At 71.8% G+C, this 57347-nt stretch carries 51 protein-coding genes and 1 riboswitch (1 of these 52 cut by a window edge); of the genes, 24 read left to right on the top strand and 27 right to left on the bottom strand.

From position 1 onward, the window contains the following. Nucleotides 1-337: 337 nt before the first annotated feature. Nucleotides 338-1645 (bottom strand): lipopolysaccharide biosynthesis protein RfbH, encoded by a 1308-nt coding sequence (gene rfbH, locus ACIG87_RS03775; RefSeq protein ID WP_396847872.1) that lies wholly within the window; start codon nt 1643-1645, stop codon nt 338-340. 324 nt (nt 1646-1969) lie between these two features. Between rfbH and ACIG87_RS03780 the strand changes: the two genes are divergently transcribed. The 3 genes from ACIG87_RS03780 to ACIG87_RS03790 all read left to right on the top strand — a co-directional run bounded on the left by ACIG87_RS03780 (nt 1970) and on the right by ACIG87_RS03790 (nt 5287). Next, entirely contained in the window at nt 1970-3133 is a 1164-nt protein-coding gene (locus ACIG87_RS03780) for a nucleotide disphospho-sugar-binding domain-containing protein (protein WP_396847874.1), read from the top strand. A 255-nt stretch (nt 3134-3388) separates the two neighbouring features. Then, nucleotides 3389-4615, top strand: a complete 1227-nt coding sequence (locus tag ACIG87_RS03785; protein ID WP_396847875.1) for an acyltransferase — start codon at nt 3389-3391, stop codon at nt 4613-4615. Between the two features lie 39 nt (nt 4616-4654). Continuing rightward, the gene (locus ACIG87_RS03790; protein WP_396847877.1) at nt 4655-5287 is read left to right on the top strand and encodes a dTDP-4-dehydrorhamnose 3,5-epimerase family protein; all 633 of its coding nucleotides are present in this window, start codon (nt 4655-4657) and stop codon (nt 5285-5287) included. 202 nt (nt 5288-5489) lie between these two features. Here the strand turns inward: ACIG87_RS03790 and ACIG87_RS03795 are convergent, their stop codons facing one another. Together ACIG87_RS03795 and ACIG87_RS03800 are read right to left on the bottom strand one after the other, a co-directional pair. Then, nucleotides 5490-6800 (bottom strand): aspartate aminotransferase family protein, encoded by a 1311-nt coding sequence (locus ACIG87_RS03795; RefSeq protein ID WP_396847879.1) that lies wholly within the window; start codon nt 6798-6800, stop codon nt 5490-5492. 164 nt (nt 6801-6964) lie between these two features. Further along, complete coding sequence (locus tag ACIG87_RS03800) at nt 6965-7984, bottom strand: Gfo/Idh/MocA family protein (protein ID WP_396847881.1); 1020 nt, start codon at nt 7982-7984, stop codon at nt 6965-6967. A gap of 432 nt (nt 7985-8416) precedes the next feature. On the opposite strand from ACIG87_RS03800, the gene ACIG87_RS03805 reads away from it, so the two are divergent. Continuing rightward, nucleotides 8417-9859 (top strand): NDP-hexose 2,3-dehydratase family protein, encoded by a 1443-nt coding sequence (locus ACIG87_RS03805; RefSeq protein WP_396847883.1) that lies wholly within the window; start codon nt 8417-8419, stop codon nt 9857-9859. A gap of 101 nt (nt 9860-9960) precedes the next feature. Here ACIG87_RS03805 and ACIG87_RS03810 read toward each other — a convergent pair whose 3' ends face one another. Both ACIG87_RS03810 and ACIG87_RS03815 read right to left on the bottom strand, forming a co-directional pair. Then, nucleotides 9961-11553, bottom strand: coding sequence for a bifunctional 3-(3-hydroxy-phenyl)propionate/3-hydroxycinnamic acid hydroxylase (locus ACIG87_RS03810; RefSeq protein WP_396847885.1), 1593 nt, complete (start codon nt 11551-11553; stop codon nt 9961-9963). Nucleotides 11554-11602: 49 nt separating this feature from the next. Further along, entirely contained in the window at nt 11603-12424 is an 822-nt protein-coding gene (locus ACIG87_RS03815; RefSeq protein ID WP_396847887.1) for a thioesterase II family protein, read from the bottom strand. A gap of 435 nt (nt 12425-12859) precedes the next feature. Here ACIG87_RS03815 and ACIG87_RS03820 point away from each other — a divergent pair, with 435 nt between their 5' ends. From ACIG87_RS03820 to ACIG87_RS03845, 6 genes are all read left to right on the top strand, one after another. Beyond that, nucleotides 12860-13300, top strand: a complete 441-nt coding sequence (locus ACIG87_RS03820) for a type II 3-dehydroquinate dehydratase (RefSeq protein WP_396847888.1) — start codon at nt 12860-12862, stop codon at nt 13298-13300. Between the two features lie 473 nt (nt 13301-13773). Next, nucleotides 13774-15120 carry a LuxR C-terminal-related transcriptional regulator gene (locus ACIG87_RS03825; protein WP_396847890.1) on the top strand — a complete coding sequence of 449 codons (1347 nt, stop codon included), beginning with the start codon at nt 13774-13776 and terminating at the stop codon, nt 15118-15120. A 31-nt stretch (nt 15121-15151) separates the two neighbouring features. Further along, on the top strand, nt 15152-15976 hold the full coding sequence (locus tag ACIG87_RS03830; RefSeq protein WP_396847892.1) for an SAM-dependent methyltransferase: 825 nt from the start codon (nt 15152-15154) through the stop codon (nt 15974-15976). A 148-nt stretch (nt 15977-16124) separates the two neighbouring features. Next, nucleotides 16125-16817 (top strand): thiamine pyrophosphate-dependent enzyme, encoded by a 693-nt coding sequence (locus ACIG87_RS03835; protein ID WP_396847893.1) that lies wholly within the window; start codon nt 16125-16127, stop codon nt 16815-16817. Further along, nucleotides 16814-17725, top strand: a complete 912-nt coding sequence (locus tag ACIG87_RS03840) for a transketolase family protein (RefSeq protein ID WP_396847895.1) — start codon at nt 16814-16816, stop codon at nt 17723-17725. The genes ACIG87_RS03835 and ACIG87_RS03840 overlap by 4 nt, the downstream gene beginning before the upstream one ends. Nucleotides 17726-17967: 242 nt before the next feature. Next, complete coding sequence (locus tag ACIG87_RS03845; RefSeq protein ID WP_396847897.1) at nt 17968-18450, top strand: cold shock domain-containing protein; 483 nt, start codon at nt 17968-17970, stop codon at nt 18448-18450. Between the two features lie 61 nt (nt 18451-18511). Here ACIG87_RS03845 and ACIG87_RS03850 read toward each other — a convergent pair whose 3' ends face one another. The 6 genes from ACIG87_RS03850 to ACIG87_RS03875 form a co-directional block, all read right to left on the bottom strand. After that, entirely contained in the window at nt 18512-20122 is a 1611-nt protein-coding gene (locus ACIG87_RS03850) for a hypothetical protein (RefSeq protein WP_396847899.1), read from the bottom strand. Then, on the bottom strand, nt 20122-20523 hold the full coding sequence (locus tag ACIG87_RS03855) for a YciI family protein (protein ID WP_396847900.1): 402 nt from the start codon (nt 20521-20523) through the stop codon (nt 20122-20124). Before ACIG87_RS03855 ends, ACIG87_RS03850 begins: the two co-directional genes overlap by 1 nt. Then, nucleotides 20520-21842 carry a hypothetical protein gene (locus ACIG87_RS03860; protein ID WP_396847902.1) on the bottom strand — a complete coding sequence of 441 codons (1323 nt, stop codon included), beginning with the start codon at nt 21840-21842 and terminating at the stop codon, nt 20520-20522. The genes ACIG87_RS03855 and ACIG87_RS03860 overlap by 4 nt, the downstream gene beginning before the upstream one ends. A gap of 46 nt (nt 21843-21888) precedes the next feature. Beyond that, entirely contained in the window at nt 21889-22650 is a 762-nt protein-coding gene (locus ACIG87_RS03865) for an SDR family NAD(P)-dependent oxidoreductase (RefSeq protein ID WP_396847904.1), read from the bottom strand. A gap of 71 nt (nt 22651-22721) precedes the next feature. Beyond that, on the bottom strand, nt 22722-23702 hold the full coding sequence (locus ACIG87_RS03870) for an alpha-ketoacid dehydrogenase subunit beta (protein WP_396847906.1): 981 nt from the start codon (nt 23700-23702) through the stop codon (nt 22722-22724). Continuing rightward, complete coding sequence (locus tag ACIG87_RS03875; protein ID WP_396847908.1) at nt 23695-24603, bottom strand: thiamine pyrophosphate-dependent dehydrogenase E1 component subunit alpha; 909 nt, start codon at nt 24601-24603, stop codon at nt 23695-23697. Before ACIG87_RS03875 ends, ACIG87_RS03870 begins: the two co-directional genes overlap by 8 nt. Before the next feature lie 156 nt (nt 24604-24759). On the opposite strand from ACIG87_RS03875, the gene ACIG87_RS03880 reads away from it, so the two are divergent. Then, nucleotides 24760-25890 (top strand): mandelate racemase/muconate lactonizing enzyme family protein, encoded by a 1131-nt coding sequence (locus ACIG87_RS03880; RefSeq protein ID WP_396847910.1) that lies wholly within the window; start codon nt 24760-24762, stop codon nt 25888-25890. A gap of 65 nt (nt 25891-25955) precedes the next feature. Here ACIG87_RS03880 and ACIG87_RS03885 read toward each other — a convergent pair whose 3' ends face one another. The 6 genes from ACIG87_RS03885 to ACIG87_RS03910 all read right to left on the bottom strand — a co-directional run bounded on the left by ACIG87_RS03885 (nt 25956) and on the right by ACIG87_RS03910 (nt 31790). After that, a complete protein-coding gene (locus ACIG87_RS03885; protein ID WP_396847911.1) occupies nt 25956-26306 on the bottom strand; it encodes an L-rhamnose mutarotase in 351 nt (116 codons plus the stop codon). Nucleotides 26307-26382: 76 nt separating this feature from the next. Beyond that, on the bottom strand, nt 26383-27216 hold the full coding sequence (locus ACIG87_RS03890) for a carbohydrate ABC transporter permease (RefSeq protein WP_396847913.1): 834 nt from the start codon (nt 27214-27216) through the stop codon (nt 26383-26385). Beyond that, nucleotides 27213-28172, bottom strand: a complete 960-nt coding sequence (locus ACIG87_RS03895) for a carbohydrate ABC transporter permease (RefSeq protein ID WP_396847915.1) — start codon at nt 28170-28172, stop codon at nt 27213-27215. Before ACIG87_RS03895 ends, ACIG87_RS03890 begins: the two co-directional genes overlap by 4 nt. A gap of 60 nt (nt 28173-28232) precedes the next feature. Further along, nucleotides 28233-29528: an ABC transporter substrate-binding protein gene (locus ACIG87_RS03900; protein ID WP_396847917.1), complete on the bottom strand. Its 1296-nt coding sequence runs from the start codon at nt 29526-29528 to the stop codon at nt 28233-28235. A gap of 31 nt (nt 29529-29559) precedes the next feature. Continuing rightward, nucleotides 29560-30546, bottom strand: a complete 987-nt coding sequence (locus ACIG87_RS03905) for a Gfo/Idh/MocA family protein (protein WP_396847919.1) — start codon at nt 30544-30546, stop codon at nt 29560-29562. Continuing rightward, complete coding sequence (locus ACIG87_RS03910) at nt 30543-31790, bottom strand: M20 family metallopeptidase (protein WP_396847920.1); 1248 nt, start codon at nt 31788-31790, stop codon at nt 30543-30545. The genes ACIG87_RS03905 and ACIG87_RS03910 overlap by 4 nt, the downstream gene beginning before the upstream one ends. 110 nt (nt 31791-31900) lie before the next feature. Here ACIG87_RS03910 and ACIG87_RS03915 point away from each other — a divergent pair, with 110 nt between their 5' ends. Further along, nucleotides 31901-32779, top strand: a complete 879-nt coding sequence (locus ACIG87_RS03915) for an amidohydrolase family protein (RefSeq protein WP_396847921.1) — start codon at nt 31901-31903, stop codon at nt 32777-32779. A 67-nt stretch (nt 32780-32846) separates the two neighbouring features. Here ACIG87_RS03915 and ACIG87_RS03920 read toward each other — a convergent pair whose 3' ends face one another. Further along, the gene (locus tag ACIG87_RS03920; RefSeq protein ID WP_396847923.1) at nt 32847-33563 is read right to left on the bottom strand and encodes a GntR family transcriptional regulator; all 717 of its coding nucleotides are present in this window, start codon (nt 33561-33563) and stop codon (nt 32847-32849) included. Between the two features lie 344 nt (nt 33564-33907). Between ACIG87_RS03920 and ACIG87_RS03925 the strand changes: the two genes are divergently transcribed. Further along, nucleotides 33908-34528: a fumarylacetoacetate hydrolase family protein gene (locus ACIG87_RS03925; protein ID WP_396847924.1), complete on the top strand. Its 621-nt coding sequence runs from the start codon at nt 33908-33910 to the stop codon at nt 34526-34528. Between the two features lie 28 nt (nt 34529-34556). On the opposite strand, the gene ACIG87_RS03930 is transcribed toward ACIG87_RS03925, so the two are convergent. Beyond that, nucleotides 34557-35294: an SDR family NAD(P)-dependent oxidoreductase gene (locus tag ACIG87_RS03930; protein WP_396847926.1), complete on the bottom strand. Its 738-nt coding sequence runs from the start codon at nt 35292-35294 to the stop codon at nt 34557-34559. Nucleotides 35295-35503: 209 nt separating this feature from the next. Here ACIG87_RS03930 and ACIG87_RS03935 point away from each other — a divergent pair, with 209 nt between their 5' ends. The 4 genes from ACIG87_RS03935 to ACIG87_RS03950 all read left to right on the top strand — a co-directional run bounded on the left by ACIG87_RS03935 (nt 35504) and on the right by ACIG87_RS03950 (nt 39905). Continuing rightward, nucleotides 35504-36190 carry a (Fe-S)-binding protein gene (locus tag ACIG87_RS03935; RefSeq protein ID WP_396847928.1) on the top strand — a complete coding sequence of 229 codons (687 nt, stop codon included), beginning with the start codon at nt 35504-35506 and terminating at the stop codon, nt 36188-36190. Between the two features lie 70 nt (nt 36191-36260). After that, nucleotides 36261-37691, top strand: coding sequence for a lactate utilization protein B (locus ACIG87_RS03940; protein ID WP_396847929.1), 1431 nt, complete (start codon nt 36261-36263; stop codon nt 37689-37691). Further along, nucleotides 37681-38205, top strand: a complete 525-nt coding sequence (locus ACIG87_RS03945; protein WP_396847931.1) for a lactate utilization protein C — start codon at nt 37681-37683, stop codon at nt 38203-38205. Before ACIG87_RS03940 ends, ACIG87_RS03945 begins: the two co-directional genes overlap by 11 nt. Before the next feature lie 122 nt (nt 38206-38327). Next, a complete protein-coding gene (locus ACIG87_RS03950; RefSeq protein WP_396847933.1) occupies nt 38328-39905 on the top strand; it encodes a glycoside hydrolase family 43 protein in 1578 nt (525 codons plus the stop codon). A 75-nt stretch (nt 39906-39980) separates the two neighbouring features. Here ACIG87_RS03950 and ACIG87_RS03955 read toward each other — a convergent pair whose 3' ends face one another. Beyond that, a complete protein-coding gene (locus ACIG87_RS03955; RefSeq protein WP_396847935.1) occupies nt 39981-40691 on the bottom strand; it encodes a hypothetical protein in 711 nt (236 codons plus the stop codon). Nucleotides 40692-40856: 165 nt separating this feature from the next. After that, the gene (locus ACIG87_RS03960; protein WP_396847936.1) at nt 40857-41801 is read right to left on the bottom strand and encodes an acyltransferase domain-containing protein; all 945 of its coding nucleotides are present in this window, start codon (nt 41799-41801) and stop codon (nt 40857-40859) included. 222 nt (nt 41802-42023) lie between these two features. Here ACIG87_RS03960 and ACIG87_RS03965 point away from each other — a divergent pair, with 222 nt between their 5' ends. The 3 genes from ACIG87_RS03965 (at nt 42024) to ACIG87_RS03975 (ending at nt 44920) form a co-directional block, all read left to right on the top strand. After that, nucleotides 42024-42737: a hypothetical protein gene (locus ACIG87_RS03965; protein WP_396847938.1), complete on the top strand. Its 714-nt coding sequence runs from the start codon at nt 42024-42026 to the stop codon at nt 42735-42737. A 399-nt stretch (nt 42738-43136) separates the two neighbouring features. Beyond that, the gene (locus tag ACIG87_RS03970) at nt 43137-43847 is read left to right on the top strand and encodes a ThuA domain-containing protein (protein WP_396847940.1); all 711 of its coding nucleotides are present in this window, start codon (nt 43137-43139) and stop codon (nt 43845-43847) included. Further along, on the top strand, nt 43817-44920 hold the full coding sequence (locus ACIG87_RS03975; RefSeq protein WP_396847941.1) for a Gfo/Idh/MocA family protein: 1104 nt from the start codon (nt 43817-43819) through the stop codon (nt 44918-44920). The genes ACIG87_RS03970 and ACIG87_RS03975 overlap by 31 nt, the downstream gene beginning before the upstream one ends. 172 nt (nt 44921-45092) lie before the next feature. On the opposite strand, the gene ACIG87_RS03980 is transcribed toward ACIG87_RS03975, so the two are convergent. After that, nucleotides 45093-46571, bottom strand: coding sequence for a hypothetical protein (locus tag ACIG87_RS03980; RefSeq protein WP_396847943.1), 1479 nt, complete (start codon nt 46569-46571; stop codon nt 45093-45095). Nucleotides 46572-46919: 348 nt separating this feature from the next. Here ACIG87_RS03980 and ACIG87_RS03985 point away from each other — a divergent pair, with 348 nt between their 5' ends. Together ACIG87_RS03985 and ACIG87_RS03990 are read left to right on the top strand one after the other, a co-directional pair. After that, nucleotides 46920-48293: a glycoside hydrolase family 43 protein gene (locus ACIG87_RS03985; RefSeq protein WP_396847945.1), complete on the top strand. Its 1374-nt coding sequence runs from the start codon at nt 46920-46922 to the stop codon at nt 48291-48293. Between the two features lie 278 nt (nt 48294-48571). After that, nucleotides 48572-49201, top strand: a complete 630-nt coding sequence (locus ACIG87_RS03990) for a TetR/AcrR family transcriptional regulator (protein WP_396847946.1) — start codon at nt 48572-48574, stop codon at nt 49199-49201. Nucleotides 49202-49396: 195 nt separating this feature from the next. On the opposite strand, the gene ACIG87_RS03995 is transcribed toward ACIG87_RS03990, so the two are convergent. From ACIG87_RS03995 to ACIG87_RS04005, 3 genes are all read right to left on the bottom strand, one after another. Beyond that, a complete protein-coding gene (locus ACIG87_RS03995) occupies nt 49397-50374 on the bottom strand; it encodes a ribonucleotide-diphosphate reductase subunit beta (RefSeq protein WP_396848182.1) in 978 nt (325 codons plus the stop codon). A gap of 59 nt (nt 50375-50433) precedes the next feature. Then, nucleotides 50434-52812, bottom strand: a complete 2379-nt coding sequence (locus ACIG87_RS04000) for a ribonucleoside-diphosphate reductase subunit alpha (RefSeq protein ID WP_396847948.1) — start codon at nt 52810-52812, stop codon at nt 50434-50436. A 120-nt stretch (nt 52813-52932) separates the two neighbouring features. Beyond that, nucleotides 52933-53149, bottom strand: a riboswitch (cobalamin riboswitch). A 243-nt stretch (nt 53150-53392) separates the two neighbouring features. Continuing rightward, nucleotides 53393-53953, bottom strand: coding sequence for a TetR/AcrR family transcriptional regulator (locus tag ACIG87_RS04005; protein WP_396847950.1), 561 nt, complete (start codon nt 53951-53953; stop codon nt 53393-53395). Between the two features lie 103 nt (nt 53954-54056). Between ACIG87_RS04005 and ACIG87_RS04010 the strand changes: the two genes are divergently transcribed. Then, on the top strand, nt 54057-55001 hold the full coding sequence (locus ACIG87_RS04010) for an NADP-dependent oxidoreductase (RefSeq protein ID WP_396847952.1): 945 nt from the start codon (nt 54057-54059) through the stop codon (nt 54999-55001). A 106-nt stretch (nt 55002-55107) separates the two neighbouring features. On the opposite strand, the gene ACIG87_RS04015 is transcribed toward ACIG87_RS04010, so the two are convergent. Further along, the gene (locus ACIG87_RS04015) at nt 55108-55965 is read right to left on the bottom strand and encodes a helix-turn-helix transcriptional regulator (RefSeq protein WP_396847953.1); all 858 of its coding nucleotides are present in this window, start codon (nt 55963-55965) and stop codon (nt 55108-55110) included. A gap of 132 nt (nt 55966-56097) precedes the next feature. Between ACIG87_RS04015 and ACIG87_RS04020 the strand changes: the two genes are divergently transcribed. After that, a complete protein-coding gene (locus tag ACIG87_RS04020) occupies nt 56098-57003 on the top strand; it encodes an oxidoreductase (protein ID WP_396847955.1) in 906 nt (301 codons plus the stop codon). 182 nt (nt 57004-57185) lie between these two features. Here the strand turns inward: ACIG87_RS04020 and ACIG87_RS04025 are convergent, their stop codons facing one another. Further along, nucleotides 57186-57347: the final stretch of a class I adenylate-forming enzyme family protein gene (locus ACIG87_RS04025; protein WP_396847957.1), read on the bottom strand. 1263 nt of this gene lie beyond the right edge of the window; only the last 162 of its 1425 coding nucleotides appear in the window; its start codon lies beyond the right edge, outside the window; it ends in the stop codon at nt 57186-57188.

The following is a 57347-nucleotide window of genomic DNA, read 5'->3' on the forward strand; positions in this document are numbered from 1 at the left end:
GCGGACGCGGCCGAGCCGGCTCGGCCCACGCGGACGCGGCCGAGCCGGCTCGGCCCACGCGGACGCGGCCGAGCCGGCTCGGCCCACGAGGACGCTGACGAGCCGCTCGGCCCACGCGGACGTGAGAACTTCGCGGTGTGACCGCCGGTGGCTGTCGGCCCGGGGCGGCACCGGTGCTCGGGACCTGTCCGGGCGGCCGTGGCTACCAGCGTCGACGGTGGACGACGCACGCCAGGTGGGTCGAGCGGCTTCCCGCCGGGCGCGCACCGGCGCGGACCGGCGTGCGGCCCGGCGCACCGCCCGCGACAGCGGACGGTGCGCCGGGCGGGTGCACCCGTCAGTGCGTGGCGACGAACTCCTTGAGCGTGCCGATGACGTACTCGATCATTTCCGTGGTGATGCCCGGGTAGACGCCGATCCAGAACGTCCGCTCGGTCACCGTGTCGCTGTTGGCCAGCGAGCCGACGATGCGCTGCGGCCGGCCGATGTAGGCGGGGTGCCGGGTGAGGTTGCCGGCGAACAGCCGCCGGGTGCGGATCTGGTGGCCCTCCAGGTGGCCGACGATGTCCGCGACGTCGAAGCCCGCGTCCGGCAGCACCGTGATGATGAAGCCGAACCAGCTCGGGTCGCTACCCGGCGTCGGCTCGGGCAGTAGCAGGCCGGGCAGTCCGTCCAGGCCCTCCCGCAGCTGACGCCAGTTGCGCTTGCGGGCCTCGATGAAGTCGGGCAGCTTGGCGAGCTGACTCAGCCCGAGTGCGGCCTGGATGTCGGTGCTCTTGAGGTTGTAGCCGACCTCGGAGAAGACGTACTTGTGGTCGTATCCGTCCGGGAGGGTGCCGAGCTGGAGGTCGAACCGCTTCAGGCAGCGGTCGTCCTCGCCCGGCTCGCACCAGCAGTCACGGCCCCAGTCGCGGAACGACTTCGCCAGTTTGGCCAACCTGATGTCCGAGGACAGCAGCATGCCGCCCTCGCCCATGGTCAGGTGGTGCGCCGGGTAGAAGGAGACGGTGGAGAACGCGCCGAACGTGCCGGTGAGCCTGCCGTGGTAGGTCGAGCCCACCGCGTCGCAGTTGTCCTCGATCAGGTGGCAGCCGTGCCGCGCGGCCAGCTCGGCGATCTCCGCGACCGGGAACGGGTTTCCCAGCGTGTGCGCGATCATGATCGCCCGGGTGCGCGGGGAGATCGCCTCCTCGACCAGCTCGGCCGTGGTGTTGTACGTGCCGAGCTCGATGTCGACGAACACCGGTACGAGGCCGTTCTGCAGGATCGGGTTCACCGTGGTGGGGAACCCGGCGGCGACCGTGATGACCTCGTCGCCCGGCTGGAGCCGCTGGTCGCCCAGCTCCGGCGAGGTCAGCGTGCTCAGCGCGAGCAGGTTCGCCGAGGATCCGGAGTTGGTCAGCACCGCCTTGCGCCGCTTGAGCGTCCTGGCGAAGGACGACTCGAACTTCGCCGTGATCCCGCCGGAGGCGATCCGCATGTCGAGCGCGGCGGCCACCAGGGCCTCCCGGTCGTCGGCATCCAGCACCGCCCCGGACGACAGGATCGGAGTCTGCCCCGGGATGAACGGCGTCGGCCCGGGGGCCTGGGCGTCGTGGTAGCCGCGGACCAGTTCCAGCAGGTGCGATCGGGCTGAGTCGACCATGTCGTTTCCCCTACGGTCGAGTGCGGGATGTCGCGGAACCTTGCGCTGGAGTCGGAACGACGGGCACGCGTCCACCCGATCCGGCGCACGGCATGACCGTCGTACCTTCCTGAAACTCTTCGGAAGAGACTAGAAGGGGCCGCGATTTCGGGGCATCCCTCAACGTGGTAGATCCATTCCCGGGAGTCGATTGATACTATCCACTTTGGTGATGGCCCCGGCCGGCGGTGTCGGCAAGCTTGATCCGGTACGCGCCTGCCGGCGGGCAGGTGACTCCTTTTCAGGCTCGGCTCCGCACAGATCCATGACCGCTGGGAGGACAGCTTGCGGGTTCTAATTCTCGCCGGGATCGCCCCGTCCACGATATTCAGTCACGTCCCGCTCGGGACGGCCCTGCGAAACGCGGGGCATCAGGTCATGATGACCGCTTCGCTCGACGATCTGGTCCCGACCATCGCCGGGGTCGGGCTCTCCGCCGTGCGGGTGACGGATCCGGGGGTGAGCCCGCGGGAGATCATCGCGCGCGACAGCCGTCTGCTGCATGTCCCGGAGGACCCGATCGCGCGCGAGCAGCAGTCGGGCCACTGGTACGCACGACTGGAGGCGGTCACCCTCGACGCCCTGCTGGCGTTCACCGGGGACTGGCGTCCGGACGTCGTCATCGGCGGGATGGCCTCCTACGCCGCCCCGCTGCTGGCCAAGCGTCTCGGTGTGCCCTACGTGCGCCACGGGTGGGACATCCACGACCCGCAGCTGCTGGACCTCGGCGCGGCGGAGGAGCTCCAGCCGGAGCTGGCCGAGCTGGGCCTGGACGGCCTGCCGGAGCCGGACATGATGATCGACATCACGCCGCCGAGCCTGCGTCCGCCGCACGCCGCACCCGCGCAGATGATGCGCTGGATCCCGGGCAACACGCAGCGCTGCCTGGAGCCGTGGATGTACACCCGGAGCGCGGAGACCCGGATCGGCGTGACCATCGGGACGGGCGTGGCGACCTACCACCAGTACGACTTCCTCCAGGCCATCGTCGAGAACGTCAGCACCCTGGACGCGGAGGTCGTGGTGCCGGTGGCGGAGGACGCCCTCCCGGTACTGCAGGAGCGGCTGAAGAACGTCCGGGCGGGCTGGGTTCCCCTGGACGTCCTCGCACCCACCTGCGACGTCCTCGTGCACCAGTCCGGCGGCAGCACCATGATGACCGCGCTGAGCTTCGGCGTGCCCCAGGTGCTGATCCCCGACCCCAATCTGTACCGCGCGAACGAGATGGCCCGCCGCATCGTCGAGGCCGGCGCCGGACTCGTGCTCCTGCCGGAGGAGGCCACCAGCGACACCATCGCGAAGACCTGCCAGGAGATCGTCTCCAATCCGGCCTACGCTGCGGCGGCCGGCGCGCTCGCCCGGGAGATCGCCGCCCTGCCCCTGCCGTCCGAGGTGGTCCGCCGCGTCGAGTGGCTCGTCCACGAAGCACCCGGAGGACGGTCCGACTGAGTCGTCCGTCCGACGGCGACGGGCTGGTGGCCCTCGGGAATCCCGTGGTCGTCCTGCCGGGCCGTACGGCGGACGGCGACGAGGCCGGTGTCACCCGCTCGCCGACCGGAGCCGCCGGGCCGCCGGGGCCCGCGGCGGCGGTGGTGGAACTGCCTGACCACCGATGCTGGTGCTGGCGCCGGGCGGCGCGGGTGAACCTGATCAGGCTTGAGGTCGCAGGTCACCGGAGCCTGCGCGCTGACTGGAGGCCAATTCGTGACACCAGCGGGAACGTGGCGCGCGCTGACACCCACCGAGCAGGTCCATGCGCACCGGGAGGCGTACATCGGCTACACCGTGCGGGCCGCCGGCCGACTGGACCTGGCGGCGCTGACCACGGCCTATGCGGCCGTGTGCCGCGCCTATCCCCAGTTGACGGCCCGGTTGGACGTCGGTGAGGACGGACCGGTCCTCGTGGCGTCCGACGCCCTGCCGGAGCTTCGCACCTGCGACGGGGACCTCGACCGTCCGTTGACCGGCGTGGCGCTGGACCAGCGCAGGACGTTGAGCGCCCTCAACGTCGTGCGTGCCGGTGACACCGCGAGCGTGTGCCTGCTGACCCACCACAGCATCGCCGACGCCGACCACTCCATCGCCCTGTTGGCCGCGATCTGGTCCCGCTACACCGATGCGGTCCGTGGGACGCCCACCGACCTGCCCCGCCAGCCGTACCCCAGGTCGTTGGAGGACCTGCTCGCCGAGCGTGGGATCCACCGGAACGGTCCCGACGGCGCGAGCGCCCCGAAGCCGATGGCGATGGCGGACCCGGCCACCGTGCCCGACCGGATCGCCCGTGCCCGCAACGGTGTCCAACACCGCCTGACGACGGCGCAGACGACGGCCCTGGCGGAACTCGGCCACCGCGAGCACGTGACGATCAACGGTCTGCTGGCGGGCGTCCTGCTCCTCGTCGAGGCCGAGATCCGCGGCCTGCCGCTGACCGAGCTCGTGTACCGGTTCACGGTGAATCTGCGCCGGCACCTCGTCCCTGAGGTCGGTGCCACCGAGGGTACGAACGTGCTGGGAGGCGCGGGGTTCACGGCCACCGACGACCTCGGACCCGACGCCGTCACGCTCGGCCGGGCGATCGGCGAGCGGCTGCGGGCGGGACTGGCCGACGGGGTGATCCAGCGCAGCCTCCTGGACCTGTTCAGCCAGTCCGCGCCGCAGCCGAAACCGTGGGATCCCCGCGCCGCCCCCGCCGTGGTCAGCATGATGAACTGGGGGCTGGTGCCGCCGATGCGTACGCCGGACGACCTGCGTCTGACGAACTTCCACTCCGCTTCCAGCATCAGGGATTTCACGGGTCTGGGCGGGTACGTGGTGAACACCTTCGACGGCCGGATCGGCGTCGACCTGCTGTGGCCCGAGGGAGATCCCGAGGTGCCGAAGCGCCTCGACTGCCTGCGGGAGCAGCTCGACCGCCTGACGTCGCCGCGATAAGGGCCGGACGTGACGCGACAGCACCTGAGCAACCGCAGCATGACCGTACAGCCGCTGGACATCAGTGGCGCCTTCCTCATCTCGTCCCGGTCGTTCTCCGATGAACGTGGCGCGTTCTTCGAGGCCTACCGCGAGGACGTGCTCACCGAAGTGCTCGGGTACCAGCCGAAGATCGTCCAGACCAACTACTCGACCTCGCACCGCAACGTCCTGCGGGGCATCCACGGGGCGGCCGTCCCGCCGGGCCTGGCCAAATTCGTCACCTGCGTCCGGGGCTCGATGCTCGACTTCGTGGTCGACCTGCGGACCGGCTCACCGACCTTCGGGGCCTGGGACATGATCGTCCTGGACGGGCGCGGCGCTTCCTCGGTCTACGTGGAGGAGGGGCTCGGGCACGCCTTCGTCGCGCTGGACGACGACACCTGTGTCCAGTACCAGCTCTCCGAGCTCTACCGGCCGCAGGACGTGGTCACGGTGTACCCGCTGGACCCCGAGATCGGCCTGCCTCTCAGGCTCCCCGACGCGCCGATCCTGTCCGACCGTGACGCCGCGGGGCCGACCCTCCGGGAGGCTGTCGAGCGGGGCCTGCTGCCGAGCTACGCCGCGTGCCTGGCGCTTCGCGCTGCCCGCGCGCAGCCGCCCGTCGGCTCCGACGCGCCCGTCGCGTCGTGACCACCGCCCCGCCGGCGGGACCCGGGCGGGGCGGGCGGCGAACCGGGGACGCGGGCGGGACGGCGGCGAGCCGGTTACCCGGTGCGTGCGGCGCGGGGCAGGAACGTCGACGGCGTGGTGGCGGGTGCCAGGCAGGCCACCCGCCACCCGCGGACAGCGTCGGTGGGCTCGTCGATCTCCCGATCGAGCTGTCACCGACCGGTCAGTTCACGCCCTCGCCGAGCCGGACCAGCGACGCGCGCAGCGCCTGGCCGAGATGGTCCAGGTCGGCGTCGGTGGCGTTCAGCGGCGGCGCCACCAGCAGGCCCTCACCGCTGCCGTCCCGGCGGTACCCGACGAACGGGTACAGCAGCAGGCCGTTGCTCCTGGTGATCTTGAGGGCGTCGCCGACGGTGCCCGGGGCCAGCTCGATGCCGTGGAAGTAGCCGACGCCGCGGACGTCGGTCACGACCGGCAGCCCGCGGGTCACCTCGGCCACGAGCTGCGTCACCGCCGCGCCGCGTACCTGGTCGCGGTCGAGAGCGCCGAGGTCGTCCAGCACCGACAGCACGGCGAGCCCGACCCGGGCCTGGAGCGGGGTCGCCGACATCGTTCCCATCAGCGGCAGCCACTTGCCGCTGGACAGGATGTCCTCGGCCAGATCCGGCGCGATCATCGTGGCCGCCAGGGGGATGAACCCCGCCCCGAGCCCCTTCGCCAGCGTGACGATGTGCGCCTGCGCATCTGGCGCGTGGTGCGAGGCCAGGGGGAGCCCGGTGCGGCCCAGCCCGGTGAGCACCTCGTCATGGATGACGAGGACGCCGTACTCGTCGCAGATCTCGCGGACCGCCCGCAGGTACCCGGGCGGCTGGGTGTATCCGCCTCCGGTCGTGCCGTTGACGGGTTCGATCAGCACCGCGGCGACGGTGTCCGGGCCGGCGTTGACGATGGCGTCGCGCACGGCCTGCGCGCACTCGGCCCGGCAGGCGGGGAACGGACAGCCGAGATGCTGGCCGGGGTAGGGCGGATCGAAGGCGGGCCCGATGCCGAAGCTGTCGTCCTCGTGCGGCCGCCGGGAGCGGTGACCGGACAACGCGAGCACGAACGCGCTGTTGCCGTGGTAGCCGAGCGACGCCGTCAGCACCCGGTGGCGGTTCTTCTCCCCCCGTGCCCGCTGCGCCAGTCTGGCCAGCGCGATGGCGGCCTCCACGGCGTGCGTGCCGGTGGGGGTGAACATGACCCGGTCGTCCGGCCGGTGCACGGCTCTCGCCGTCGCCGAGGCCAACTGCTCCATGCCGCTGGCCTGCAGCGATCCCGGGCTGGCGTACGTGCAGATGCCCACCTGGTCGCGCAGCGCCTCGACCACCGTGGGATGGGCGTGGCCGATGTTCACGTTGATGATCCCACTGGACGCGTCGAGATAACGCCCCCCGTCGGAGGAGAAGATCCAGGATCCATAGGCGTGGCTGTACGAGATGGGCGGAATCTGTAGCCGCGCGGCCAGCAACTGCGACGCGCTCGCACTGTCACTCATGGTTTCGCACCTCAGCCACACTGTCACGGACGCTGAACAGCTGCATGCAGAACTCCTGCCATGTTCGGGTGCGGGCCGGCCCGCATCGGGATTGAGCTGTTTCGGTACGGGCTGTCCGGGACACCGCCGGCACTGTCCCGGATCCGCCGGCGGTCACCGGCGCGTCAAGACAACCTCTCCATCCGGTCGGTGTCCACCCGCGCGGCGACCTGCTCGACGCAGCGCCTCGCGCTGGTGCTGATGTCCTCGACGAGGACCGCCTGCCGTAGCGAGCCGTCGTCGTCGGGACGATTCCCCGACCGGACCGCCGTGGCGAACGCGTGCACCGAGTTCGTCACCTGGTCATCGGGGGACAGCCGGATCTCCTCGACGCCCGACCGCCGCTCCAGGCGTACCACCGGGACGTGGTCGGCGGGTGGGGCGTAGGCGTGCTCGACGACGATACGGCCCTCGCTGCCCCAGAGCTGGTAGCTGGACCGGTAGGAGTGGTCGAGGCCGAAGGCCAGCTGCGCCCCCACGCCGTCGTCGGTGCACAGCAGGGCCTGCCCGGACGAGTCGACGTGCTGGCCGTGCCGGTAGGTCAACACCGCCGAGACGACGTCGAGCGCGCTGCCGCCCAGGAAGGACATCGCCGCGCGTACCGGATAGACCCCGGCGTCCAGGAGCGCACCGCCGCCGAGTGCGGCGCTGTAGCGGACATCGTCGGCCGGGCGCCTCGGCACGCCGAACGAGGCGTGGAAGGAACGCAGGGAGCCGATCGCGCCGTCCTCGACCCGCCGCCGGACCGCGGCGTGCTGGCTGTGGTGGAGGAACATCATGTTCTCCATGAGCACCAGGCCGCAGGACCTCGCCAGGGCTATCAGCTCGCCCGTCCGGGACGCGCTGGTGGTCAGGGGCTTCTCGGCGAGCACGTGCTTGCCGGCGTACAGGGCGGTCTCGATCCAGGCGGCGTGCATGGCGTTCGGCAGCGGGATGTAGACGGCCTCGACCTCGTCGAGGTCCAGGAGGGACCGGTAGCCCCTGACCGCGCGGCAGCCGTAGGCCCCGGCGGCCTGCCCGGCCCGGTCGAGGTCCCGGCTGGCGATTGCCACGATCTTGACACCGGGGAGGGCGGCCATCGCGGGCAGCACCCTGCGACGGGCGATGCTCGCGCATCCCATGATCCCGATCCGTACGGGCGTCACCAGCTCTCCTTCCCTGGTGTCGAGGTGGGTCAGCAGCGATCCGCGTCGGGACGTGGACCTTGCGGCCCTGCCGGACCAGCGCGGGGAGACCCGGTTCCCGGACCGCCGGGGGTGGGCCCGGGTCGAGCTCCCCGGCACGGTCCTTTCGGAGAGTAGGACCGTTGTGGTGCAACGGGTATCCCCTGATCTGATAGGACGCGGATGGCCGCACTGCCGCGGTGCCATCAGACCGAGGGATGCCGAGCCGATCGCCGCTGCCCTAGCGTCGTGCACAGGCACGCACGTACACCAGGACAGCAGTCGGCCTGCTGCGCCTCGCACCCGAGCAGAGGCCCCAGCGCCCGGGAGCCCTCGTGGGAGCAGAACCGCACCGCCCGCTGCCGGTTCCGGGTCGGCTGACCCGGCGAGCAGGCACGACATCAGGGGGATCAGGTGTTTGACAGCTCTGGCGCGATACCCGCGGTCCTGGAAGCGGAACGGAACGGGCGGGCCGCCGCCGCGACCGACAACGCGGTCATGTCCATGACGGATTTCCACTCCTGGTTCCACGCGCGGACCCGTGCGAACAGGTTCCAGGTGGATCGGATTCCGTTCGCGGATCTGGCCGGGTGGGACTTCGATCCGGACACGGGCAACCTCGTCCACGACAGCGGGCGGTTCTTCTCGATCGAGGGCCTGCGGGTCCGGACCGACCGGCCGTGGGCGGGCGAGTGGAGCCAACCGATCATCGTGCAGCCGGAGATCGGGGTGCTCGGCATCCTCGTCAAGCGGATCGACGGGGTCCTCCACTGCCTGATGCAGGCCAAGATGGAGCCGGGCAACATCAACGGTCTCCAGATCTCGCCGACCGTCCAGGCCACGCGCAGCAACTACATGAAGGTGCACGGCGGCGCGGGAACGAAATACCTCGAGTACTTCCGGCCGGACTCCCGCGGCCGGGTGCTGTTCGACGGGCTGCAGTCCGAGCAGGGGTCCTGGTTCCTGCACAAGCGCAACCGCAACATCGTCGTCGAGACCGAGGACGACGTGCCGCTGGAGGAGGACTTCTGCTGGCTCACCCTCGGCCAGATCCGCCGCCTGCTGCTCCTGGACCACATGGTGAACATGGACTCCCGGACCGTCCTGGCGTGCATCCCGCCGGCACTGACCGGGCCGAACGCCCAGGACACCGGCGACGACTCGTTCACCCGGGCGGTCCTGCGTTCGCTGTCCGGTCACGGCAGGGCGGTGTGCGACCCCGGCACGATCCTCAGCTGGCTCACCGAGATGCGGTCCCGGCAGGAGTTGGTGCAGCGCCGGGTGTCACTCAGGCACGTCGCCGAGGACGGCTGGCGCTTCGGCGTCGACGTCATCGACCACCGGGACGGCAAGTACTTCGACGTCATCGCGGTGGCCGTGCAGGCGAGCAACCGCGAGGTCGCCGCGTGGACCCAGCCGCTGGTGGCCCCCAAGCAACCCGGCCTGCTGGCCCTGCTGGTCAAGCGGATCGGCGGCACGTTGCACGCGCTGGTGCAGGCCCGCAGCGACGCGGGCATGCTCAACATCGCCGAGCTGACCGCCACCGTGCACTGCCAGCCGGGCAACTACGTGGACGTGCCGGCGGAGCACCGCCCCCGCTACCTCGACTACGCGCTCGCGGCGCCCGCGTCCCGCGTCCGGCTCGACGTCCTGCACTCCGAGGAGGGCGGCCGGTTCTACCACGCGCAGAACCGGTACCTGGTGATCGAGGTCGAGCCCGACTTTGCCGAGCCCGACGACCGGTACCTGTGGACCACGCTGCACCAACTCACGTCGCTGTTGCCACACAGCAACTACCTGACGGTGGAACTCCGCAGCCTCATGGCGAGCATGCGAAGCCTGACCCAGCGACTGTGACGATCATGGGATGGCCGAGCCGTCGGTCGCGTACCCCGTTACAGGGCGGTCCTCCCCGCCCGGCACGGCGTCGGGCCGGTGCCCGCCCGGCTGCCGTCGCGTCAGGCGGTCCGCAGCGGCACACCGGCCGGTGCGGTTGCCCGTAGCTGGTTCCGCAGGTCGTCCACCAGGTCCCTGGCACCGTTCGGACCGTGCGCGGCACCGAAGACGTGGTAGTCGGGACGGACGAGCAGGCACGTCGCCGCGAACTGTGCCAGGTACGGGCGGTAGACGTCGTCCACATCCACCACACCGTGCTCCGGCGCCTCTCCGGGCGTCAGCAGCCGCACCACGTGCGTGTCGAGGCCGGCGAGGAAGGCCAGTCGACCCTCGTCGAGTGCGGCGCGGGGTTCCTCGGTGGTCAGCAGCACGAAACCCCGGCCGACGACGTCGTCGAACAGACCGGTGAGGCCGTTCCGCGTCACCCGTCCCTGCGGTACGACCGCACCCGCCGGCGGCTCGGCCACCTTCGCCCCGGGGCGTCGGTGCAGCAGCCCGCCCGAGAGTGGCTTCGCCGGATCCGGCCTCGTCGCCGGGCGTCCACGGCGGTTCGCCAGCACCGTGGCGTCCCGCTCGGCGGCAGCCGCCGGATCGGTCACGCAGATCACCCGGCCCAGCTGGACCGACGAGAGGATCGCCTCCCTGACCTGCGCCCGACGCTCCTCGGTGTAGCTGTCCAGAAGGGACTCGGCCGCCGATCCGCGGAGGGTGAGGTCGAGCTTCCACGCCAGGTTGACGACGTCCCGGATGCCGGAGCACATGCCCTGCCCGGCGAAGGGGGGCATGAGGTGGGCCGCGTCGCCGGCCAGCAGGACGTGGCCCACCCGCCACTGCTCGGCCCACCTGGCCTGGAAGATGTACGTGGTGCTACGCAGCAGGGTGGCGGTGTCCGGGTTGACGCCGAACGGCGCCAGCAGACGCCAGGCCGTCTCGTCCCTGTTCAGCTCGGCCGTGCTCTCACCGGGCAGCCGCATGAACTCCCAGCGCCGTCGCCCGGGGCCGCTGCCCACCTGGGTGGTGGGCCTGGCCGGATCGCAGATCTGCACGTTCGTGGGGACGAACTCGCGCGGCTCGCGGAGTTCGATGTCGCAGAGCAGCCACTCGTACGAGAATCCGAGGTCCGTGACGGCGACGTCGAGGTGGTGGCGGACGAAGCTGTTGGCGCCGTCACAGCCCACGACCCATCGGGCGGAGAAGGACCGGGTCGCTCCGTCGGCGTCGGTGACGAGCACGTCCACCAGTCGGTCGCTGTCGGTGATGCCCACGACCTCGTGCCCGCGCAGCACCGTGACTCCGGGAAGCGACGTCGCCCTGGCCGCGATGAGCTCCTCGAGGGCCGGCTGGTGCATCGTGTTCGCGTCCGGCCAGCCGTACGGGCCGGACGTGGTGAACGCGATGTCCAGCAGCACCTCACCTGCGGCGGTGCGCCACTGGTAGCCGCTGGCCGGTGCCGTGATCCGGCTGAGGTCCGGGCCTGTCGCGGCGGCGGCCAGGAGACGGGCGGTCTCGCCGTCGAAACTGGTGGCCCGGGGAAGCCGATACGGCCGGGGCCGGCGTTCGAGCACCGTCACCCGCCAGCCGCGCTGGGCGAGCAGCACCGACAGGGTGGCGCCGATCGGTCCGTTGCCCACGATGACGACGTCCGCGTCTGTCAAGGAAACCTCACAGGTCGACGCTGGTGCGAAGGACCGGGCAGGCGACCCGTCACCGGTTCGTGCCGGTTGGCTGGGGGCTGACCCCTGCTCGTCGGGTCTGTCGCTCGCCGGTCGGTCTCCCGCCCACCAGTTCCTGCCTCAGGATCGCGATCACGTCCACGCTCCGGTCGACGAGGAAGAAGTGGCCCCCGGGGAGAACCCTGAGCTCGATCGGCCCGGTGGTGTGCTCGTCCCAGGCGCGGGCTTCGTCGACGGACACCCGGGGATCGCTGTCACCGACGAGGACGGTGACCGGGCAGTCCAGTCTCCGGTCGGGGTCGTGGCGGTACGTCTCGACGGCGCGGTAGTCGCTGCGGACGGCCGGCAGGATCATCTCCAGCACCTCCGGGTCGGCCAGGATCGTCGGCTCGGTGCCACTCAGGGTCTGGAGCTCGGCCACGAGCTGGGCGTCCGGCAGATGGTGCACCCCGTCGGGACGGTAGCGGGACGGGGCCCGTCGGCCGGAGACGAAGAGGTGCGCCGGTGGCGGCAGGCCGGCGTCCCGCATGCGCAGAGCCACCTCGTAGCCGAGGACCGCGCCCATGCTGTGCCCGAACAGCGCCAGGGGACGGTCGTCCAGGTGGCGTAGCGCGTCGAGGATCTGGTCCGCCAGATCCGGGACGTTGTCGACAGCGGCCTCGTGCCGCCGGTCCTGGCGGCCCGGGTACTGCATCGCCAGGACCTCCACCGCGGGGGCGAGTGCCCTGGACACCGGGTGGAAGAAGCTCGCCGAGCCGCCGGCGTGCGGCAGGCACACCAGGCGGGCCGCGCAGTCCGGTGCCGGGTGGAACCGGCGGACCCACTTCTCGACGTGCTCCGCAGACTGAGGCACAGCCATGTTCCTTTCCGGGGTCGCGGCCGCTTCTGGTGAGAACAGGTCGGCCGGTACGTCGAGCGAGCCCTCGCTCGGGTGCTTGTTCCGTGCCTCGTGCCGAGGCCGCGACCGGCAGGGCCCTTCGGAGGGTAGGACCGGCGTGGCGCACCGGGCATCCCCCGCTCTGATAGGACGCCGGGTGGCTGCGCCGTCGGTGGTGCTATCAGGTCGGGGGATGCCGGCCGATCGGCTCTGTCCTAGCGTGGAAGAACCACGTAGATCGACGTTGATCGAAAGGTGGTCATGCGATGGCAGAGCTCAACCGTGCTCTCGACGACCACGGTCGGCCGCGGTGTCGGGTGCCGGGACGACCCCGGAGGTGCCGGGGAGCAGGGCTGCCGCGTCGGCCGGGAGGCGGGCTGAACGGGCCGGCCCTGAACTGAGAGGTGCTCCTTGAGTGTCATGCTTCTCCTCAACGGTCCCAATCTGGGTGCGCTGGGCCACCGGGAGCCGGAGATCTACGGCACCGACACCCTTGCCGATATCGAGAAGGCGGTCGCGGAAGAGGTAGGTGTCCACGGTTGGGAGGTCGTCTCGGTCCAGCGTGACGGGGAGGGCGACCTGGTCGGTGCGATCCACGAGCACCGTCACACCACGGTCGGCGCTGTCGTCAATCCGGGTGCGCTGATGATCGCCGGCTGGAGTCTGCGGGACGCGCTGGCCAGCTATGCGCCTCCGTGGGTCGAGGTGCATCTCAGCAACGTATGGGCACGCGAGCAGTTCCGGCACGAGTCGGTGATCGCCCCGCTGGCGAGCGGGGTGGTGGTGGGACTGGGTGCCTACGGATATCGCCTCGCGGCTCGCGCGTTGTTGCACCTGTCCGGGCGAGCATGAAATCGTGCCGCGGGAATCGGCTCGATGTTCGCGAACTGCATGATCCCCCACGTCCCGGCAGCGATGCGCGTCGGGCCGGCGCTCCTTGATGCCGACGCGGGCTCGTGGCGCGTCTTTGGGGAACCCTTTCTTCGTGGGCGTCCAGCGTGGCTCCCGGCTGATGTCACGGATCTTGCTGGCGGCCGTCCCGGCGATCGAGTCCCGCCCCGTGTAAACACCCGTATGATCCTGCCGGCAACCTTACCAACTGGTGAACGAGTGATCAAAACCGGTCTATGTGGAGGCGGCCTTTCTACCGATGTTCTTGCGAATTGATCAGTGCGCGGCGCTGCGACCAGAGGAAACGTCCACTTTCGGCGACTTCGCAATCCATGCTGGACGAAGGGCCGTGGCGGTAGTACTGTCGGTGACGGGTTGGCTGCCCGTGGTAATTGTCAAGAGGGCAACTATCTGAGAACCACTGGGGAGGATCCTTGTCGTCGTTGCTGACGCCGGCGCCGGCCGGCGTGGAGATTCCCTGTGACCGCAACCGATACGCATCGCAGATATCGTTCCCGCAACATCCCTTTGTGGGGGGTGCGGATGGGATCGTATCGGACTCGTGTGCGACCGCCGCTCTTTTTCGCCGTTCCGCTCTGTGGTGGTACGGCGGGCGGCTCGACGCGGGATTGCACTACGCTACAGCGGCCGTCGGCGTCGAGTGCAGGGAGGGTCACGAATTCTGCAAACTGACCCCCTATTGGCGCGTCGCGTTGCTGACCAAGGCCAGGGAGCTCGAGGCCGGCTGGCGCGCGATCAATTCCCTCGAGGCGTGCAGGGAGAAGTCCGAGTCGCAACTCGTTACCGCGACGTCACTCATCATTCGGGGCGAGTTGCTGTTCGCCATGGGTTGTGTCGACGACGGGCTCGCCGAGGTGACCGAGGGGCTGCAGATCGCGGAGCGTTGCGATGCCCGGTCGTTGCTGCCCACCGGTTACGTCGTGCTGGCGCTCGCCGCGCTCCGTCGGGCGGACATGCGCACCTGTCTGACCTATGTGGACAAGCTGGCTGGTGAAGCCCTGCTGGGCTACTTCGGCCAGGCGGCGGGAGCATGGGTGACCGCACAGGTGGCAGAGGCTCGTGGCGGGGTGGACAGGGCGGCCGGTCTCATCGCGGGAATCGTCACCAGCAACCTGGTTCTTCGCCAGCTTCTCGTGTCCGAGCCGGCGGCGGTCTCCTGGCTGGTGCGCGCCTCCCGCAAGTTGGGTGCCGACGACCTCGCGAAAGCGGCGGTGACGGCGGCTGACGCCGCGTCCGCCGCACATCCGGGGTTCAGCGTCATTCAGGGGGCGGCGATGCACGCCGCCGGCCTGCTGGAGGAGGACTCCAACAAGTTGCTTGAGGCGGCAAATATCTATCCTGACCGGTGGTGCGGGGCGTCCGCGCGGGAGGACCTGGCCGGCCTGTTGACCAAGCGGCGCTCCGAACGGGCGAACGCGATTCACATCTACGAATCGGCGCTGGTTGCCTACACGGCGGTCGGTGCCGCCCGCGATGCCTCCCGCGTCGCGAACAAGCTCCGCGATTTCGGTGTGCGACGCGGTGTGATCCGGACCGTGGAGTGCGAAGGTCAGTTGCCGCACGGACTCACCAACACGGAGTTCGCGGTCGCGGAACTCGTGAGCCAGGGGCACACCAACAACGAGGTTGGCAGACAGTTGTTCATTTCTCGGCACACGGTGGCCTTTCATCTCAAGAAGGTGTACCAGAAGATGAGTCTCACGTCGCGTGTCGAGTTGGCGGCCAGCTGGAAGGCAATGCAATGGCGGCATGGGTCCTAGGATCGGGGAACACGATGGTTGGGGGGAACTGGTGAAGAAGCCGACGCCCGATGAGATTGGCCACGGCTACGACGCGTTCGCGGATCTGCTCGACCAGCTCTGGGGCGAGAATCTGCACCACGGCTACTGGGAAGATGCGTCCGACGACGTGCCGGTGGATGCCGCTGCCAATCGGCTGACCGACAGACTGGCCGGACTGCTGACCATTGAGCCGGGCGATCGTCTGCTGGATCTCGGTTGTGGCATCGGTGAGCCGGCCATCAGGCTGGCCACGGCGCACAAAATCGAGGTCGTGGGGGTTTCGATCAGTCAACGGCAGGTGGAGCGGGCAAACGACCGGGCCGTGTCCGCCGGGTTGGCTGACCGATTGTCCTTCCAGTTGGCCGACGCGATGGACCTGCCCTTCCCGGACGGCTCTTTCGACGTCGTCTGGGCACTGGAGTCCCTGCATCACATGCCGGACCGGGGTGATGTTCTCCGGCAGGCGGCCAGGGTGCTGCGGCCCGGGGGGCGTCTGGCGATCGGCGACTTCATGCTGCTCCCGAGCGCCGACGGGTACGAGGCCGGCGCCGCCCGTGTCCACCAGGCCAGCAAGGGTGTGCTGTCGGTCGTCGGACTTGACGAGTACCTGTCCCTCCTCCGCGCGGCCGGGCTCGAACCCGGAGCCACCGAGGATGTCAGCAAGCACACCCGGCCGTCGTGGGGCAAGGCGGCGGAGCGGTTCGCCGCCCTGCGGGAGCAGGCGCTGCCACACATCGGGGCAGAGCAGTTCGACCTCACGCTCTCGAGGTTCCACGCCTTCAGCGAGGAGCCGTCGCTGGGTTACGCGCTCCTGACCGCCCGCAAGCCCGCCTGATCATCCACGACCCGCTGGTGGTGGTGCGTGCCGGGGCCGCGGGCCAGCCGAAGGCGAACCGGCCCCCACACCAGGTGAGCACCGCATTGGCCAGGCAGTAGGGAAAGCGTGGCGCTTTCCCCGGAATCGAGATGGTGTAGGTGGGACCATGCAGACGACAGAAGACACGTTACGAAGCCTGTTCGGCAGGATGGTCGGAGACGAGAAGCACGGGTGGGCCGCAGCCTCGACGCTGAACGCCATCTGGGTGCTCTACGACCGGGTGCTGGACATCTCGCCGGAGAACATCGACGACCCGGACCGAGACCGGTTCTTCCTCTCCAAGGGCCACGGGCCGATGGCCTACTACGCGATGCTCGCCGCGAAGGGCTTCATCGCCCCGGAGGCACTGGACACCTGGGCGCAGCTCGGCTCGCCGCTCGGTCTCCACCCGGACCGGACGCTGGTGCCCGGTGTGGAGATCAGCAGCGGCTCCCTCGGCCACGGGCTCCCGCTGGGGGTGGGAACCGCCCTCGGGCTGCGTGCCGAGGGGCGGCGCGCCCGGGTGGTGGTGCTGATGGGCGACGGTGAGTTCGACGAGGGCAGCAACCACGAGGCCATCGCGATCGCCGGCCGCCTCGGGCTGGACCGCATCACCGCGATCGTGATCGACAACCGTTCGGCGAGCCTTGGCTGGCCGAACGGCATCGCCAGGCGCTTCGAGGTGGAGGGCTGGCGCGCGGCCACGGTGGACGGGCGCGACAACGACGAGCTGTACCGGGCATTGACCCAGGAACCCGACGGACGGCCGCAGGCCGTGGTCGCGGAGATTCGCGAGATCCGGGAAGGGAGCGCGGCATGAGCATCCAGGTGGACAGGAAGCTGATGCGGTCCGTCTTCGTCGACACGGTGATCGAGTCGCTGGCGACCGATCCCAAGCTGGTCCTGTTGACCGCGGACATCTCGTCGTGGTCGTTCGACGAGGCGCGGCTCACGTACCCGGACCGGGTGATCAACGTGGGGATCCGCGAGCAGGCGATGATCGGGATGGCGGGCGGACTGGCGCTGAACGGCTTCCGGCCGGTGGCGCACACCTACACGCCGTTCCTGGTCGAGCGTCCGTTCGAGCAGATCAAGCTCGACCTCGGGCACCAGGATGTCGGCGCCGTGCTGGTCAGCATCGGCGGCTCCTACGACGACCTGCCGCGGGGTCGGACCCATCAGGCGCCCGGCGACGTCGCGCTGTTCGACACGCTGCCCGGCTGGACCGTGCACGTGCCAGGGCACGAGGACGAGGCGGAGAAGCTGATCCGGGATGCGCTGTCCGGTGACGGCCGGGTCTACGTGCGCCTGTCCGACAAGGCCAACGGCGCGGCGGCGCCGGTCCTGGACGGCTTCACCGTGCTGCGCCAGGGCCACGCCGGTGTGGTGGTCGCCGTCGGACCGGTCCTGGACGACGTGCTCGCCGCGACGTCCACCGCGGACGTGACGGTGCTGTACGCCTCCACGATCCGGCCGTTCGACCATGTTGGCCTGCGCGCCGCGGTGGCCGGCGCACGGCCCAACGTGCTGGTGGTCGAGCCGTACCTGCGGGGGACCTCGGCGCACGAGGTGGCCGAGGCGCTCGGCGACGTGCCCCACCGGCTGCGGTCGCACGGGGTACGGCGGGACGAGGAGGTGCGGGCCTACGGCAGGGCCGCCGACCATGACCGGCTGCACGGCCTGGACGCCGCGACCCTGGCCGAGTCGATCAGCGAATTCCTCCGTTAGGTCGCACGTCACCGCGGGGCGGGGGTTCCTGAGCAGGCATCCGCCCCGATCGCGAAGGGGTGGCAGCTTCCGTGGGTGGCGCTGGGTGCACTGAAGTCATGGCGAGAACCGGGCACCCCGCCCCACCGTCGTCGCCGCACTCCTTGGCACGGGCCGATCTCCGGGAACTCCCCTGACTCAGCGTCAGGAGGGGTTCCCGTTCGCGCGACGGCCCTTACCATGGGTGCTGCGCCGAGGGTGGCGTGCTTCTGGTGGCTTTGATCTGGTGGCTCTTGTTCGGTGGGGTGGTGGTCGCAGTGGCAGTCGGAACGATTCTCAGCTTCGACGACGTGAAGGGTTACGGCTTCATCAGCCCGGAGGGCGGTGGTGAGGACGTCTTTGTGCATGCGAACGACTTCGGTGATCAGCGACCGGTCGTGTCGCCGGGTATGCGGGTGGAGTTCGAGTCGGTGGAGGGCAATCGCGGCGTCAAGGCGCTGTACGCCCGCCTGCTCAACCCCGGCGCGGGGGCCGCGCCGCGTCCGGTGGCGGTGTCCGGCGGGACGGCCACGAGCAGGGTGACGGCCGACGACGACGAGTGTGACGTCCTGACCGCCGCCGCCTTCCGTTCCGACATCACGGATCTCCTCGTGGAACAGGTGCCGACGCTCACCGGCGGCCAGATCAGCCAGATCCGGCAGCACCTCATGCAGCTCGCGCGCTCGCACGGCTGGATCGAGGACTGATTCCGGCCGTCGCCTGCCGATGGGGGCCGATGTGCGGCACTCCCCGCAGGGGGTCGCCGGGTCAACCGGCCGAGTAGGCGTGTCGCGCGGTCCGCTCGGCGAGCCACAGCCACCGGCGCTGCACCTCACCGCCGGTGGCCGCGACCATGGCGAGGGCGTCGCCGGACACGGCGGTGAGGGCCGGGCCGGTGGCCGCCGGGTCGTCGAGCAGGGCCGCGCCGTCCCGGAACGCCTCGGCCTCGGCCGGTCCGCCGAACCGGGGGGCCACCTCGTCGCGCCAGAAGTCGGCCCAGGCCAGCTCCGGGTTCCAGGAGAACCGGGCGTACGCCAGGTAGCTGATCTCGTTGGTGGGGTGGTACGCGGACGGCTCGGCGAAGATGGTCAGCCCCCGCATCCCGGCTGCCCCGGACCGGGTGGCCAGGTCGGCGTAGAGCTCGGGTACCCAGGAGTGGCGCTGTCGGTTCCACTGCGATCCGGCGTGGGTCCGCAGCACGTTCGTGGTGTGCGGCAGCCGTCCGACGTGCTCGGCGGTCAGCCGGTCCCGCTGGTCGTGCCAGAAGCCCCGGTTCACGCAGTACTGGTAGGCCACGTCGTCGGGCAGGTCCGCGAGGGGCTGCTGCGCGTCGAGGTCGAAGATGTTGTCCCAGTACACCTCGACGAGGTGCCGCAGCGACACCCCGGCCGGGCCGGGCCGCCGGGCGGTCTCCAGCAGCGTCGGGTAGACCGACCGCATCGCCTCGTACGACCAGGAGGTGCGCTCCCCGCCGGTGCGCTCCCCGCCGGTGCGCTCCCCGCCGGTGCGCTCGGCGCACCGGGCGCAGGCGCAACTGCCGTAGTCGCCGGTCTCGAAGTTGATCCCGCCGACCGGCAGGGTGTCGAGCAGCCAGTCGATCGCGTCGCGGTGCCAGGCCAGGTTGTCCGGCTGGGACGGGCAGGCGGCCATCATGTACTCGCTGGCCGGGAAGTGCAGGTCACCGAACTCGTCGATGTCGAAGCCGACCTTCTTCGGTAGCTCCGCGGCGAGGTCGGGGCGTTGCCGCAGCCAGGTGGCCAGGTTGTACCGGTGCCGGCCGTCGAAGTAGATCCCGCCGTAGGCGTTGATCCCGACCCCGGCGATGATCCGCACACCCCGTGCGTTGGCGTACTCACACAGGTCGCGGGCCGCCTCGACGCCGCCGTGGGCGTCGCGCAGCAGCCCGTACACGACGATCCCGCCGATCCGCTCGCGGCTGCAGAAGTCGACCAACCGGCGGTAGTCGGCGCCGAAGGCGTCGGCGGACTTCGCGTACGGGTTGAGCGCGCCGATCTCCTGCTGCCCGAGCTGCCGGGTGTCCCAGTTGGTGGAGTGGTCCCAGGTCCACAGGGTACGCAGCGGCAGCCCGGGGTCGCTGCCGGACGCGCCCACCGGTAGCCCGGCGGGGGTGGCCGCAGCGAGCAGGGCCCGGGCCGCGTACACCAGGCCGGCGAACGGGTCGCCGCTGAGCCGGATCTCGCCCCGATCCGGCACCTCGATCCGGTGACCTCCCTCGGGCAGCGCCGGGTCGACGGCGAGCCGGACCGGTACCGCGTCGGGGCCGCCCTCCCCCCACGCCTCGCGGAGCAGGCCGGCGGCGAACGGGGCGTGCTCGGCCCCGAGCACCCGCACACCGGAAACCTGGCGGAACGACGACATCATGACCTCCCGAGGGTCGGTGCGGTGGCGGCGAGGTAGTCGACCACGTCGATCGCGGTCCACACCCCGTGCCGCCAGTAGGGGTCCTGTTCGAGGTGGGCGCGGGCGGCGGTCGCGTCGGCGGCGCGCAGCACCAGCACCGAGGCGCGCAGGTCGGCGTGCGCCCCGACGACGAGGGCGGTGCCGTCGACGAGCAGGGCGCGCATGTGCGCCAGGTGCGCGGCCCGGTGTGGTTCCCGTCGGACGGCGGCGTCGGCGGCGAAGGCGGCGGTGACCAGGTAGGTCGGCGCGAAGTGCAACTCCCCACCCGGGTCGCCGCCGGACCCGGCCGGCCCACCCGGGTCGCCGCCGGGCCGGTGTGGGCCGGTCGGGTGGGCCGCCCCGGGCGCGGGGGGCCTCACGCGTCGACCCCGATCGCGCCGAGCAGCCGCTGCATGGCGACCCGGTAGACGGTCTGGGGGCGGCCCGCGCCGGTGCTGACGTGCACCCCGACCTCCTCGGCGAAACCGGCTGCGCGCAGCGCGTTGAGCAGCCGGCGGGCCGAGCGGGCCTCCACCCCGTACGCGTCGGCGAGGCCCCGTGCGGTGATCTGGTCGGGGTCCAGCTGGTGCAGGGCCTCCAGCAGCCGCCGGGTGGACAACGGCCCGATCCGCAGCTGCTCGGAGACGCGCAGCATGCCCGGGTCGGTCTCGCGCAGCCGAGGGCGCACGGCGGTCTCCCGGCTGGAGTGGACTTCCCCGTCGGGGAACACCACGTGGGTGTCGCCGCTGTGCCGGCCGAGGGCGAGGGCCTTGCGGGCGTTGTCCTCGGCGGCGGCGATGGTGGTGCCGGCGCCGAAGCCGACGGCGTGCTCCACGTCGACGCCGCGCAGGGTGAGCAGGGAGGCGTGCCCGTCACGGTGCCGGGCGAGGGCGCTCTCCACGGTGCCCCGGGTGGTGGTGATCAGCATCGTCCGGTCGTCGACGGTGGCCAGCCGGCCGCGCATCCGCTCGGCGTGTGCCAGCAGCGCCTCGCGTACCCGTAGCCGTTGCCGCTCCGCCTGGTACGGGTCCTGTGCCCGGTTCGTCGGCGTACCCAGGTCGACCATCATGACCGCGATCTGGGTGGCCCGGGACTGGCGTACCTCGGCGGCGAGCCAGGCCCGGCGCAGCGCGTCGCGCACGGAGGCGCGGGTGTGTTCGACGCGCCACACCGACACCCCGCTGTCGGCGAGGTCCCGGTGCACCGCGCCGAGGCAGGTCAGGCACGCCTCGACCGCGCCGGAGGCGTACCGCTCCCGGTGGTAGGCGGTGATCTCGTCGAGGCCGGCGAAGAGCAGCCCGGACGAGTCGGCGATCGGCAGGATCTCGGTGGGCGGCTCGACCTCGATGTCGTGGTAGGTCTCCCGGACGATCTCCGCCTCGATGGTGTCGACGCTGACCCGGGGCAGCCGTCCGCCGGTGGCCAGCAGCATCCGCGACAGCGTCCGGTACAGGTCGATGCCGGCGTGCGGGACGTAGTCGACCTCCGCCCGCAGCTCCCCGGCGGCGTGGGCGAACGCGTACGGGATGCGGCCGGTGAACAGCAGCACCTGGCACACCTCGTCCAGCTCACGGGCCAACTCGGGGGCCTGCTCCGGGCGGGTGTACGCACGCGTGGTCACCGCCTCCGCGCGGCCCTCCCCGGCCGCCACCTCCCTGACGAGCCGGATCGAGTCCTCCGGGCCGATGATCCCGATCACGATACTGCCTCCACGTGGTGTGCCGCTGGCCTGGTGGGTGGGGTGCTCAGCCGGTCCAGACCGTGCCGGTGAGGCCGGCGCTGACCGGCGACGCCAGCAGGACCAGCGCCGAGGCGACGTCCTCGGGGCGACCCAGCGCGGCCTCGATCGCGGCGACCCGCCCGCCGTCGGTGCCATTGGCCCGTGCCTCGTCCAGCGACCGTCGCATCAGCGGCGTGTCGATGTCCCCGGGGCAGAGCGCGTGTACCCGGATCCCCTGTGGACCGAGTTGTCGGGCCAGCGTGAGCGACAGACCGTGCAACCCTCCCTTACTCGCGCCGTAGGGTACCGAGCCGGAGCCGATCTGCACGCCCGCCTTCGACCCGACCAGCACCAGCACCCCACCGTCAGGGTTCAGGTGCCGGGCGGCGTGCTTGGCGACCAGGAAGGGGCCGGTGAGGTTGACGGCGATCACCTGGGCCCACAGCTCGATCGGCACGTCCCGGACGTCCAGGCCCTGGCCGCGCATGATTCCCGCGACGTGCAGCACGGCGTCGATTCCGCCCAGTTCGGTGGCGACGGCGTCGAGCGCCCCGGCGACCTCGGCCTCGACGGTGACGTCCACGCCCCGGGCGCAGGCCCGCGCCCCGGCGGACCGGGCGGCGTCGGCGGCCTCGGCCGCGCCGGTGGCGTCGGCGTCGAGCACGGCGACCACCGCGCCGGCCACGGCGGCGGCCCGCACGGTGGCCCGGCCGATGCCGGACGCACCGCCGACGACGACCACCCGCCGGCCGGCCAGCAGGCCGACGGTCGCGGTCTCGCCGCTCACGCCCGGACCGGGCGGCGGGCCCGCCGCCCGGTCCGGCTGATCGCCTGGTCCGACCTGGCCCGCGCGGTCGCTCACGCGTGGACCGTCCGGCGCACCGCGTCGGCCACGGTCGCCGCTTCCGGCACCACGACCGCCTGGAGGGCGGGTGCGGCGGGCATCGGCACGTCCGGGGCGGCCACCCGGGCGATCGGGGCGTGCAGGTCGGCGAAGCACTCGGCGGCGGCTCGGGCGGCGATCTCCGCGCCGAACCCGCCGGTCAGGTTCGCCTCGTGCGCGACGACCAGCCGGCCGGTGCGGGCCACCGACGCGGCGACGGTGTCGAAGTCGAGCGGGTTGAGCCAGCGCAGGTCGACCACCTCGACGTCGACGCCCTCCTCGGCCAGGGTGGCGGCGGCGTCGAGGGCCGCCGACACCATCCGGGACCAGGCGACGACGGTGACGTCGGCGCCGGGCCGGACCACCCGGGCCCCGCCGACCTCCTCGACCGGGGCGTCGGTGCGCACCGGGCCCCGGGTCGGGTAGAGCATCCGGGCCTCGGCGACCACCACCGGGTCGTCGCTGACGACCGCGGTACGCAGCATCTGGTACGCGTCGTCCGGGGTGGCCGGCAGCGCGACCCGCAGCCCCGGGGTGTGCGCGAAGTACGCCTCCGGCGAGTGCGAGTGCTGGGCGCACGCCCCCGGCGAGTAACCCTGCTGCATCCGGATCACCAGCGGGGCCTTCCACCGCCCGGCGCTGGAGTAGTGGATGGTGGAGATCTGGTTGACGATCTGGTCCATCGCCACGAACGAGAAGTCGGCGTACATGATCTCGGCGATCGGCCGTAGCCCGGTCATGGCCGCGCCGAGGGCCATGCCGAGGAAGCCGGTCTCGGAGATCGGGGTGTCGAAGATCCGGTCGGAGCCGAACCGCTTGTGCAGCCCCTTGGTCGCGCCGAACGGCCCACCGGGCAGCGCGACGTCCTCGCCGAAGTACACCGTGTCGGTGCGACTGTCCAGGGCCCAGGTGAGCGCCGCGTTGACGGCCTGGATGTAGCGCAGCGACTCAGACATAGACGTGCTCCTTGGCGGTCGCCGGGTCCGGGTACGGCACGGCGCGGGCGGCGGTGACGGCGGACTCGATCTCGGTGGACACCTCGGCGTCGATGGCGTCGAGTCGGGCGGTGAGGTCCGCGTCGGCGGCCCGGCGGATGCGGGCCAGCGGTTCGCGTTCCCGGGCAGCGGTGATCTCGCCGGCCGGGCGGTAGTGCTGTGCGTCGCCGCTGTAGTGGCCGACGAGTCGTTCGGTCATGGCCTCCACGATGGACGGTCCCGAGCCCTCGCGAGCCCGGTCCACGGCCTCGGCGACCGCCTCGGCGACGGCATCGGGGTCGTTGCCGTCGACCACCCGGCCGGGCAGACCGTAGCCGGCGGCCCGCTCGGCGAGCTGGCGGACGCGCACCATGTCGGAGATCCGGGACATCTCGGAGTAGACGTTGTTCTCCACCACCAGCACCAGCGGCAGGTCGAGCACGGCGGCCAGGTTGAGTGCCTCGTGCACGTTGCCCTGGTTCATCGCGCCGTCGCCGATGGTCACCACCGACACGGCCCCGCTGCCGGTGCGCTGCGCGGTGAGCGCCGCGCCGGTCGCGATCGGCACCCCGGCGCCCACGATGGAGTTCTCGCCGACGAACCAGCGTCCCGGGTCCGACAGGTACGGCGAGGCCGCGCGCCCGCCGCAGAGCGCCGAGTCGCGCCCCATCATCTCGGCGAACAGGCCGGTCAGGTCGACGCCGCGGGCGATCGCCCAGCCGTGGCCCCGGTAGGTCGCGGTGACGTGGTCGCCGTCGCGCAACGCCCGGCAGGCACCGACCGGGATGGCCTCCTGACCGTTGCACAGGTGGATCGAGCCCGGGATCTCGCCGGCGTCCTTGAGGGCGGTCAGCCGCTCCTCGAACCGGCGGATCCGGGCCATGAGCCGATAGTCGTCGAGCCGCCCCATCACACCCCCAGAGATAATTGAGCCTTATTAGGCTCGTTGGTTGAGGAGCCTAGACCAGCAGTCCAAGCCTATGGAAGAGTGCACAAGCAAGTTTGTGGCCGTTATTTGTCTCTAATTGGGGGAGTCGGCATGGAGATCGCCGAGGTGGAGTCGGTGGTACGCGGTGACGCGCACTTCGTCCACGTACGCACGTCCGACGGGCTGACCGGGGCCGGCCAGTCCGCCTGCTGGGGATACCCGGGCGCGGTGCACGCCGTGGTGGAGACGTTCCGGCCGTACCTGCTCGGGGCCGACCCGAACCGGATCGAGCACCACTGGCACCACCTCTACCGGATGGGCCCGTTCCGGGGCTCGGTGCTCTCCGCCGCCGTCTCCGCCGTCGACCTGGCCCTGTGGGACCTGCTCGGCAAGCGGCTCGGGGTGCCGGTGTGGCAGCTGCTCGGCGGTCGGGTGCGCGACAGGATCCGGCTGCACCTGCTGCTGCCGGGGACCGGCGCGCAGGCCCTCGCGGGCCAGTCGGCCGCCGCCGTGGCGGACGGCTTCACCGCGGTGAAGTTCGACCCGCTGCCGGCGAACTACGGCGACCTGTCGCAGGCCCGCCTGGTGGCCGAGACCGAGGCCACCACGGCGGCCGTCCGCGACACCGTCGGCCCGGACGTCGACCTGCTGATCGAGCTGCACCGCAAGCTCACCCCGTTGCAGGCGCAGGCCGTGGTGCCGGCGCTGGGCCGGCACCACCCGCTGCTGGTCGAGGACCCGATCCAGATCGACAGCGTGAGCAGTCAGGCCGAGGTGGCCCGGCGGGCACCGGAGGTGCCGATGGCCAACGGGGAGCGGCTGCACACCATCTGGGAGTTCAAGGAACTGCTGGCCCAGGGCGGCGCGCAGTACGTCCGGCCCGACGTCGGGCTGGCCGGCGGGCTCAGCCACGCCCGGAAGATCGCCGCGTTGGCCGAGGCCCATCACGCGGCCGTGGTCAGCCACAACTGCCTCGGCCCGCTGCTCACCATGGCCTCGGTGCAGCTCGACACGGTCATCCCGAACTTCGTCACCCAGGAGTACTCGCCACTGGACGACCAGCTTGCCGACGGCCCGGTCCGGGCCTGCGTCCGACGCGACGGTGGGTTCCTGCCGGTGCCGCAGGACCCTGGCCTGGGCGTGACGCTCGACCTGACCGACACCCGGCCGCTGGATCTGACCGGCCGGCCGTTGACCCGCATTCCGCTGCGCGCCGACGGCTCGGTCGCGTACGCGGTCTGACGGCGCACACCGCGACGGCCCGGCGGGGATCTCCCCACCGGGCCGTCGCGCGGTGGTCGCGCTCCTCACGGCGGCGGTTGCCCCGGGTGGTGGAACACCGGGTACGCCCACAGCGGCTCGCCGTCGGCATCGGCGACCTCGGCGAACAGGTCGGCCAGCGACGCCGTCCAGCGGGCCTGCACGTCCGAGGCGGCGGTGACCGCGCGGGCCGCGGCGAGACCCCGGCGGGTCCGCAGCACACAGATCAGCAGCAGGTCGTGCCGGTAGATGTGGTAGTCGTAGATGCCCGCCTCGTCGAGCAGCGCGGACAGCTCGGGCCACACCCGGGCGTGCCGCCGTTCGTACTCGGCCTCCGCGCCGGGGCGCAGCCGGTACAGGTGGCACACCTGCTCACCCGGCCCGGCCGCCCCGCTCACCGGCTCTCCCGCCGGGTGCGGCCGGTCGCCGTCGCCTGGTGCCCGAGCCGGCGAGCGCGGGTGCGGCCGGTCGCCGTCACTTGCCCGAGCCGGCGAGCGCGCCGGAGACGAGTTGCCGCTGGAAGACCAGGTAGACGATCAGCACCGGCAGCAGCGCCACGATCAGCCCGGCGCTGACCAGCGGCACGGACACGTCGTACTGGCCGCTGAGGAGGGAGACGCCGACCATCAACGTCTTGCTGTCCGAGCCGCCCATGATGACCAGCGGCAGCAGCAGGTCGTTCCACATCCAGACGAAGTTGAAGATGGCCAGCGCCGCGATCGCCGGGGTGGCGATCGGGGCGAGCAGCCGGAACAGGATGGTCAGGTGCCCCGCGCCGTCGACCCGGGCCGCCTCGATCAGCTCGTCGGGCACCTGCTGGAAGTAGCCGGCGAGCTGGTAGGTGCCCAACGGCAGCCCGAACGCCGCGTACGCCAGGATCAGGCCCTGGTACTGGCCGGACATGCCGAGGTCCAGCACCGTCTGGTAGAGCGGGTAGATGATCGCCTGGCTGGGGATGGTCAGCGTCACGATGATCAGCAGGAAGACGACCTTCCCGCCCCGGAACCGCAGCTTGGTCACCGCGTACGCGACCAGCAGCGCGGCGAGCACCGACAGCACCAGCCCGCCGAGTGTGGTGATCAGCGAGTTGAGCAGCAGCCGGGGCATGTCCATCCGGCGGAACGCCTCCAAGTAGTTCTCCAGGGTGATCCCGGCCGGCAGGCCCAGCGGGTCGTCGGCGAAGCCGGACTGCGTCTTCACCGAACTGACCACGGTGAACAGCAGCGGGTAGAGCGCCGCGACGGCGACGACGACCAACGCGAACGTCAACAGGTAGCGCCCGATCCGGGCGGAGTGGCGCGGGTTCATCGCGGCTTCCGGGTCCCCTCTGTGAACATGTGCCGCACGCTGAAGATCGACAGCACGGCGACGAAGACGAACAGGGCGATGCCGATGGCCGAGCCGTAGCCGCGGTCCAGGAACTGGAAGGTGGTGAGGAAGACCAGGTACTCGGGGAGCATGGTGGCGTCCCCCGGACCGCCCTGGGTCAGCGCGTAGATCAGCGGGAACAGCCAGATCAGCACGCCGGAGGCGCAGAGCACGCTCCAGTACGCCACGGTCGGGCGCAGCATCGGCACGACCACCGACCACAGTTGCCGGAAGAACCCGGCCCCGTCGAGGTACGCCGCCTCCAGGGTCTCCTCCGGAATGGTGGCCAGCCCGGCGAGGTAGGTCATCACGCCGAGCCCGAAGAAGCTCCACAGGGCGACCGCCACCAGCGAGAACAGTGCGCTGTACCGACCGTTGAGCCACTCGATCGCCAGCGGCTCCAGCCCGACGAAGCGCAGCAGGGCGTTCAGTGGCCCGTCGGGGGCGAGGATCTGCCGGAACATGATGCCGACCACGATCGGCGCGATGGTGTACGGCACGAAGTACACGGCCCGGAAGAACTTCCAACCCGGCGACCGTTGGTGGATCAGCAGCGCCAGGATCAGCGGGAGCACGACCCACACCGGCAGGGTGGCCACCACCAGCAGCGCGTTGCGGAAGCTGGTGAGCACCATCGGGTCGTCGAACATCCGGGTGTAGTTGTCCGCCCCGGCGAACTCGCTGCCGCCGAACCCGCTGGACGACTCGAAGCTGGTGATCACCCCCCGGACCAGCGGCACCAGCTTGAACAGCACCGCCAGGACGAGGGCGGGGAGCACCAGCGCGGCGCCCAGCCACCACTCCCGGGCCCGCCCGGGGCGGGGCGGCCGGCGGGTCGGCGCGGGCGGGCCGTCGGTGGCCCCGGGCTTCGACACCGGCGCGGTGGAGATCGTCATCAGGGTTCCTCCCCCGGGTCGGTCGGGCGGGGCGACACCACGTCGCCCCGCCCGGGGTGGTTACTTGCCCTGCTTCTTCGTGGGGCTGCGCTCCAGCGCCTGCTGCATCTGGTCGGCCCACTTGTCCACGGTGAGCTGACCGAGGGTGACCTGCTGCCAGCCCCGGGCCAGGGCGTCGGCCTCCGGGCCGGAGAGCATCACCCCGGCGTGCAGGGTCGGCTGGGCGACCAGTTCCTGGATCTTCAGGTAGGCCGGCGAGGACGGCAGCAGCGCCTTGTCGACGTTCTTGTTCAGCGGCTGGCCCTTGGCGTGCTTGACCCACAGCTCGCCGTTCTCCTTGCCGGCGAGCCAGCTGATGAACTCCAGACCGGCCTGCTTCTTCTCGCTCCACTGGGTGACCCCGTAGACCGCGCCCTCGATGCCGGAGAACTTGCCCGAAAGCGGCGCGGCCGGGTCGATCGCCGGCCAGCGGGTGACGCCGAGCTTGTCGTCGCCGAGGGCCTTGCCGAACGCCTCCCAGTTCACCGCATCGGAGATGATGGTGCCGGCGAACGCGGCGTCGCCGCGCTGGAAGATGTCCGCGCCGTCGGGGAGCATGGTGATCGACGGGGCGTTCTTGTTGGCCCAGCCCTTGGTGGTGATCTCGGCGAGCTTCTCCAGCACCGCGACCAGCTTCGGGTCCTTCCAGGACAGCTTGCCGGCGAGCAGGGCCCGGATGTCGTCCTCGGTGAGGTAGTTGCGGGCGATCTCCGGGAAGTCCCAGTACGCCGGGAAGGTGCCGGACAGGCCGAGCGCCAGGCAGGTCTTGCCGGCCTTCTTCACCGCCTCGCAGGCCGCGCCGAACTCGTCCCAGGTCGCCGGGGGCCGCTCCGGGTCCAGCCCGGCGGCGGTCAGCACCGCCTTGTTGTAGTACAGGACGTTGCCCTGGTACGAGAAGGGCACCCCGTAGCAGGTCTTGCTGGTGTCGAAGCCCTCGCAGGCGCCGCTGTAGGTGACCAGGTCCTTGGTGATCTCGGCGGCCTTGTCGCCCAGCGGCACGTACGCGCCTCGTCGGTCGAACAGCTCCAACCCGGCGTTGTTGGCCATCACGTCCGGCCCCGACTGCGAGGTGATGTAGGGGCCCTGCACCTCGGGATACTTGTCGAACGGGACGGACTGCATCTCCAGCTTGATGTCCTGGTGGCTGGCCTCGAAGCTGGTCTTGACCTGCTTCCAGTACTCGGTGCCGCCCGGCTCCCAGGTCAGCACCTTGAGGGTGACCGGGCCGTCGGCGGCGTCGTCGCCACCGCATCCGGTCAGCAGCGCGGCGGCGGCCATGCCGGCGGCGAGGACGCCGGCCAATCTCCGTCGAAACATCGGGTTAGCTCCTGTCAACAAGTGGGGGGGCTCAGGGGAGTCGGCGGACCGCGCCGCCGGTGCGGGCGCTCTCGGCCACCGCCTCGGCGACCCGTACGACGTGCAGGCCGTCGGCGAGCGGGACGATCGCCGTCGGTGCGGTGCCGTCGAGTTGGCCGAGGAAGTGCCGCAGCTCGGCGGCGAGCGCTCCACCGCCGTCGACCGGGGAGAGCAGCCAGTCCGGCGCCTCGGTCGGCTCGCCCTGGACGAGCAGCGTGGGGTGGCCGAGGTCGACGTGTGCGACCCCGTCGGTGCCGTACACCTCGACCAGGTCCGAGGTGTGGTTCGGGGTGCTCTCGGGGAGCAGGTAGCTGTTGCGGATCGACGACACGACGTCGTTGGCGTGCCGCAGCTCCGCCCACACCAGGACCGGGGTGGCCGATCCGGGTCGGGTCCGGGCCGCCGCGCGGACCTCGACCACGGGCGCTCCGGCGTACCAGAGGGCCAGGTCGATGTCGTGCACGGCGGTGAGCAGCGCGGGGTGGTCGCGGGGGAAGAGTCGGCTCAGGGTGCGGGGCCGGTCGCGGCGGGACGAGACGGCGAGGACGTCGCCGAGCCGGCCGGCGCGGATCGCGTCGTACAGGGCCCGGTGCGGCGGGCTGTGCCGCAGGATGTGCCCCGGCTGGCAGAGCACGCCGGTGCGTTCGGCGGCGGCGACGATGGCGGCGGCGTCGTCGACCGTCGCGGCGAGCGGCTTCTCCACCAGCACGGGCACCCCGGCGTCGAGCAACCGCACGGCCACCGCCCGGTGCGCCGGGCCCGGCACACAGACCGACGCGGCGTCCGGCGGCCCGGCGGCGAGCAGGTCGGCGACGCTGGCGTACGCCTGCGGCACCCCGTGCGCGGCGGCCACCCGCTCGCGGGTCGCTGCGTCCGGCTCGACCAGGGCACCCACCGGCGCGCCCAGCGACCGGTACGCGGCCAGGTGCCGGACACCGAACGCCCCGGCACCGATCACGGCGATCGACGGGCGACTCATGCCCCGACCGCCTCGACGGTGCCGGCGCGGTCACCCGCGCCGGCCTGGACGTCCCCGGTGACACCGTCGACGTCGGGTCCGGCCAGTCGGCCGTCGAGCACCGCCCGGGTGAGCCGCTCCAGGGCGTCCACCCCGACGCCGAGGCAGCGTTCGTCGACGTCGAAGGCGCCGGAGTGCAGCGGTGCGCCGCCGCGCTCGCCGGTGACGCCGAGTTTGACGTACAGGCTGGGGCCGAGCACGGCGAGCAGGGCGAAGTCGTCGGTGGTCAGTGGGGGTTCGGTCAGGTCGGCGACCTCGACCACCCCGGGCAGTTCGGCCCGCGCGAGGGCCACCAGGGTCGCGGCGTTGCGCACCGGGGGCATCTCGTTGGCCCAGGTGAACCGGAGTCCCAGGTCGAGCGCGGCGGCCTGTTGCCGGGCGATCCGCTCGATGACCTCCTTGAGGCGGGATCGGGTGGTCTCGTCGTGGGTGCGCAGCGTGCCGGTCGCCTCTGCCCGCTCGGCGACCTGACTCTGGCTGGCCCCGCCGGCGATCGTGCCGATGTTGAAGGCGACCAGCTCGTGCGGGTTGCGGGAGCGGGCCACCCCGGCGTGCAGCAGGTTGACGATGCCGGCGAGGCCGAGGATGGCGTCGCGGCCCAGGGCCGGGGTGGCGGCGTGCGCGGCCCGGCCGAACACCTCGAACCGGAAGGCGTCCTTGGCGGCCATCGCGGTAACCCGATCCACACCGACCGTTCCGACCGGTAGGTCGGGCCAGCAGTGCAGGCCGAGGACGGCGTCGAAGCGCCGGTCGCGCAGGGCCTCGTCGGCGAGCACTGCGGCGGCACCGGATTCCGCGCCGAACGGGATCTCCTCGGCCGGTTGGAACAGCAGGGTCACCGAACCCCGAGCGGGCGGGTCGGCCGCGAGTCGAGCCGCGACGCCGGCCACGACGGTCATGTGCACGTCGTGTCCGCAGGCGTGGCAGACGCCCGGATTGCCCGACGCCCAGGGTACCTCCTTGGCATCCTGAACCGGATAGGCGTCCATATCGGCCCGAAGTAGCACCGAGGGTCCGGGGGCGCGCGCTTCGATCTCGGCGAGGAGGCCCGTGCCGGCGATGCCGGAGCGCACCCGGGTGACCGGAGCGAGTCGATCGGCGAGAGTGGCCGCGGTCTGTCTTTCAGTGAACCGCAGCTCGGGGTCGTGGTGGAGCTGCCGCCGCAGCCGTACCAGATCGTCAACGTCCTCGTGCGCCTGCACCACGCGGTCCACTCCTCGCCTACGTCCGATAATCCGGACCTAATTGAGACAAGAACCTAAGGTAGGGGTCCTCCCGCGTCAATGGGCAGGTGGGAATCGGTTAGGGTCCGGCCATGGAACGCGTCGACGCCCATCTGCACCTCTTCGCCGACGGTTATCCGGGCCGATACGGAAGGTCACCGGCCGGGGGTGACGAACTCGCCGTCTACCGGACGTTGCGCCGCGAACACGGCATCACACAAGCGCTCGTGGTCGGCTACGAGGGCGGGCCGGAGTTCGCCGGCAACAACCGGCACCTGGCCCGGCTCGCCGACGCGCACGACTGGATCGTCCCACTGGCGTACGTTCCGGTCACCGGCGTCGACCGGGCCGGACTCGACCGGTTCCGGTCGGAGAGGTTCGCGGGCATCGCGGCGTACCTGCCGGACCGGGCCTCGGCCGACGCCTTCGCCGGCTGGGTGACGGGGGTCGCCGGGCCGCTCAACGACGCGGCGGCGGTGCTCAGCCTCAACGCCCCGCCGGAGGCGGCCGGGCGGCTCGGGCGGGCGCTGGCGGCCCTCGACGGGTGCGTGGTGCTGTTCAGCCACCTCGGCCTGCCGGGCCGGCAGCCGAGGGTTCCGAGCCCCGAGGCCGCCGCCGGCCGGCTCGCCCCGCTGACCGACCTGGCCCGGCTGCCCCACGTCGGAGTCAAGGTCTCCGGCCTGTACGCCATCAGCGAGCCCGCCGACGACTATCCCCACGCCGCCGCCCGGCCCTTCGTCGACCTGCTGCTGCACCGCTTCGGCGCGCAGCGACTGTACTGGGGCTCGGACTTCGCCCCCAGCCTGGACCAGGTGTCTTTCGCCCAGACCCTGCACCCGGTCGGGCTCGACGGGCTCTCCGCCACCGAGGTGGCCGACGTGTTCGGGGGCAACCTCCACCGCGCGCTGCGCCGCCGCGCCGCGGGGAGCGGCACGGGCCGGGGAACGACGCCCTCCGGCCCGGTCGACTGATCCGGCCCGCCCCGGCAGAGCCGTGCTCGCGTGCCGCCGGCGCTCGGGTCGCAGTGGAACGCGCCCGCTACGTCCCCGCGGGTGGGGGCCGCCCATCGGCGTCCCCGGCGAAGGTGGGCAGGTGCCGGGCCTGTGCGGAGAGCAGGTGGTGGCGCATCGCCTCGGCGGCGGCGTCCGGTTCGCCGGCGGCGACGGCGGCGGCGATCCGGCCGTGCTCGGCCACCGTCACGCGCGGGTCGGTGGCCGGGAAGTAACGGCGGTGCAGGTGCAGGTGCGCGTGCAGCCGGCTGATGGACTCCCGCAGCAGCCGGCTGCCGGACAGTTCGGCGACCAGGTCGTGGAAGCGGGCGTCCCACGCGATGAACGCGGCCCATCGGCGGTGGTCCGCTCCCGGCTCGACCGCCACCGCCGCGGCGGCCTGCTCGCCGACCCGCCCGCGCTCGTCGCCGGTGGCCTGCGTCGCCGCCCGCCGGGCCGCCGCCGGTTCGAGCAGCAGGCGCAGCTCGAACAGCTCCTCGAACTCTTTGCGGGACAGCAGCGGGGTGGTGGTGTAGCCGGTCATCGCCCGTTTGCGGACCAGGCCGTCGGATTCCAGCCGGGCCAGCGCCTCCCGGACGGGGGTGGGAGAGACCTGGAGGGAGCGGGCCAACCCGTCGATGCTGATCCGGTCGCCGGGAGCGATGGCGTGCGCCATGATCAGGGCCTGCACCGACTCGTAGACGTCGTCGGTCAGGGTGAGCCGCTGCACCGGCCGGATCCCGTCGGGCAGTGGCGGTGTGGCCATCGCGCGTCCCCTGGCTCTGTCGTCGGACCGGACCCCGGTCCGGTCCGGTCGATCATATATGATCTACGATCGATGATGGCGGTGGGCGGGCGACGCCACCGGTCGTGGAGAGGCCGTCGGATGAAGCTGATGCGGGTGGGCCCGCCGGGCGCGGAGCGGCCCGTGCTGCACGCCGACGGTCGGCACTACGACCTGTCCGCGGTGACCCCGGACATCGACGGCGCTTTTCTCGCCTCGGGTGGTCTGGACCGGGTCCGGGCGGCGCGGCACCTGCCCGAGGTGGACGTCACCGGGATGCGGGTGGGAGCGCCGGTGGCCCGGCCCGGCCCGGCGCGGTGCTGTGTGTGGGGCAGAACTACGCCGCGCACGCCGCCGAGTCCGGCACGGCGCCACCCGAGACTCCGATCATCTTCTACAAGGCGCCCAACACCGTGGTCGGCCCGTACGACGACGTGCTGGTGCCGCGCGGCTCGACCACCACCGACTGGGAGGTCGAGCTGGCCGTGGTCATCGGCCGGCGGGCCCGCTACCTGGACTCGCCCGCGCGGAGCCTGGCCCACGTGGCCGGCTACCTGGTCTCCAATGACGTGTCCGAACGCGACTTCCAGCTACGCCACTCGGGCGGCCAGTGGTCCAAGGGGAAGTCCTGCGAGACCTTCCAACCACTCGGCCCCTGGCTGGTCACGCCGGACGAGGTCGCCGACGTGCAGGACCTCGGACTGCGCTCCTGGGTCAACGGCGAGGTCCGGCAGGATTCCCGGACCGCGGACATGGTCTTCGACGTGGCGTACCTGATCTGGCACCTGTCGCAGTACACGGTGCTCGACCCGGGCGACGTGATCAACACCGGTACGCCCGAGGGGGTCGCCCTCAGCGGCCGGTTCCCCTACCTCGCCCCGGGCGACGTGGTGGAGGTCGAGGTGGACGGCCTGGGGCGGCAACGGGTCACCATGGCGTCGGCCTGACCGGGCAGCCGGCCGTGCCCCGTTCGGCTCAGCGGACCAACCGCAGGCCGGACATGCCGCCGTCGACGGCCAGCGCGGTGCCGGTGGTCGCCCCGGAGAGCGGCGAGGCGAGGAACGCCACCGCCTGGGCCACCTGGGCGGCGGTGACCAGCCGGCCGGTGGGCTGCCGGGCGGCCAGCCTGCGTTTCTCCGTGGCCGGGTCCTCGGCCCCGGCGAGCAGCCGGGTCACCCACGGGGTGTCCACCGTGGCCGGCGCCACCGTGCACACCCGGATCCCGTCGCCCACCAGATCGGCGGCCATGGCCAGGCTGAGCGCGTGCACCGCGCCCTTGGTGGCGGAGTAGACCGCCCGCTCGACCAGCCCCGCCGTCGCCGCGATCGAGGTGACGCTGACGATGGCCGCGCTGGTCGAGCGGCGCAGGTGGGGCAGGGCCGCCCGGCAGGCCCGTGCCACGCCGACGACGTTGACGTCCAGGCAGCGGTGCCACTCGGCGTCACCGGCGGTCTCCACCGTCCCGACCGCGCTGATCGCCGCGCAGTTCACCAGGACGTCGAGACCGCCCAGGGCCTCGGCGACCCGGTCCATGGTCTGCTCCAGCGGGTCGCCGACGTCGGCGGTGAGTCGCAGGTGCGGCCCACCCGACCCGGGGTCGCGATCGAGTACGGCGACCCGCGCCCCGCGCTCGGCCAGCAGGCTGACGACCGCCGCGCCGATGCCCGAACCGCCACCGGTGACCGCCGCCACCAGCCCCTGGAAATCCGTCATCTCGCTACCTCGTACCCACAGGCGGCGGTGCGGCCGGTGGTCGCCCCGCCCGTGCACCGGGCACCCACCGGGGCCGGGGCGACTTCCGTTGCCCGCACTGGCACATCGTCCCGACCGATGAGATCGCGGAGTGCCGAGCCTCGTCCTGGCCATCGTAGATCATATAGGATGCCGTCAATCCTGGGCGGAATGCGGGCGAGGGGGCTGCGGTGCGCATCGCGTTGTTCGTCACCTGCCTCAACGACGCGTTCTTCCCGCAGGTGGGTATCGCCACCGTGACGGTGTTGGAGCGACTCGGCCACACCGTGACCTTCCCCGCCGCCCAGAGCTGCTGCGGGCAGTTGCACGCCAACACCGGGTACGCGGCCCCGGCCCGCGCGCTGGAGCGGGACACCGAGGCGGCGTTCGCCGGACACGACGTGGTCGTCTCCCCGTCCGGCTCCTGCGTGGCCCACCTGCGGACGCACACCCGACTGCCGGTGCACGAACTCTCCGAGCTGCTGGTGGACGTGCTCGCGGTGACCGATGTGGGGGCCCGTTTCCCGCACCGGGTCACCTACCACCCGACCTGCCACGGGCTGCGGCTGCTGCGCCTGGGCGACCGGCCGCTGCGGCTGCTCCGCGCGGTACGCGACCTGGAACTGCGCGACCTGCCCGAGCCGGAGCAGTGCTGCGGCTTCGGCGGCACCTTCGCGCTGAAGAACGCCGCCGTCTCCGGCGCCATGCTCGCCGACAAGTGCGCCCACGCGGTGGCCACCGGCGCCGACTACCTGGCCGCCGCCGACAGTTCCTGCCTGGCCCACATCGGCGGTGGCCTGGCCCGCCGACCCGGCGCCCCGCGACCGATCCACTACGCCGAGATCCTCGCCGCCACCGGGCCGGCGGTGACGCCGTGACGCACCCCCGACACTACCGGGCCGGCGGTGACGCCGTGACGCACTCCCGACGCGACCCGGGGAGATGTCGATGAGCCGGCAGTTGCCCATCGTGGCCCGTACCCCGTTCCCCCGGGCGGCGGCCGGCGAACTGGGTGACGTCCAGCTCCGGGCCAACCTCGGCCGGGCCACCCGTACCATCCGCGACAAGCGGGCCGCGGTGGTGGCCGAGGTGCCCGACTGGGAACGGCTGCGCGACCGGGCGGCCCGGGTCAAGGACGACGTGATCGACCGGCTGCCGCACCTGCTCGCGCAGTTCGAGCGGGCGGCCACCGCCGCCGGCGCGACCGTGCACCACGCCGTGGACGCCGCCGCCGCCAACGCGGTGGTCACCGACCTCGTCCGGGCCCAGGGCGTCGACCGGGTGGTGAAGGTCAAGTCGATGGCGACCCAGGAGATCGGCCTCAACGAGGCGCTGGCGGCGGCCGGCGTCACGGCGGTGGAGACCGATCTGGCCGAGCTGATCGTGCAACTCGCCGACGACACCCCGTCGCACATCCTGGTACCGGCGATCCATTACAACCGAGGGCAGATCCGGGAGCTGTTCGCCCGTCGGATGCCCGGCTTCACCGCCGGGTCCGACGACCCCGCCGTGCTGGCCGGCGCCGCCCGGGACCACCTGCGGCGTACCTTCCTCGCGGCCCGGGTCGCGGTCTGCGGGGCCAACTTCGCGGTGGCCGAGACCGGCTCGTTGGTGGTCGTCGAGTCGGAGGGCAACGGTCGGATGTGCCTGACCCTGCCGGACACCCTGATCGCCGTGGTGGGGGTGGAGAAGCTGCTGCCACGCTTCGCCGATCTGGGGGACTTCCTGCGGCTGCTGCCGCGCTCGTCGACCGGCGAGCGGATGAACCCGTACACCTCGATCTTCACCGGGGTGACCCCCGGGGACGGGCCCCGTCGGTTGCACATCGTGCTGCTGGACAACGGCCGTAGCCGGGTGGCCGCCGACCCGGTGGGCCGCGCTGCGCTGCGCTGCATCCGCTGCTCGGCCTGCCTGAACGTGTGCCCGGTCTACGAGCGGGTCGGCGGGCACGCCTACGGGTCGGTCTATCCCGGGCCGATCGGCGCGATCCTCTCGCCGCAGCTCACCGGTCAGGAGGCCGGTGCCAACCGGACCCTGCCGTATGCCTCGACGCTCTGCGGGGCCTGCTACGACGTCTGCCCGGTCAAGATCAACATTCCGGAGATCCTGGTGCACCTGCGCCAGGCGGGGCCGAAACCGGCGGCCGAACGCGCGGCGATGGCGCTGCTGGCCCGGACGATGCGGCACCGACGTCGGTGGCGGGTGGGGCTACGGGCGGTCCGGGTGGGTGGCCGACCGCTACGGGTGCTGACCAGACGGCACGGCGGGCGGCTGCGCCGGGCACCGTGGCCGCTGTCGGCGTGGACCGCGCACCGGGACGCGCCGCTGCCGGCGGGCGAGTCCTTCCGCGACTGGTGGAGCCGCACCCATGCCTCCTGACCTGCCCGCCCTCTTCGTCGAACGGGCCCGTGACCATCACGCCGGGGTGCACGCCTGCACCCTGGCGGAGCTGCCCGACCTGCTCGGCGTCCTGCTCGCCGGGGCCTCCGGCGTAGTGCTGCCGGCCGGTACACCGCCGGCCTGGACCGGCCGGCTGGGTCCGCCCACGCTGGCCGGCGACCTGCTCACCGCCGCCCAACTGGACGCTCCCGGGCTGGCCGTCCTGACCGGTTGCGCGCTCGCCGTGGCCGAGACCGGCACGCTGGTGCTCGACGGCGGCGTGGCCCAGGGCCGCCGGCTGCTCACCCTCGTCCCCGACCACCACGTCTGCGTGGTGCGCGCCGCGCAGATCGTGGCCGACGTGCCCGATCTGGTGCGGGCGCTGCCCGACCCCACCCGGCCGATCACGATGATCTCCGGCCCCTCCGCGACCAGTGACATCGAGCTGAACCGGGTGGAAGGCGTGCACGGCCCCCGCCGGTTGGACATCGTCTGCCTTTCGGCGGCCCGGTAGGTGGCATCCGCACGGCACCCCGCAGGGCCCACCACGCCGCAGCCCGACGAGCCCGCCAGCCGTCGCCGTCACCCGGGGCGGACGATCGTGGGGCACCCGATCCCGATCTCAAGGAGGACTGGATGACGCTGACATCGGCCGACACGACGACCGTGGGTGTGACCGGGTGGGTCGACGGCACGTTCGCCAATCCGGTGGTCCCCGGTTTCCACCCGGATCCGAGTGTCTGCCGGGTCGGTGACGACTACTACCTGGCGTGTTCCAGCTTCGAGTACTTCCCCGGGGTGCCGCTGTTCCACAGCCGGGACCTGGTGCACTGGGAGCAGATCGGCAACGTGCTGGACCGGCCGGGCCAGCTGGCCCTGCCGGTGACCATGCCGTCGTCCGCCGGCGTGTACGCGCCGACGTTGCGGCACCACGACGGTCGCTTCTGGCTGATCGTCACCAACTGCGCGGACGGTGGCGGCACGCTGATCTGCACCGCCACCGACCCGACCGGCCCCTGGTCGGATCCGGTCCGGGTGCCGGGCGTGGGCGGCATCGACCCCGACCTCGCCTGGGACGAAGACGGCACCTGCTGGTGCACCTACGCCGGGATCGAGCAGGTGCGCATCGACCCGGGGACCGGGCGGACGTTCGGTCCTCCCCGGCGGTTGTGGTCCGGCGCGGCGGGCGCGCAGGCCCCGGAGGCGCCGCACCTGTACCGGGTCGGCGGCTACTGGTACCTGCTGATCGCCGAGGGCGGCACCGAACGCGGGCACGCCGTCTCGATCGCCCGCGCGACGACGCCGGACGGCCCGTACGAGCCGTGCCCGGCCAACCCGATCCTTACCCACCGGGGCACCCACCGGCCGATCCAGAACACCGGCCACGCCGACCTGGTCGAGGCGGCCGACGGGTCGTGGTGGCTGGTGCTGCTCGGCGTACGCCCCGGCGGCGGGACGCCCGGCTGGCACGTGCTCGGGCGGGAGACGTTCCTGGCCCCGGTGACCTGGGTCGACGGCTGGCCGGTGGTCGGTGCGGTCGCGCCGGTGATGACCGCGCCGCCATGGGCCGCGCACCCCGTGCCGCCGTCGCCGGTGCGCGACGACTTCGACTCCGAGCGGCTGCATCCCCGGTGGGTCTCGGTGCGGTCCCGGCCGGCTGACGTCTGGTCGTTGACCGAGCGGCCGGGCTGGCTCACGCTGCGGGCCCGCGGAGCGTCACCGGACGCGCCGGACGTCACGTTCGTCGGCCGTCGCCAGCAGCACCCGTCGTGCCGCGTCCGGGCCCTGGTCGACCCGGCCGGCGGGCGCGGCGGGCTGGTGGTACGCCTCGACGAGCGGCACCACTACGACGTCGAGGCGGGCGACGGCGAGGTGCGGGTCGTCGTGCGGATCGGCTCGGTGCTGTCGACGCTCGCCACCCGGCCGGTCGCGACCGGTCCGGTCCGCCTCCGGATCGAGGTGCTCGCGCCGTCCCCCGGCGACTGGCACCCCGGCAAGGAGCCCGACCTGCTCCGGCTCGGCGTCGAGCACCCGGACGGGACGTTCGACGTGCTGGCCGACCTCGACGGCCGGTACCTGTCCACCGAGGTCGCCGGTGGTTTCACCGGCCGCGTCATCGGCATGTACGCCGCCACCGGCACTGTCGCATTCGACTGGCTCGACTACGAACCCCGGCAGACCGCAGCCGGCGCGGAAGGCGACCCGACGCCCTGACCGGAGGCCCCTGCCGACCTCACCCCTGGAATGGCCGTCTCCGCCGAACAGTGGTGGCGGGGGCTGGATCTGTTGTCAGAGCAGTTTCGCGAGTCGCTTCTTCTTCGTGTTCTCCCGGACGACCCAGGCCACATCGCGATCGTCGATGGCGGCCAGCGCCCGGAACTGCGGCAGACCGACAGCGGGGTCGGCAGCCACCGCGACACTCCAGCAGTAGCCCAATGCCTGACGCAGCGCGCGGACGCCGTCGTCCCGGCGTTGGCTGGCCGGCAGAGCGGTCAGGCCGGTGGTCGTCCGTTCGCACAGCGCGACGGCGCAGGCGGCGGCCCCCGGGACGGTCAGCAGGCGCGGTTCGCACACGCCTGCGACGGCTGCCCGCCGGACCAACGGATGCGGGTTCGCGGCCCAGGCCGTGCCGAGCTTGAGAAGGCGCGGCAGGTCGGCGTCGCCGAGCCGCTGCAGCGCCAGGGCCACCGCCTCGCGCACCCGCCAGCGGGCGTCGGTAGCGTGGTCGCGCAGGCGTGCCTCGATGTCCGTGCGGGTCTGCGCGTCCGCGCCGGTGGCCAACAGCCGGCCGAGGCCGAGCACCCCGCAGAACACCAGATACTCGTCGTCGGTGGCGATCAACCGATCGAACGAGGCGGGATCGCCCTCGTCGGCGACGGCCTGAGCAAGCTCAACGTTGGCCCGTGGACCGGGCAGCCCCGAGTGGGCCCGGAGGAACGCCGGCCAGTGCGCCGGATCGGAGGCGCGCAACTCGACCCGGTACTGATCACGCTGGCCCACCGCACCAGCGTACCCCCGTGCGGCGTCGGCGACGGGCGGTCCGGCCAGGTCGGGTGGCCCGTCGGCGGTCTGGGACGGTCGCGGCGGAGGGCGAACCCGGTACCCCCGACAACCGCACCTCCCGCCTGGCGCGTCGCCGACCCGGTCGACGTCGGTGGTCACGCGCTAGATCGGGAAGTGGCCGTGCCGCCAGTGCCAGTGGCGGCCCGCCCTCAGGTGGTCGACGATCGCGTGCTGGAGCACGGTGCGGCGGGGTAGTTGGTCGAGTGGTGTGCTGAGCGTACGGAATGCGAACCGCAGCACCTCGATGTCGGCGTCCGGCCCGTCCTGTTCCACGTAGGGCAGCAGCGTGAACCTCCGCTGGAACCGGATGATGTTGGAATCCTCGGGCAGGTACTCCCGCAGCTGCGGGTCGAGCAGCCAGGACCCGCAGGAGAACTCCGTGTAGCGCTCGTCGGGGAAGTGGCGCGGGAAGAACGCGCGGCCCTCGTCGAGCGACGCGTCGACCGACTCCGGGGTCATCGGGCCCGAGTCGGGGACGTGCAGGCCGATGGCGTTGTCGCCGCGATGGTGCTGTAGCCGGCCCAGCTCGTACAGGCCGCCGCGGACGTGCAGCGTCAGCCAGCTCTGCATGACCGGCCACCCCTCGCCGTGCATCCGCCGATCGATCGCGAGGTTGCGACCCAGGTCCGCGAGGGTCGCCCAGGTAACGGACCCGGCGACGCCGTGGTCGCGGTGGTAACCGGTGACCACGTCGACCAGGGCCAGGTACGCGTACACGTAGAGGTGCCGCCAGGCCGGGCCCCGGTCGCGGGGCAGCTCCGGACCGGGCGAGAGCCAGCCGTGGCCGCCGAGATCGGCGCGGACCAGGGCGATCACGCGGTCGAGCAGCCAGCGCAGCTCCGGGGTCCACAGTGGGGAGCCGGGGGCGGGCCAGCCGGCCATGATCTCGGCGGTGTCCGCCGGCTGCACCCCGAGCCGGTCGAGAATCGCGGGCGCGTCGGCCTCGGCGGGCAGCGGAGCCGAGGGCCGGTCGCCGGCGAGCCGGTGGACGCGGTCGACGTCCTCGACGGGCACCCCGAGCCGGGCGGCGATGTCGTCCAGATCCACCCGCCCGATCCTAGCGGCCGAGGGGCGTTCCGTCCGTCGTCGTTCTGCGCGATCCGGTGCCCCTGGCGGGCGTCGGTGGCAGTGTGCGGGCGTCGTCACGGCGACGGCGCGTTGACGGTCGTCACCCTCGTGGAGTCCGTGCGCCGTACCGGCCGGCACTGGCGCCGGCGGACGTCGCACTAGCATGGCTGCGGTCAGTGGTGGTGGTGGAGACGAGGCGACATGGGATGGCTCGGGCGGATGCTGGGTGGCCGGCAGGTCCAGGACGACCCGGTGCGGCAGGCGGCGCTGCTGCGCGACGTCCGGCACCGCTTCGGCGCGCACCTGGCGGTCCGGCCGCCCGAGCAGGTCGAGGCGGTCACCCGGTTGCTCGACGACGGTGACGGCCTGGCGGTGGCGGCCACCATCGTGGGCGAGTTCGCCGACGAGGCCCACGCGGACGTGCTGGCCCAGACGCTGGAGCTGGACCGGCGTACCGGTCACCGGCTCCCGGTCGACCGCAGCAACTACCGGCCGTTGTGGCGGGCGGCGGGGGCCCAGTTGCGCTGGCCGCTGTTCGCGCTGCCGGGCGGCCTCCACCCGTACGTGCACGTCGCCGCCGCCGTCACGGTCGTCGGCGCGCGGGCACCGCAGTTCGTCCGGGCGACCGACCCCCATCCGCTGCTGGCCCGCCTGTTCGAGGTGCTCGACCTCACCGCCGTCGGCTGGGAGTACGGCCGGGTGCGGGTGGACCACGACGCCGCCTCGCTGGCCGGTCGGTTGATCTCGACCGCCCGGGACGTCCGGGCGGCGATGAAGGAGCCCCCCTCGCTGCCGCCGTCGGCCCGGGAACTCATGCGCAGCAACCGGGCTGTCGACGTGTGGGATCCCACCGGTGACCGGGTGGTCGGCACGATCAACCTCGGCGCGGAGATGCGACCGGCGCTGCTGAGCTGACTCCGGGCGGCTGACCTCACGCCGATCATCGTCCCGGCCCGACGTGTCGGTCAGCGCCGGGCCGGGACGATGATCGGCAGCCGGACGGTGCTGACCGAGGACGCTCTCGACACCGCTCGTGCCGTGGTGCGCCTCGGCGCGCTTGCGGGCGATCGACAGCTTCCCACCTCGGACCACCGATGTCCTAGGACGGTCTAGGAGATGTGCGCGTCGACTCCGACAGGGGACGAGATGGACGAACGCGGGAAGGACACGAGCGCGCACATCGGCGGCGATCACTAGTACGGTTTCGGTGCTCGACAAGCACAGGAATCGGCGAGACGTCGCCTGGCAGGATTCGGCGAGACGTCGCCGGGCGGCACCGGCCAGTCCGGTGGCGCGGACCGGGAGGGAGCGAGTGTGGCGCAGCGCAGGGCACTGGTGGTTCGGGGCGGGTGGGAGGGGCACCAGCCGGTCAGGGCGACGGAGCTGTTCATCCCGTTCCTGCGACACCACGGCTACGCGGTACGGATCGAGGAGTCGACGGAGATCTACGCCGATGCCGCCGCGATGGCCGCCACCGACCTCGTCGTGCAGTGCATGACGATGTCGCAGATCACCCCGGAGCAGGTGGCGGGGCTGAACGCGGCGGTCGTCGCCGGGACGGGCCTCACCGGCTGGCACGGCGGCATCGTGGACTCGTTCCGCGCGTCGTCGGAGTACCTGCACCTGGTGGGCGGCCAGTTCGCGACCCATCCGGGCCAGCAGCCGGAGGCGCGCTGCGGTGGGGAGGGGGACAACTTCCTGCCGCACACGGTGACCATCACCGACCTCGGCCGGGAGCATCCGATCACCGCCGGGATCGAGGACATCGACCTGGTCACCGAGCAGTACTGGGTGCTGCACGACGACCTGATCGACGTGTTGGCCACCACCGTCCATCCCACCCGGGACTGGCATCCCTGGCACCGGCCGGTCACCTCGCCGGCGATCTGGACCCGGCTGTGGGGTGCCGGCCGGGTGGTCGTGACGACCCCGGGACACAGCCTCGACGTGCTGGAACGCCCCGCTGTGCGTACCGTCATCGAGAGGGGGATGTTGTGGGCGACCCGCACCGCGTCGGTGTCGTAGGGCTCGGGGTCATCTCCCGCGCCTACCTGGACACGCTCGCGAACCACCCCGAGGTGCGGATCGTCGCGGTGGCCGACCTCGACGCCGCCCGGTCGACCGCGGTCGCCGCCACGATCGCCGGCGCCGAGGCGGTGAGCGTCGCGCATCTGCTCGACCGCCCGGACGTGCAGACGGTGCTCAACCTCACGACCCCCGCGGCGCACGTCGAGATCTCGCTCGGCGCGATCGACGCGGGTAAGAACGTGTACGTCGAGAAGCCGCTCGCCGTGGCGTTCCCGGACGGCCGCGCGGTCATCGAACGGGCCGCCTCGGCCGGCGTGCGGGTCGGGTGCGCGCCGGACACCGTCCTGGGCACGGGTACGCAGACGGCCCGCGCGGCGATCGACGGTGGGCTGATCGGGCGTCCACTGGCCGCCTCGGCCGTCATGGTCACCCCGGGGCACGAGCGTTGGCATCCCCACCCCGACTTCTACTACGCCCCGGGTGGTGGCCCGTTGCTGGACATGGGGCCGTACTACATCTCGGCGCTGATCCACCTGCTCGGGCCGGTGCGTGCGGTGAGCGGAGCGGTCAGCCGACTCCGCGCCGAGCGTGTCGTCGGCTCCGGTCCGCGCCTCGGCCAGCGGATTCCGGTGCAGGTGGACACCCACGTGACCGGGGTGCTCGAGCACGTCAGCGGCGTCCTGTCCACCATCACGACGAGCTTCGACGGCGTCGCGACGACGGCCGCGCCGATCGAGGTGCACGGGGAGGGTGGCACCCTCGCCGTGCCCGATCCGAACTACTTCGACGGCGAGGTCCGGCTGTTCGCGCTCGGTGGCACCGAGTGGCGCGTGCTCGAACCGGCTGCGGGCTACGTGGACGGTGCCCGGGGTGTCGGTCTGATCGACGCCGTCAGGGCGAGCGCTCGGCGTCCGCCACGCGCGGGCGGCGACCTCGCGTTGCACGTGCTCGACACGATGACCGGCCTGCTGCGTGCGGCAGCCGAGGGGCGGCGGATCGAGCTGACCACTGTGGTGGAACGGCCCGTGCCCGTCCCGCTCGTTCCGGTCGAGGAGTGGCGGGGACGCTGAACGGCGGCCGACCGGGCCGAAGGGGACGCGCCAGCGGGTGGTGCACCGACTTCGCGACGTCTGGCGTGCCCCGCCGTCTCCCGTCCTCCCGAGCGGCCGGGCCGCCCCGTGGACCTTACGGGGACGGCCCCCGGCGAAGCGTGTTCAGCCGCGCCGGGGGCCGTCCGCGAGGTCACGCGGTGACGCCGTCGATCTGGAGGGTCTGCACCGACCCGGCGGGGAACGGCACGCTGAGCGTCTTGCCGTTGAGCCGCAGGTCGGTCCGCTGGGTGTAGCGGTCGCCGCCGGACGGCACTGTCGTCCAGCGCGGCACCTGGCCGCCCGTGCCCCCGGTGACCTGGCCGAAGGAGGAGAGGTCGAAGGTGAGGGTCTGTGCCGCGTCGGTGTTGACCGCCACGATCACCAGCCGGCGCGCTGCGGAGTCGTACGCGGCGGCGGCGTTGCCGACCCCGGTGTTCAGGATCCGCATGCCGGGCCGGATGTGGCGGGTGAACTGCGCCAGCACGTAGTACTTGGGCTGGACCGCGCCAGGGGCCAACGTGCTGGGGTCGTAGGCGATGGTCGCCCAGCCCGCGCTGGGATCCATGACCTGCCAGTAGCACCAGGCGGTGGGGTGCAACCAGGTCCAGTCCAGGCAGAGGTTGCGGGCCATGGTCAGGCCGGTGCCGTCGCTGTCACCGGTCTCGGAGTTCCACAGCACCTTGCCCGCGGCGCGGACGTCGTTGTACAGCAGGTCGCGACGCCCGCCGCTGCCCTGGTACCCGTGCACGTTCACCTGGCGTACCAGGCCCTTGGTGGTGGCGTCGAAGCTGTTCCAGGTGGTGCGGGCCAGGTCGTAGCTGGTCTCGTCGGAGGCGGAGATCCGTACCCCGGTCAGGCCCTGCCGGTCCAGTTCGGTCTGCAGGTTGGCCAGGACGGTGCGCTGGATGCTCGCGTCGATGTGGCAACCCTCCTGGGTGCCGCTGGCGTTCCACCAGCTCGACGAGGGCTCGTTGAACGGGTCGACGGTCCGGAAGTTCACCCCCCAGCGGTCCCGCGCGTAGCGGGCCGTGATCGCCAGGTGGGCGGCGTGCTGGGCGTAGTTCCACGGCTGGAGGTTGTTCCCGCCGCCGGCCGCGCCGGACGGGTTGTGGTTGAGGCACATCCACCACATCGGGGAGTTGGCGAACAGCTCGCTGATCGCGCCGCGCTGGGTCGCCTTCACCAGGGCGGCACGTTGCTTGGCGTCGACGTTCCAGTTCCAGGCGGACGAGGCGGGATCGGTGTTGCGCCAGTCCTGCCAGAAGCCCTCGATCTGCTTGAACCGGGGGATGTTGGGGGAGGCGACCATCTGTTCGCCGTTGACCGAGTTCCCACTGCACGCGCCGAGGTTGTAGCGGACGATGTTGAGGCCGAGACCGGGCAACGTGCTGCCGTTGTACGACACCGACCGGGTGGTGAAGAAGATGTCCGCGAAGTCGTCCCGGTCGCCGAACACGTTGGCCCACCAGGCCAGCGAGGTGCCCCAGCCCTCCCAACTGCCGTAGTCGGCGGTGGGGCTGATGGCGATGGTGGCGTCCGCGTGTGCGGCGCCACCGCTCAGCACGTTACCCGTGACCGCGAGTCCCGCTGTCGCGCCGGCCGCGCCGAGCACCGTTCTCCGTGTGACCATGCCACTCCGTTCGGTTCTGGGCTTCGCGCCGGCCCGCGGCGTCCCGACGTCGGCCGCGTGACGGGCGAATGGGTGTCGCGAAATATACCTGAAACAATGTGATTATTCGAGACATGTCGATGTCTTCGGCTCTCTGGCCGACGGCGTCGGGGGTCTGCACCAGCGCGGATGCCGAGCGGATCTTCGCCCCTGCGGGCGTCCTGGCCTGCTGCGGCGTCCGACGTTCTCCGCCGCGCGTCGTCGAGCTGCGATCGAATCGACACTTGACCTCATCGATGTTATCGATAACATGTCGTCACCCACCACCGTGCTGCCACCTGCCAGCGATCCCACCCACGAGGTGATCACTTGAAGCGTCGTACCCTGCTGTCCGCCACCGGCGCCGCCGTCGCCGGGGCCGCCCTGCTGCGCCCCGGAACCGCGTCCGCCGCCACCTACGACGGCTACGTCATGGCGTACTTCACCGAGTCGCCCACCATGGCCGCCGCCAACTACGGCCTGCACCTCGCCGTCAGCGCCGACGGCCTGAACTGGACGCCGCTGAACCAGAACAACCCGGTCGTCACACCGACGCTGGGCAGCCGGGGCCTGCGCGACCCGTTCGTCCTGCGCAAGCAGAGCGGCGGGTTCGTGGTGCTCGCCACCGACCTCAACGGCACCGACTGGAACTACCAGAGCCAGTACCTCCACGTCTGGGACTCCACCGACCTGCGGACCTTCACCGGGTACCGGCTGCTGAAGGTGCACTCTCTCGCCACGCACGCCTGGGCCCCGGAGGCGTACTGGGACGCCGGGCGCGGGCAGTACGCGGTCGTCTACTCCGCGGTCACCGGCGGCCACAACGTGCTGATGGTGAACTACACAAGCGACTTCGTGACCGCATCGGCCCCGCAGACCTTCTTCGACCCCGGCTACGACGCCATCGACGGCAACTTCGTGAGCGTCAGCGGGGTCAACTACATGTACTTCAAGAACAACACCAACAGCACGCTGCTCGGCGCCCGTTCGAACAGCCTCAACCCGGGCAGCTTCAGCATCCACACCTCCGCCATCGGCCCCGGCCGCGGTGTCGAGGCACCGCAGATCGTCAAGTCGAACACCGCGAACACCTGGTACATGTGGGGCGACACCTGGAGCCCCAACGGCCGGTTCTTCTGCTGGCAGACCACGAACGTGGCGAGCGGCTCGTGGAGCCTGCTCAACGACCGGTCGTACACCCAGCCGCTGAACTCGAAGCACCCGGGTGTCACGCCGCTCACGTCGGCCGAGATGTCCGCGCTCACCGCCAGGTGGGGCACGCCGACGTGGAACCGCGTGAAGTCGTACAACTTCCCGGACCGCTACCTCCGGCACAGCAACAACGTCGCGCGCATCGACGTGTACCCGTTCGACCCGTACCAGGACCAACTGTGGACCCTGGTGCCGGGCCTGGCCGACTCGGCAGGGGTGTCCTTCCGCTCGGTGAACTACCCGGACCGGTACCTGCGCCACTACAGCTACGCGATGCGGTTGGAGGCGAACGACGGCACGAGCGCGTTCAAGGCCGACGCCACGTTCTACCGCACGGCCGGCTTCGCCGACTCCTCGTGGACGTCGTTCCGCTCGTACAACTACCCGGACCGGTACCTGCGGCACTACGACTACGTGCTGCGCATCGACCCGATCACCAGCGGCTCGCCGACGGCCGACAAGCAGGACGCGACGTTCCGCATCGGCTACTGACCGAGCCCGCCCGGGAAGTGGGCGATCAGGCTGCCGATCACCGACGGCAGCCGGAGCGCCCATGCCGGTGGGAACTCGTCTCCGGTCGGGTGGGCGTCGACGACGCCCACCCGACCGTCCCCGGCCAGCGCGCCGTCCGCTTCGGCCCGTCGCAGGGAGTGGAGGTGACCGGCGGCTCTCTCCGTCTCCGTCGGAGCGGTGACCAGCGCGAGGTGTCCCGTCCGCCGAACGTTACTCGGTTAAAAAAGCAACCCAGCCAATAATGTTACTGTATTCGAGTGGTAGAACCGACCGGGCTGCGGGCCCGCAAGAAGGCGCGGACCCACGACGCGATCGCCGACGTGGCGATCACGCTGTTCCTGGCACACGGCTTCGACCAGGTCTCGGTCAACGACATCGCCGCGGCGGCCGAGGTCTCCAAGCCGACCCTCTTCCGGTACTTCGCCACCAAAGAGGACCTGGTGCTGCACCGGTTCGCGCACCACCACGGCGAGGCCGCCCGCGTCGTACGTGACCGTCAGCCCGGCGTCGCGCCGTTGACCGCGCTGCACCGGCACTTCCGGGCCGGTCTCGACCGCCACGACCCGGTCACCGGCCTCAACGACCACCCCGAGGTGGTGGCGTTCCACCGGTTGGCGTTCACCACGGCGAGCCTGGTGGGACGCCTGACGCGCTACCTGCTAGACGGCGAGGAGGCGCTGGCCGCCGCCTTCGGCTCAGGCATCGAGGCGCGACTGCGGGCCGCTCAGGTGCTCGCCGTCCAACGCGTACTCGCCCGGACCAACTGGCAGAAGATCGCCGACGGGCGAACCGCCCACGATGTCCACCCCGAGGCTGTCGCCGACGCCGACCAGGCATTCGCCCAACTGGGCTCGGGAACCGACGACACCAGCCGGGACGGCTCGTAGGTCGGTTCGGGGTGGTGGAGCGAGCCGGGGGGGGGGGGGGGGGGGGGGGGGGGGCGGGGCGGGGGGGGCCCCCCCCCCCCGGCGGGGGGGCGGGGCGCCCCCCCCCCCCCCCCCCCCCCCCCCCCCCCCCCCCCCCCCCCCCGGCCGCGGGGGATGCCCGTCCGCCCTGCCGGCGACGAGCGGCGCGACCAGCGCTCAGAAGTCGTCGTCGAAGGTGACGCTGCCGCTGACACCGACCTGGTACGCCGACACCCGGCGCTCGAAGAAGTTCGACAGCTCCTGCACGTCCTGCAGGTCCATGAACGCGAAGGGGTTCTTCGCGCCGTACTGCGGTGCGATGCCGAGCTGGGCGAGCCGGCGGTCGGCGACGTGTTGCAGGTACTCCCGCATGTCCGCCAACGACAGCCCGGAGACGCCCTGTTCGAGCAGGTCCTCGGCGAACTGGGCCTCGCACTCGACCGCCTCGGCGATCATCTCGGTGACCTGCCGCTGCAACTCGGCGTCGAACAGCTCCGGCTCCTCCCGCCGGACGGTCTCCACCACGTCGAAGGCGAACGCCATGTGCATCGACTCGTCCCGGAACACCCAGTTGGTGCCGGAGGCGAGCCCGTTGAGCAGGCCACGCGAGCGCAGGAAGTAGACGTAGGCGAAGGCGCCGTAGAAGAACAGCCCCTCGATGCAGGCGGCGAAGCAGATGAGGTTGAGCAGGAACGTCCGGCGGTCCTCGCGGCTGTTCAGCTCGCGGAGCGCGTGGACGGAGTCGATCCAGCGGAAGCAGAACTCGGCCTTGCGGCGGATCGAGGGGATGTTCTCGATGGCGGCGAAGGCCGCGAAGCGCTCCTGCTCGTCGGGCACGTACGTGTCGAGCAGGTTCAGGTAGAACTGCACGTGCACGGCTTCCTCGAACAGCTGCCGGGACAGGTAGAGCCGGCCCTCCGGGGAGTTGACGTGCTGGTAGAGGTTGAGCACGAGGTTGTTGGCGACGATGGTGTCGCCGGTGGCGAAGAACGCCACCAACCGGGACACCAGATGCCGCTCGGCGGGCGACAGCCTGGCCAGGTCGGCGAGGTCGGAGTGCAGGTCGACCTCCTCGACGGTCCAGGTGTTCTTGATGGCGTCCCGGAACCGGTCGAAGAAGTGCGGGTAGCGCATCGGGCGCAGGGTGAGGTCCATGCCGGGGTCGAGCAGCAGGTGCCGCTCGCCGGCGTCGGCGCGGGATTCGGAAACGGTGGTCACTGGCAGGCCTCGCAGCTCTCGGGGTTCTCCAGGGAGCAGGCCAGCGCGTCGGCGTCGCTCACCGCGACGACCGGGGCGACGGCGACGGTGGCCTGCTGGATGCGGGTCGCGGGACGCGAGCGCAGGTAGTAGCTGGTCTTCAGTCCGGACTTCCAGGCGTACAGGTACATCGATGACAGCTTGCCGATGGTCGGCGCGCTCAGGAACAGGTTCAGCGACTGCGACTGGTCGATGTACGGTGCGCGGGCGGCAGCGAGATCGATAAGCGCCCGCTGCGGAAGCTCCCACGCGGTGCGGAACAGCTCCCGCACGTCGGCCGGCAGGTCGACGAGCCCCTGCACCGATCCCTCGGCCCGCTTGATCTGGTCCCGCACCTCCGGCGTCCAGAGCCCCCGCGCCTTCAGCTCGCGGACCAGGTACGTGTTGACCTGCAGGAACTCGCCCGACATGGTCTCGCGCTTGAACAGGTTGGACACCTGCGGCTCGATGCACTCGTAGCAGCCGGCGATCGACGCGATCGTGGCGGTCGGGGCGATCGCGACCAGCAGCGAGTTGCGCAGGCCGTGCGCGGCGATCCGCGCCCGCAGCGCACTCCACCGCGGCACCTGGGTGGGTTCGACGCCCCACAGGTCCGGGTGCAGGTCCCCCCTGGCCGCGCGGGTCTGGTCGTACGCGGGGTGCGCGCCGAACTGCTCGGCGAGGCCGGCCGACGTCTCCAGGGCGGTCAGGAAGATCTCCTCCTGCACCCGGGTGGACAACTCCCTGGCCTCGGCCGAGTCGAACGGCAGGCGCAGGGCGAACAAGGCGTCCTGTAGGCCCATCAATCCCAGCCCGACCGGCCGCCAGCGCGGGTTCGACACCGCCGCCTGCTCGGCCGGGTAGTAGTTGATGTCGATCACCCGGTCCAGGAACACCACCGCCGTGCGCACCGTCGCGCGCAGCTTCTCCCAGTCGACGCCGCCCTCGGTGAGGTGCGCGCCGAGGTTGACCGACCCCAGGTTGCACACGGCGGTCTCGGTGTCGCTGTTCACCTCGAGGATCTCGGTGCACAGGTTGGACAGGTGGATCGTGTTGCCCGGCGCACCGGTCTGGTTGGACAGCCGGTTGGCCGGGTCCTTGAACGTCATCCACCCGTTGCCGGTCTGCGCCAGGGTGCGCATCATCCGTCCGTACAGGTCCCGGGCCTTGACCGTGCGGACCGCCTTCTTCTCCGCGATCCGGTAGGCGGCGTCGAACTCCTCCCCGTACAGGTCGGGCAGCTCCGGTGCGTCGGACGGGTCGATCAGCGACCAGTCGGCGTCGGCCTCGACCCGGCGCATGAACTCGTCCGGGATCCAGTTCGCCAGGTTGAGGTTGTGGGTGCGCCGGGCGTCCTCGCCGGTGTTGTCCCGCAGCTCCAGGAACTCCTCGATGTCCGGATGCCACGGCTCCAGGTAGACGCAGGCCGCCCCCTTGCGCCGGCCGCCCTGGTTGACCGCCGCCACGCCGGCGTCGAGGGTCTTCAGGAACGGCACGATCCCGTTCGACCGGCCGTTCGTGCCCCGGATCAACGCGCCCCGGCCGCGCACCCGCGACCAGGAGATGCCGATGCCGCCGGAGAACTTCGACAGCTTCGCCACCTGGTGGTAACGCTCGTAGATCGAGTCCAGCTCATCGCGCGGCGAGTCGACCAGGAAGCACGACGACATCTGGGTGTGCCGGGTGCCGGAGTTGAACAACGTCGGGGAACTCGGCAGGTACGCCAGCGAGGACATCAGCCGGTAGAACCCGATCGCCTCGCCCGGCGTCTCGGACAGCCCGCAGGCCACCCGCAGCAGCCAGTACTGCGGCGTCTCCACCACCAGCCGCGACTCGGGGTGCCGCAGCAGGTAGCGGTCGGCGACCGTACGCAGCCCGAAGTACTCGAACCGCAGGTCACCGGCCGGGTCCACCGCGTCGTCCAGTTTGCGGGCGTTACGGGCCACGAACGCGGCCGTGCCATCCCCGACCAGGCCCAGGCCGTGGGCGTACCGGATGGACTGGCTGAAACTCGCCACCGCCTGCCCGCGGACCTCCTTCTCCACGTACGCGGCCAGCAACCGGGCCGCCAGCCTGGAGTACTGCGGTTCCGCACCGATCAACTCGGCCGCCGTCTGGATCGACAGCTTGTCCAACTCCGCCGTGGTCGCCCCGTCGTAGAGGCCGCTGATCGTCTTCGTGGCGACCCGCAACGGGTCCACCTCGTCCAGGTCGCCGGCCCACCGCTCGACCGCTCTGACGATCTTGTTGACGTCCACCGACTCGGTGTCCCCGTTGCGCTTGCGTACCCGCATCGCCGGCCGGCGGGGCTCCGCCCCGCCGGCACGGGACGAGGGGTTCTCCTGCACGAACGTCATGACCTCTCCTCGCTGTCACCGATGGCCTTCGGACGGCGGGAGAACGCCAACGGGCGCGACGCGACGGCCGGCCCGGCTACTGGCGTCGGTCGTCCCGCGCGACCTCCGACCGCCGCGCGCAGCAGCGCACGGCGCGCTGGCAGGTCTTCGGACTCGCGGGCCTGACCGGGATCACCGGTCGCCTACTGGCCGTCGCTTCCCAGGCCCTGAGGCCCAGTGCGTGATGACGGCGGTCGTTCCCACTTACCGCTGCGGGGCAGTCCCGGATTCACACCGGGTTCCCTGTTGCCTCGACCGCACCACTCGGGACGGTCGAACCAGCTGCGTGAGACACCATATATGGCGACCATGGTGGGCAGGCAACACAAGATGTCGCGTCGGCGTGTCGGATTCGTCTCACCGTTCGCCCCGGGCCGCCGGTGCCGGGCCTGCCGGGCGGCAGCAGCCGGTCGTCGGCACCGCTGCGCTGCGCGGCGCGACCGCGCCCGGGTCCTGCGCCGTCGGAGGTGACCCGGACCTGCCCCCGACCGACCTCGTCGGGTCCAAGGGCCCGGCGCTCCGAGCGGCTGTCGCGATGCGGCTACGAGCGGCGGATGCCGGCGAGGAGGAGATCGGCGAGTCGGTTGATGACGGGAGCCCTGGCCGCCGGCGGCAGCCGCCCCAGTGCGGCGACGGCCAGGAGGCCGGCCCGGACGTCGTCGGCGTCGACGCCGTCGCGGAGCCTGCCTGCGGCCCGTGCGCGGGCGACCAGCACGTTCAACGCCCGGGTGTGTTCCCGGCGTTCTTCCTGGAAGGCGCTGCCCGCACCGCCGGAGCCCAGCAGCGCCTCGTTGAGCGCCTGGTCGTGGATCTGTCGATCGGCGAACGCGAGGACCATGCCGGACAGCGCCCGCCACGGGTCGGGGTCGTCGAGGGCGTGGCGCATCTGCACGCCGCAGGCTTCGACGCGTTCGACGAGGACCGTGGTGACCAGCTCCGCGCGGGTCGGGAAGTGCCGGTAGAGGGTCGCCACACCGATCCCCGCTCGTCGGGCCACCTCCCGCATGGGCACCTCGAGCCCCGCCGTGGCGAACGCCTCCCGGGCTGCCGCCACCACCCGCTCCCGGTTGGATCGGGCATCGGCACGCTGCTTCTGAGGCATCTCGACCGTCATCCCTCTCACTTGGCTCCGTGACGGAACGGCTGCTCCGGTTCCGATCTACGGTACGGGCTACGCCCAGTTCGTCGAGGCAGAGGAGCCGCTGATGTTCGCAGTGCAGTACGACCGGTTCGGCGGTCCGGAGGTGCTTCACCTCGGCACCGCCGAGGCCCCACGGCCAGGAGCCGGCCAACTCCGGGTACGGGTGCGGGCAGCCGGGGTCTCCCCGGTCGATGCCGGTCTCCGGTCGGGTCGTACGCCGATGGGCGTCCGGTTGCCGCTGCCGCACATTCCGGGCGTCGACGCGGCGGGAGTCGTCGACGAGATCGGCGACGGCGTTGCCGGTGTGGCCGTCGGCGACCACGTCTTCGGTGTCCTGGACGTGGCGAAGCTCGGTGGGGGCAGTGCCCAGTTCGCGGTGCTGCCGCTGTGGGCACACAAGCCGGCGACCATGTCGTGGGCGCAGGCGGGTGCGGCGGGCTCCAGCGTCGAGACGGCCACCCGGGCCCTCGACCTGCTGGGGCTGCAACCGGGCATGACGCTCCTGGTCGACGGCGCCGCGGGTGGCGTGGGCAGTGTCGCCGTCCAACTTGCCGCGGCCCGTGGCATCCAGGTCGTCGGCACCGCCCGGGTCGGCAACCACGACTTCCTCCGCCGGCTCGGGGCGACGCCGGTCACGTACGGGCCTGGCCTCGCGGACCGGGTCGACGCTGCGGGGACGGCCCGGGTGGACCGGGCACTGGACGTCGCCGGTGCCGGCTCGCTGCCGGAACTACTCCAGTTGACCGGCGACCCGGCGGCGGTGGTGAGCCTGGCCGACTTCACCGCCGCGGCACATGGCGTCCGGCTGTCCATGGGACAACTGGCCGGCGAGCCCGACGGCCGCCACGGCCTGCGCGCCGCAGCCGAGTTGTCCACCGAGGGTCGGTTCACGGTGCCGATCGAGGCGGCCTTCCCCATCCGGAAGGCGGCCGACGCGCATGCGGCGGCCGAGCGGGGATCCCGCCGCGGCAAGATCGTCATGATCGTCGACGACGCGCCGGAGACCTGATCCGGAGTGCGCGCGTCGGGCGGGACCTCCGCTCATCGGCAGACCGGCGCACGGCGTCACGACGACCCTGACGCTCGCGTCGCACGTCCTGCGGCAGCAGGAGCGCTCACCTGATCGAGCGGGTCGCGTGCAACGCCGCCAGGAGTTGCAGCCGGTCCGCGTCGGCGCTGCCCGGCTCGGCGGTGAAGACCAGCATGACCGGGCCGGGGCTGCCGGGCAGCGGGTAGGTGTCCCAGTCCAGGGTGATCTCGCCGACCTCGGGAACCTGGAAGGTCTTGGTGCCGCTGACCGACTCGCGGACGTCGTGCCGGGCCCAGAGCCGCCGGAACTCGGCGCTGCGGATGCTCAGCTCACCGACGATCGCGGTGGCGCGGGGGTGGGTGGGGTCGGTGGCGACGGCCGCGCGCATCATGCCGATGTAGTCCAGGGCCTGGCGCTCCCAATCCGGGCAGTTCCGCCCGCCGGTCAGCGTGTCGTCGAACATCAGCAGGAGCATGTTGAGCCGGTCGGGCGGGTAGGTGTCCGGGTCGCCGAGCAGCGCCTCCGCCGCCGGGTTCCAGGCGAGCAGGTCGAGGTGCCGGCCGAGCACGACCGCCGGGGTGTCCAGCACCCGCAACAGCCGCCGGGTGCTGTCCGGCACCTGTTCCGGGCCGTGGTCCCGCCGGGCGGGCATCGGCCGGCGGGCGGCGTGGGCCAGGGTGAACAGGTGCCGGCGTTCCTCGTCGTCGAGGCCGAGCGCGCCGGCGAGCGAGTCCAGCACGTCATCGGACGGGCGTACCTCCCGGCCCTGCTCCATCCGCTGGTAGTAGTCGGTGCTCAGCCCGGCCAGCAGGGCCAACTCCTCGCGTCGCAGCCCGGTGACCTTGCGCTTGCCGCCCGGCTCCAGACCCACGTCGCGGGGATGCAGCCGGCTGCGCCGGGCGCGCAGGAAGTCGCCCAGCTCGCGAGCGTACGGATGGCTCATGCCGCAAGTGTGCTGCGGCCCGGACCGTCGACGGTAGGTCCCGCAGACCTAGGCAACCGAGAACGACCGAGCCGGCCCGCGTTGCTCCTAGCGTCGTCGGTCGACCGCACCCGACACCTTCAGGAGCAGCAGATGACCGGATGGACCGCCGACCGCATCCCCGACCAGCACGGCCGGGTCGCCGTCGTGACCGGCGCGAACTCGGGCCTCGGCCTGGTCACCGCCACCGAGCTGGCCCGCCGCGGCGCGCACGTCGTGCTCGCCGTCCGTGACACCGCCGCCGGTGAGCGGGCCGCCCGGCGGATCGGCGGCGACGTCGAGGTACGCGAGCTGGACCTGGCCTCCCTCGCCTCCGTGCGGGCCTTCGCGGCGAAGTTGGCCGCCGACCACCCGGCGATCGACCTGCTGGTCAACAACGCCGGTGCGGTGCTGCTCGGCCCACGTCGCACCTCCGCCGACGGCTTCGAGCGGCAACTCGGCACCAACATGCTGGGCCACTTCGCGCTGACCGGCCTGCTGCTCGGCAACCTGGGCGTAGCCCGGGAAGCCCGGGTGGTCAACCTCAGCTCGATCACCCACAAGTACGCGCACCTGGACTTCGACGACCTGATGTACGAGCGGAACTACCGGGCCGCTGCCGCCTACGGCCGGTCCAAGCTCGCCACCACGATCTTCGGCATCGAGCTGGACCGCCGCCTGCGCGCTGCGGGATCGCCGATCGTCAGTGCGCTGGCCCACCCCGGCATCACCCGCACCAACCTCACTCCGCGCGCCTGGGAGCACCGTGGCCGGCTCGGGCAGGCAATCGCGTGGCTCGGCCTGCTCGCCACCCAGCCGGTGGAGCAGGGCGCGCTGCCGCAGTTGCGCGCCGCCACCGAGCCCGGCGTGCGGGGCGGCCAGTTCTTCGGGCCGGCCGGGCTCTGGGAGACGCGGGGCCGGGTCACCGACGCCCGACCCAGCCGGGAGGCCAGCGATCCGGTCGTCGGCAAGCAGCTCTGGGTGGCGGCCCAGGAGCTGACCGGCGTCAGCTACCTCTGAGCCTGGCGGTGAGGCACCCGAACTGTTCGCGGCGATGGTCCGTGCCCATGCCACCGCCGCTCCGCTTCCCGCGGAGCTTCCCCCTCCGGTCGAGGTCTGAGCGTTCGTCGCGTCCAGCCGCTCGGGATGGGGTGGCCCCGGCCCGTCGGCGTATTCGCCACCCCGGCGGGCTGTGGGCGTGGTCAGGCCACCAGGGCGCGCTTGTCCGGCTTACCGCTCGGCCCCACCGGAATCCGATCGATCGGCTGCACCGTCTTCGGGGCTGCGGCCTCTCCCAGCGCCTGCGCCACCCGCGCCCGCAGCCGCGCGGCATCCGGCGTGTGGCCGGTGGCCGGCACCACGTA

The sequence above is a fragment of the Micromonospora sp. NPDC051925 genome (assembly GCF_044548625.1).
In the GTDB taxonomy this organism is placed as follows: domain Bacteria; phylum Actinomycetota; class Actinomycetes; order Mycobacteriales; family Micromonosporaceae; genus Micromonospora.

Coding starts and splice junctions, on each gene's coding strand:
- ACIG87_RS03850 (WP_396847899.1), bottom strand. CDS start 20,122: ATGTCGTCGTTCCGCCAGGTTTCCGGTGTGCGGGTGCTCGGGGCCGAG.
- ACIG87_RS03950 (WP_396847933.1), top strand. CDS start 38,328: ATGACGCTGACATCGGCCGACACGACGACCGTGGGTGTGACCGGGTGG.
- ACIG87_RS04005 (WP_396847950.1), bottom strand. CDS start 53,953: ATGCCTCAGAAGCAGCGTGCCGATGCCCGATCCAACCGGGAGCGGGTG.
- ACIG87_RS03875 (WP_396847908.1), bottom strand. CDS start 24,603: ATGGCCCGGATCCGCCGGTTCGAGGAGCGGCTGACCGCCCTCAAGGAC.
- ACIG87_RS03920 (WP_396847923.1), bottom strand. CDS start 33,563: ATGGCCACACCGCCACTGCCCGACGGGATCCGGCCGGTGCAGCGGCTC.
- ACIG87_RS03795 (WP_396847879.1), bottom strand. CDS start 6,800: ATGAGTGACAGTGCGAGCGCGTCGCAGTTGCTGGCCGCGCGGCTACAG.
- ACIG87_RS03930 (WP_396847926.1), bottom strand. CDS start 35,294: ATGACGGATTTCCAGGGGCTGGTGGCGGCGGTCACCGGTGGCGGTTCG.
- ACIG87_RS03880 (WP_396847910.1), top strand. CDS start 24,760: ATGGAGATCGCCGAGGTGGAGTCGGTGGTACGCGGTGACGCGCACTTC.
- ACIG87_RS03840 (WP_396847895.1), top strand. CDS start 16,814: ATGAGCATCCAGGTGGACAGGAAGCTGATGCGGTCCGTCTTCGTCGAC.
- ACIG87_RS04010 (WP_396847952.1), top strand. CDS start 54,057: ATGTTCGCAGTGCAGTACGACCGGTTCGGCGGTCCGGAGGTGCTTCAC.
- ACIG87_RS03895 (WP_396847915.1), bottom strand. CDS start 28,172: ATGACGATCTCCACCGCGCCGGTGTCGAAGCCCGGGGCCACCGACGGC.
- ACIG87_RS04015 (WP_396847953.1), bottom strand. CDS start 55,965: ATGAGCCATCCGTACGCTCGCGAGCTGGGCGACTTCCTGCGCGCCCGG.
- ACIG87_RS04020 (WP_396847955.1), top strand. CDS start 56,098: ATGACCGGATGGACCGCCGACCGCATCCCCGACCAGCACGGCCGGGTC.
- ACIG87_RS03980 (WP_396847943.1), bottom strand. CDS start 46,571: ATGGTCACACGGAGAACGGTGCTCGGCGCGGCCGGCGCGACAGCGGGA.
- ACIG87_RS03965 (WP_396847938.1), top strand. CDS start 42,024: ATGGGATGGCTCGGGCGGATGCTGGGTGGCCGGCAGGTCCAGGACGAC.
- ACIG87_RS03900 (WP_396847917.1), bottom strand. CDS start 29,528: ATGTTTCGACGGAGATTGGCCGGCGTCCTCGCCGCCGGCATGGCCGCC.
- ACIG87_RS03835 (WP_396847893.1), top strand. CDS start 16,125: ATGCAGACGACAGAAGACACGTTACGAAGCCTGTTCGGCAGGATGGTC.
- ACIG87_RS03790 (WP_396847877.1), top strand. CDS start 4,655: ATGACCGTACAGCCGCTGGACATCAGTGGCGCCTTCCTCATCTCGTCC.
- ACIG87_RS03870 (WP_396847906.1), bottom strand. CDS start 23,702: ATGTCTGAGTCGCTGCGCTACATCCAGGCCGTCAACGCGGCGCTCACC.
- ACIG87_RS03905 (WP_396847919.1), bottom strand. CDS start 30,546: ATGAGTCGCCCGTCGATCGCCGTGATCGGTGCCGGGGCGTTCGGTGTC.
- ACIG87_RS03915 (WP_396847921.1), top strand. CDS start 31,901: ATGGAACGCGTCGACGCCCATCTGCACCTCTTCGCCGACGGTTATCCG.
- ACIG87_RS03940 (WP_396847929.1), top strand. CDS start 36,261: ATGAGCCGGCAGTTGCCCATCGTGGCCCGTACCCCGTTCCCCCGGGCG.
- ACIG87_RS03995 (WP_396848182.1), bottom strand. CDS start 50,374: ATGGACCTCACCCTGCGCCCGATGCGCTACCCGCACTTCTTCGACCGG.
- ACIG87_RS03945 (WP_396847931.1), top strand. CDS start 37,681: ATGCCTCCTGACCTGCCCGCCCTCTTCGTCGAACGGGCCCGTGACCAT.
- ACIG87_RS03890 (WP_396847913.1), bottom strand. CDS start 27,216: ATGAACCCGCGCCACTCCGCCCGGATCGGGCGCTACCTGTTGACGTTC.
- rfbH (WP_396847872.1), bottom strand. CDS start 1,645: ATGGTCGACTCAGCCCGATCGCACCTGCTGGAACTGGTCCGCGGCTAC.
- ACIG87_RS04000 (WP_396847948.1), bottom strand. CDS start 52,812: ATGACGTTCGTGCAGGAGAACCCCTCGTCCCGTGCCGGCGGGGCGGAG.